This is a genomic window from Gryllotalpicola kribbensis, from assembly GCF_039538245.1.
Lineage (GTDB): Bacteria > Actinomycetota > Actinomycetes > Actinomycetales > Microbacteriaceae > Gryllotalpicola > Gryllotalpicola kribbensis.
The window spans coordinates 56,808-102,626 of the sequence record NZ_BAABBX010000017.1 but is presented as its reverse complement, the minus strand read 5'-3'; the positions used below and the strand labels follow the sequence as shown (position 1 = coordinate 102,626).

The window sequence follows — 45,819 nt, the reverse complement described above, 5'->3', positions numbered from 1 at the left end:
GGAGAGTAGGACACCGCCGAACACCCATTACAAAAGGGCCATCCGAACACCGGATGGCCCTTTTGCTGTTTAGCGCCCCTCACGACGAGGGGGCGCTACGTGTTCAAGGCGTCGCGTCGGGGCCCATCGTGACGACGAGCTTTCCGCGGACATGACCGGTCTCGAGCCGGGCATGCGCTTTCGCGATGTCCTGCAGGGGGAAGATCTCGTCGAGGTGCGGCCGGACCGACCCCTGCTCCAGCAAGCGCGAGACGACCGCGAGCGTGGCCGCGTCGGGTGCGACGCGATAGGTCGTGCAGCGCACCCCAGCGGCGGCCGCCTCGTCGGCGAAGCCGGGCCAGCTGCCCGAGGGAACGTTGACGATGAGTCCGTTCTTGCGCAGCACCTGGAGCGATTTCGAGCCGGTCGCGTCGGCGGTGTTGCCGAGCAGGTCGATGACGACGTCGACCTCGTCGACCTCTTCTTCGAAACGGTGCGCCACGTGGTCGATCGTCTCGCGCGCGCCGAGTGAGCGCAGCCACTCGAGGTTCCGCGTTCCGGCGGTGGCGATGACGTGGGCGCCGAAGTATGCGGCGAACTGCACGGCGAAGTGCCCGACGCCGCCTGCGCCGGCGTGAATCAGGATCCGCTGCCGCTCGTGCGCCCTGGCGACGGTCGTGACAATGCCCCAGGCGGTGAGCGCCGCGAGGGGCACCGCCGCGGCTTCGGTGTGCGACAGACCCACGGGCTTGGGGGCGACGCACAGGCTCGGTACGGACGCGTATTGCGCGTAAGTTCCCGAATAGCGGGGTGTCGGCACGATGCCGTAGACGGCGTCGCCCGGTTGCAGGGGATGCGCCTCATAGGGCGACTCGACGACGACGCCGCTGAAGTCGTAGCCGAGTACGGCGGGAAACGACCCGACGGCGGCCGAGGTGCCCTGGCCCGCACGCGTCTTCGCGTCGAGAGGGTTGATGCCTGCGGCGTGGATCTCGACCAGCACTTCGTCGTTGATGCGCACGGGCCGCGGAACCCGCGCGATCTTGAATTCGTCGGGGCTGCCGAAGCGCTCCAGCACCGCCGCGGTCATGAGCTCGGTCACGATTCGTACCTCCAGGCCTCGGTACGACCGACCCTAACGAGGGGTGATTACACGCCGATTGCGCCCGTGTGTCGTCTCGCGAGCCCATCGATCGTCGCGACGAGCTGGGCCGCGAGGGCGACGAGCGTCGCGATCGCGTCCTCGTCGCGGTCGACCCAGCGGCACTCGGGCTCGCCCACGGGAACGAAGTCCTCGTGCCGCTCCCAGACGAAGAGGGTGCGCTCGGCGCCGAGAACGTACTGCTGCCACCAGATCTGGCGCAGGTAGTGGCGGGGGATCGAGCGCCACGGCTTGTTGGTGGTCTTGATCTCGGCGAGGACCACGGCCCCGGCATCCGTCACCGTCAGGCCGTCGGGCGTTGCGAGGTGTCGCTTGTCGTTCTCGGCGTGGAACAGCAGTGAAGACGGCGCGATGCCATGGTGCTCGAGCATCCATGCGGCGATCTCGGGCTCGCGCTCGCGACCGTGCTCGGTGTAAGCGTTGCCGCTGAAGCGGCTGCCGAACCACTTCTCGCGGGCAGCGGCCTCGACGGAACGGGGCGTCGAGAGCTTGGCGACATCGGTCGCGGTGATGCCGCGGCTGCGAGCGCGCAGCCATGCGACGCGGTCGCTCGAATCGGCGACGACGCGATCGAGGTGACTGGGGCGGACCGTGCTCTGCTCGTCCTCGAAGCCGGGGAGCAGGAGATCGGTCACAAGAGCCTCTCTTGTCGGTCACGGGGTTCCCGTGAGCGGTCGTGCTCCCTATCCTTCCAGGCCCGCCGTGTAGCCGAGCCGCCGACGCGCCTCATCGATGATCCGCAGCGCCGAGATCGCCTCAGAGAACGGATGCAGGGGCGAGTCGTCGAGGCCGTCGGTGACGTAGCGCGCGAACGCCGCGGCTTCGAACGCCATGCCGCCGCTCGCCGTGATCGTCGGGTGGCCCGGGTAGCGCTCGGGCTCTGCGTCGTTCGGATAGAAGGTCAGCGCGGACGGCGACCAGAACGGCGAGTCGATCTCGATGCGCCCCGCGGTGCCCGAGATCGTCGCCGTCCACGGCGTGCGGGCCTCGACCCCGACATGGAGGAGGGCGTGCGATGAGGCATCCGCCTGAAGGATCAGCGAGACCTGTGCGTCGGAGCCGGTGGGCGACAGGGAGCCGGCGACGTGCAGCACGGGACTGTCGCCGAGAGAGGGAAGCGCGAACTGGGCGAACGAGATCGGGTAGACGCCGAGATCGAGCAGAGAGCCGCCCGCCTTCGCCGGGTCGTACATGCGGCTGGCCGCATCGAAGGGGACGTTGACGCCGAAGTCGGCGGTCACCAGCCGGACCTCGCCGAGCGCGCCCGACTCGAGAAGGCGGCGGGCCACGTCGGTGTGCGGCAGGTACCGCGTCCACATCGCCTCCATGAGGAAGACGCCCTTGGCGCGGGCGGCATCGAGCATGCGCTGTGCCTCGGCCGCGGAGAATCCGGCCGGCTTCTCGACGAGGACGTGCTTGCCCGCCTCGATGGCGAGGAGCGTGAGCTCGAGGTGCGCATTGTGCGTGGAGGAGACGTAGACGGCATCGACCTCAGGGTTCGCGACGAGTTCGGCGTAGTCGCCGTAGGCGTGCGGAACATCGAAGTCGCGGGCGAAGGCCTGCGCTCGGTCGAGCGAGCGCGAGGCGGCCGCGACGATCTTCTGGCCGGTGTGATCGCGCACGGCGCCGGCGAAGCTGCGCGCGATCCCGCCGGGAGCGAGGATGCCCCAGCGCAGCGACGGCGCGTCGGACGGGTCCGGGAAGCGGGGAGCGGGAAGAGACATCGGCGTCCTTTCTTGATGCGCGCGGGTGGCGCGCCGGGGTCAATCGGTGGGGTCGCCCAGAACGCGCTGGATGACCATGATGGCGGCGCCGAGGACGCCGCCGGTCGCGCCGGCGCGTGAGTGCACGATGCTGAGGTGCTGGGTCGCGAGTGGGGTGGATTGGCCGTAGACGACCTCGCGCACCCCGGCGAGCAGGTGCTCGCCGGCGCGCGCCACGCTTCCGCCGATGACGACGACGGAGGGGTTCAGCAGGTTGACGACCGTGGCGAGCACCTCGCCGAGGTCACGGCCGGCCTGGCGCAGCCCCTGGATCGCGACGGAGTCGCCGCGAAGGCCGGCGTCGAGGACGTCCTGGCTCGTGCGAGCGGGGACTCCGTGCTCTGACATCCAGGCGGCGATGGCGGGGCCGCTCGCAAGTGCCTCGAGGTCGGCGTCGACGGCGCCGTGCTGCGGGGTCCGGCGCGTGAACGGCACGCGCACGTGACCGAGATCGCCGGCCGATCCCTGCGCGCCGCGCTGCAGGCGACCACCCGAGATGATGCCGGCGCCGATGCCCGTGGAGACCTTGATGAAGACCATGTCGGTGACGTCCGGCCAGGTGACCGCGTGCTCGCCGAGCGCGAGAATGTTGACGTCGTTGTCGACGAGGACGGGGACGTCGAAGTGCCGGCGCAGGTACGCGGGCACATCGAAGCGGTTCCAGCCCGGCATGATCGGCGGATTCGTGGGCAGTCCGCTCGCGTGCTCAACGGGCCCCGGCAGGCCGACTCCGATGCCGATGAGATCGCTGCGAGAGCGGCCGCCCGCTGCGAGCACGCGCTTCGCCGCGCTGACCGCCCAGTCGAGGACCGGCTCGGGGCCGTCGGAGATGGCCAGCTCACGCGCCTCGGTGCGCAGGATGCTTCCCGCGAGGTCGGTGAGGGCCACGAGACCGTGCGTCGCGCCGAGATCGATGGAGAGCACGACACGGGCGGCGGGATTGAATGCGAGCAGGGCGGGCGGGCGGCCCCCTGAGGAGAGCTCGTCGCCTGCGGGAACCACGAGGCCCGACGCGATGAGACCGTCGAGCCGTGCCGCCACCGTCGAGCGCGCGAGGCCCGTGAGCTCGGCGAGCTGCGCACGCGTCTTCGGGGCACCGCCGCGCAGCATCCGCAGCAGACCGCGCGCGTCGGCCGCGACCAGCGAACCGAGCGCGTCGTCTGACATGAGGCCATTGAAACACAGCGGCGAAAGTCGACGGTGAACACGCGACTTTTGCTTGATCGACGGCAGAAGTCTGGTTGAATGAGGATCGCCGGCGACTCTGTCGGCGTCATCCTTCAACGTGGAAGAGGACGGTTCTGTGACCGAGTCACTGCTCTCCGTGCAGCTGTACACCGTGCGCGAGGCCCTGCAGGAGGACCTGCCCGGCGCACTCGCCCGACTGGCCGGGCTGGGGTTCACCCAGGTCGAGGCCTTCAACATCATGGGTCTGGAGGGTCTCGGCGACGCGCTCGCCGCCGCGGGCCTGACCAGCCCGACCGCGCACCAGCGCTTCGTCGCCGAGGAGCAGGAGCCGATCTTCGAGAAGGCGGCGTCCCTCGGCATCCGCACGCTCATCGACCCGCACATCGCCGAGGACCGCTGGCAGACGGCCGACGGCGTCGCACGGATCGTCGACGACCTCGCCGCCGCGGCGGAGAAGGCCGCGGGCTTCGGACTGTCCATCGGCTACCACAACCACGCCTTCGAGTTCGAGACGAAGATCGACGGACGGCCCGCGTACGAGCTGTTCGCGGCGCAGCTGCCCGAGAGCGTCGCGCTCGAACTCGACACCTATTGGGCCGCCGTCGGCGGCACCGACCCCGTCGCGCTGCTCGGAGAGCTCGGATCGAAGGTCATCGCGCTGCACGTCAAGGACGGCCCCGCGACCCACGAGAACAAGGACCAGGTCGCGGTCGGCTCGGGGTCGCTGCCCATCCGCTCGATCATCGCAGCGGCGCCGAGCGCGCTGCGCGTGATCGAACTCGACGACTCGCGCGGCGACCGGTTCCAGGCCGTCGCCGACAGCGTCGCCTTCCTGAAGGCCGAGGGCCTGGCATGAGCAGCACCGGGCGCGTCGGCGTCGGCGTCATCGGCGCCGGCAACATCAGCACGCAGTACCTGACCAACCTGACGTCCTTCCCCGACGTCGATGTCCGCTTCGTGGCGGACATCGACCTCGACCGCGCGGAGTTCCAGGCGCAGGCGTTCGGGGTGCCGGGGTTCGGCACCGTCGAGGAGCTGCTCGCCGACCCCGAGATCGAGATCGTCGTCAACCTCACGATTCCGAAGGCGCACGCCGAAGTCGCGCACCGCGTGCTCGCCGCGGGCAAGCACGTGTGGACCGAGAAGCCGATCGCTCTCGACCGTGAGAGCGGCCGGGCTCTGCTCGAGGCGGCACAGGCCGCGGGCCTGCGCGTGGCGACCGCCCCCGACACGTTCCTCGGCGCCGGCATCCAGACCGCTCGCCGCCTGATCGAATCGGGCGCGATCGGTGAGGCGAAGACCGCGCTGACCCTCATGCAGCAGCCCGGGCCGGAGTCGTGGCACCCGAACCCCGACTTCCTGTTCCAGGAGGGCGCCGGCCCGCTGTTCGACGTCGGGCCGTACTACGTCACGACGCTGATCCAGCTGTTCGGGCCGGTGAAGCGGGTCGCGGCGGTCGCCTCGAAGTCGAAGGAGCGGCGCACCATCGGCTCGGGGCCGCGCGCCGGGGAGAGCTTCGACGTGACCGTTCCCACCCACGTGACGGCGGTGTACGAGTTCGAGGGCGGCCAGACGTCGCAGAGCATCTTCAGCTTCGACTCGCAGATCCGCCGAACGCAGTTCGAGGTCACCGGCGTCGACGGCGCGCTCGAGCTCGCCGACCCGAACATGTTCGTGGGCGACCTGGTGCTGCACAAGGCCGACGGCACGACCGAGACGATCGAGACCACGGGCGAGAAGGCGGCCCGCGGGACGGGCGTCGTCGAGCTCGCGCGCGCGATTCGCGCCGGCGTGCCCGAGCGGGCCTCCGGCGAGCAGGCGTTCCATGCCCTCGACATCATGGTCTCGACCATCGAGGCGGCCGAGCGCGGCGAGTGGGTCGAGGTCGAGAGCACCTTCGTGCCGACGCCGGCGCTGCCGGAGTCGTGGAGCCCCAGCGAGAAGACGCTCTGATGGCGGCCGCGGCCGGGCTCGGCGTCGGCATCGTCGGCGGCGGGTTCATGGCGGCCGTGCACTCGCGCGCCGCCCGGGCCGCGCGAGCACGGCTCGTCGGGGTCGTCGGCTCGTCGCCCGCCCGCGCGCAGCAGGCGGCGGACGAGCTCGGCATCGAGCGGGCGTACGACTCGCTCGATGCACTGCTCGCCGACCCCGCGGTCGACGTGGTGCACGTGACGACGCCGAACGCGCTGCATGCGCAGCAGGCCGAAGCCGCGCTCGCCGCGGGGAAGCACGTCGTGTGCGAGAAGCCCCTCGCAACGAGTCTCGCGGATGCGGAGCGGCTGGTCGAGGCATCCGCCGGCCGCACCGCGACCGTGCCGTTCGTGTACCGCTTCCACCCGCTCGTGAGGGAGGCGCGCGCACGCGTGGCGGCCGGCGAGACGGCGCGCGTGCTCACCATCCAGGGCGCGTATCTGCAGGACTGGCTGCTGTCGGCCGACGACGACAACTGGCGCGTGGATGCCGCAGCGGGCGGCCGCTCGCGCGCCTTCGCCGACATCGGCTCGCACCTGGTCGACCTGATCGAGTTCGTGACGGGGGAGCGCGTCGCACGCGTGGCGGCGTCGAAGCGGACCTTCATCGAGAGCCGCGCCGAGCACGCGCGCATCGAGACAGAGGACGCCGTGGCCGTCGTTCTCGAGACCGAGGGCGGTGCGATCGGAACGCTCCTCGTCTCCCAGCTCGCACCGGGGCGGAAGAACCGCCTGCACATCGAGATCGGCGGCGCGGCGGAGTCCGTCGTGTTCGATCAGGAGCAGCCGGAGACGCTGTGGGTCGGCCGCCGAGCCGGCTCTCTGCTGGTTCCGCGTGACGCCGAGCAGCTCGGCGCTGACGCGGCGCGCCTCGTGACGACGCCCGCCGGGCACCCGCAGGGCTACCAGGACGCATTCAACGCGTTCGTCGCCGACAGCTACGCCGCGACCGCCGGGGCGCGGCCCGACGGGCTGCCACGGTTCGAGGACGGGCTGCGCGCGGTGCGGGTGACCGAGGCCGTCATGGCCGCCGCCGAGCGCGCCGAATGGGTCGAGCTCTGATGGCCAGGGGATTCGCGCCCGGTCAGTCCGCCACGCTGTGGGTGTACGACATCGAGGCGGATGCCGCACGGGAGGTGCTGAGCTCGGATCGGCTGCTCTTCGAAGCGCCGAACTGGACCCCCGACGGGGCGGCGCTCGTTGTCAACGGCGACGGCCGACTGTTCTGGGTGCCGGCTTCGGCGACGCCCACGAGCGCGGTGCTGACCGAGATCGATCTCGGGGGGATCCCCGAGATCAACAACGACCACGTGCTCTCGCCCGACGGCGACACGGTCTATGTCTCGGCGCAGGACGGGCACCTCTACGCCGTTCCGCTCGACGGCAGCGGACCGCGCCAGGTGTCGCACGATCGCGGTGACTTCCATCACTACCTGCACGGCGTCTCGCGCGACGGCTCGACCCTCGCCTACATCGGGCTGTCATGGGAGGGCGACCAGCGCGTCACCAACGTCTACCTGCTGCCGCTCGACGGGGGCGACGAGGTGCAGCTCACGGACGACGGATTCCAGGATGACGGCGCCGAGTTCGGCCCGGGGCCGGACGGCGCCGAGTGGGTCTACTTCAATTCCGAGCGGGCCGGGGGCGCCGCCGGGCATGCGCAGCTCTTCCGAATGCGGCCGGATGGGACATCCGTCACCCAGCTGACCGACGACGAGCGCGTGAACTGGTTCCCTCACCCGTCGCCCGACGGGAGGCATCTCGCCTACGTGAGCTACCCGCCGGGAACCGAGGGGCACCCCGAGAACATCGCCGACGTGCGGATCAGGCTGACGACGCCCGCCGGGGGCACGGGGCGAGACCTCGTCACCGTGTTCGGCGGGCAGGGGGCGATGAACGTGGGCAGCTGGGCGCCGGATTCCTCGGCGTTCGCCTATGTGACGTACTCGGACGTGTAGGGCTCAGCTCGCCGGCGCGATCTTGAAGAGGTCGGCCCGGCGCTTGATCGTCTCGGCCCGCGCGAGACGCGGCTTGTCGGAGCCGTCACGGATGACGCGCCCGTCGGCCTCGAACTCGGCGAGGAAGTCGAGCGCCCACGCGACGTCGGCCGGCGACGGGCTCATCGACTCGTTGATGACGGCCGGCTGCTCGTGGTCGAGGCACAGCTTGCCCGTCATGCCGAGCGCCACGGCGTCGGCCGCCTGCTCGCGCAGCACCGGGTGCGTGCTCGCGACCGTCGGGCCGTCGATGGGGCCCGGCAGGCCGCCGATGCGGCTGGCGAGGACGAGCCGCGTGCGCGGGTATGCCATCGCGAGCGGGGTGTTCGACGCGCCGGTGTCGCGGCGGTAGTCCCCCGACCCGAAGGCGAGGCGGTAGGCGCCCCTGGCGCGTGCGATGTCCGCGGCATCCTCGATGCCGAGCGCGGACTCGATCAGGGTGACGACGGGCGTCTGGCCGCCGAGCCGCTGGAAGGTGTCGGTCACCTGCTCGGCGGCCTCGGTCTTCGCGAGCATGACGCCCTTGAGGCCGGGAACGCCGGCGAGTGCGGCGAGGTCGTCGCTCCAGTCCACCGTGGTCCAGTCGTTGATGCGCACCCACGCGCTGCCGCCCGAGCTCAGCCAGTCGACGACCTTGTCGCGGGCCGCGTCCTTCAGCGACGCATCGATCGCGTCCTCGAGATCCAGGACGATCTGGTCGGCGCGACCGAGCATGGCGCGGTCGAAGAGCTCGTCTCGCAGGGCGGAGACGAGCTGCCACGACCGGGCGTTCTCGCCGTCGACGCGGTTCGCCTCGCGGGCGGCGCGGCGCTGCTCGAGTGCGGTGCCGTTGCTCTGTTCGGTCGAAGTCACGTGTCTCCCTGACGTAGTTCGGTGCGCCGGCGAGGACGTCGCATCGTCGCGCAGCTCACCCCTGCACGATACGCCCTCCCGCAAAGCCGGGTCGCGCGGGGCAGACTGGCGGCATGGAGCCAGTCAGCCGCGAGCACAGCGCAGTGCGCCGCATCCGCATCGCCTCGGTCGAAGTCCAGCTCGTGCGGGGAGCCGCGCCGGCGCCGCCACAGGGCGACACGCAGCGCCAGGTGCGGGCCGAGTCGTTCTACGACAGCAGGCGGCCGCCGTTTCGGACGCCCGCCGCCCCCTGGAACGGCGGCGAGATGGCCGCGCACTATCTCAGGATCGGAACGGATGCCGGCGCGGAGGGCTTCTACGGACCGATCGACGCCGACGTCACCTGGCTGATCAGCGAGAAGATCGCACCTGAGCTCATCGGCGAGGACGCGCTGGCCGGAAACGCTCACTGGGACCTGCTCGAGCGACTGGAGCGCCACGGGCGGCACGGTCATTACAAGATGGCGCTCAGTGCCATCGACAACGCGCTCTGGGATCTGCGCGGCCGCGTCTTCGGGGCGCCGGTCTGGCAGCTGCTGGGCGGAGCGACCCGTGAGCGCGTGCCCGCCTACCTGAGCACTCTCGGCGCTTCGCTCGACCTCGACGAGGTGCGGGCTCTGGCCGCGGCCGCGAAGGAGGAGGGCTTCGCGGGGCAGAAGTGGTTCTTCGGCGACGGCCCGGCCGATGGCGCCGCCGGGCTGCGGCGCAATGTCGCGCTCGCCGAAGCCGTGCGCGAGACCATCGGGCCGGACGAGCCGATGATGTTCGACGCATATCGCGGCTGGGATCTTGCGTATGCCCGCGCGTGGGCCGAGCGCGTCGATGACCTCGACCCCACGTGGCTCGAGGAGCCGTTCGGCCAGAACCAGTTCCCTGCCTTCGCCGCGCTGGCGCGCAGCACCCGCATTCCGATCAGCGCCGGCGAGCACATCTATGACAGGCAGGAGCTGCTGCCCTATCTCACGGAGGGGGTGCTCGCTGTCGCGCAATGCGACCCGGAGTGGTGCGGAGGCGTCACGGAGCTCGTGCGGATCTGCGCGCTCGCCGAGGTCTTCGGCGTTCCCGTGATCCCGCACGGCCATGGCATCCACTCGGCGCTTCACGTCGTCGCCAGCCAGTCGCCTGCGCTGTGCCCGAAGGTCGAGTATCTGGGGCGCCACATCCCGAACCGGCACCACTTCGAGCTCGAGCCGCCGGTGCCGGTCGGCGGATCGTTCGAGCTTCCGAGCCGGCCCGGCTTCGGCATCCGCCTCGACGACGCCAAGATCGACGAGATCTCGACGCTGCGGTTCTAGTCAAGGGTCTCCATTCGGCTGCGCCGAGTCGACCCGCGTTCGCGGTCCCCATTCGGCTGCGCCGAGTCGACCCGCGGCAGGGCCGGGCGGGCTATGCCGCGCGCTCGGTCTCGGCCGTGCGGCCGAGCCGGTCGATGTGCATCTCGACCTGTGCCAGAGCGGAATCGAGCAGGTAGTGGGACAGGTTCTCCCACCCGAGACTCCAGTACAGCTGCGACGCGACCTCCCACACGGACGGGTGATCGAGCCGGTCGAGCACGCCGGCGACTTCTGCCGTGCGCCGAGCGTGATGGGCGGCGAGCTTCTCGCACCGTGCGCGCAGCCCGAAGAAGCGGTAGCCGTGCCCGGGGCACACCTGGTGGTCATCGAGGTCGGCAACGCGGTCGAGCGCGTCGAGGTAGTCGCTGATGGGGTTGCTCGGAGTCGGGCCGCCGAGCCCCAGCCCAGGGTTCAGCAGCGGCAGGACATGGTCGCCGGTGAACAGCAGCTTCCGCTCGGCGTCGCGCAGGCAGATGCTGCCGTAGGTGTGGCCGGGCGTCCAGATCACGTCGAGCCGGATGTCGCCCAGCGCGATCTGCGCGCCGCCCTCGACGAGGCGGTCGGCGGTGATGCGCGCCTTCGAGAAGCGCTCCTCGGTGACGCGGGCGAGCTCGTCGCGGCGGGCGTGCGGCACACCCCAGCGGTCGAACCGCTCGGCGTCGGCCCCGCCGAACTCGCCGTCGATCGCGGCCTGCTCGAGCCGGTGCAGCACCACCTCGGCGCCGGAGGCCGCGCGCACGCGCGCGCCCATGCCGAGGTGGTCGAAATGCAGGTGGGTGACGACGATGGTGCGGATGTCGGCGACCGAGCGGCCGATCATGGAGAGCTGCCTCTCGAGGCGCTGCCAGTTCGCATCGGTGTCGACGCCCGGGTCGATCAGGTGGACTCCGCCCGCGGCATCCGCCAGGACATAGCTCAGCGTGTACAGCAGCGGCTGGCCCTTGCTCGGGAACTCGGTCGGCAGCGTCCAGACCCCGGGCACCACCTCGGCCGGCTCGGGGATGCCCCCGTGCGTCGCCGCGTGCTGCTCTGCCGTGTCGACAACCTGCTCAGCCGTCATGCTCCGCCTTCCCCCGGTCAGCTCTGACCGAGTCAGTAGCTTAATGCCCGCGCTGCGGGCGAAGCTGGGCGGGGCCCATAGACGCCGGGACCGGCCGAACGGAATGATGGCGTCATGGCCAACGTGCGAACCACGAAGCTCGGCATCATCGGCGCGGGTGCGGTCGGAACCTCACTCGCCTATGCGGCCCTCATCCGCGGTGCGGCGGACGAGGTCGCGATCTACGACATCAATTCGGCGCGCGCCGAGGCGCAGGTCCTCGACCTGGCCCACGGCACCCCGTTCGCGCATCGCACCAGAGTCACGGGTGGCGGCGAGCTCGGGGTCCTCGCCGCGTCGGACGTGATCGTGATCACGGCCGGCGCCGCCCAGCAGCCCGGGCAGAGCCGGCTCGACCTGGTGAACACCAATGCCGAGATCATCCGCGACCTCATGCCACGCCTCGTCAAGATCTCGCCGGATGCGGTCTATCTGCTCGTCACGAACCCCGTCGACGTGCTCACCGAGGTGGCGGCGGATGTCGCCGGGCTGCGGCGCGGGCAGGTGATCGGCTCGGGCACGACGCTCGACTCGTCACGACTGCGCTGGCTCGTGGCCGAGACGGCGGGGGTGGCGCCGCGCGACGTGCACGCGATGATCCTCGGCGAGCACGGCGACAGCGCGTTCCCGCTCTGGTCCAACGCGACGATCGGCGGCTCGCCGATCCGTGGCTGGGCGGACGAGAGCGGCGCCAAGATCTTCAACGACGCGAAGATGGCCGAGCTGGCGAACCAGGCCGTGCTCTCGGCCTACTCGATCATCGCGGGCAAGGGCGCGACGAACTACGCCATCGGGCTCGCCGGGGTGCGCCTCGTCGAGGCGATCCTGCGCGATGAGCACATGGTGACGCCGGTCAGCACGGTGCTGCGCGACTACGAGGGCGTCGATGGGATCGCACTGTCGGTGCCGTGCGTGCTCGGGGCCGGCGGCGTGCAGCGCGTGCTGCGCGTGCCGATGGACAGCACGGAGCACGAGGCATTCCACCGCAGCGGGGACGCGATCAGGGCCGTGCTGCAGGAGATCGGCCAGCTGTAGTTCACAGGCAAGCCATAAGTTCGGCATAGGCCGCTCGAAAGGATGCGCGCATAATCGGCAGAATGAGCATCGACCTGTCCGATTCGCGCACCGCGCAGGCACCCCTTCACCACGCCGATGGCTCGCCGATCCGAGTGCTCGTCGTCGACGACGAGAACACGCTGACCGACCTGCTGCAGATGGCCCTCCGCTACGAGGGCTGGGAGGTGAAGAGCGCGTCGACCGGTCACCAGGCCGTCACCGTCGCACGTGACTTCAAGCCGGACGCGGTCGTGCTCGACATCATGCTTCCCGACTTCGACGGGCTGCAGGTCATGCGCCGGATCCGGGAGACGGGCAGTGAGACGCCGGTGCTCTTCCTCACGGCGAAGGACTCGCTCGACGACCGCATCGCCGGCCTCACCGCCGGCGGCGACGACTACGTCACCAAGCCGTTCAGCCTCGAGGAGCTCGTCGCCCGCCTGCGCAGTCTGCTGCGCCGCTCCCGCGCCCTCATCGCCGACACAAGCGACCCGCGCATCGTGGTCGGCGACCTCGTGCTCGACGAGGACAGCTACGAAGTGACTCGCGGGGGCGAGCAGATCAGCCTGACGGCGACCGAATTCGAGCTGCTGCGCTACCTCATGCGCAACCCGCGTCGCGTGCTGTCCAAGGCGCAGATCCTCGACCGGGTCTGGTCGTACGACTTCGGCGGTACCTCGAGCGTCGTCGAGCTCTACATCTCCTACCTGCGCAAGAAGATCGACGCGGGCCGCAAGCCGATGATCCACACCGTGCGCGGTGCCGGATACATGGTCAAGGCTGCGGAGTGACCCAGGGCGCACGATGACGCAGTCGGCACCCAGGCCGGTAGCCTCGGTGCCGATGAGCACCGGGGCGGACGGCCGGACCCTCGACGCGGGCATGCTGCTGCGTCGAGCGGCCGGCTGGCTGCGCCACCCGTTCCGCTCATGGACGCTGCGCCGCAAGCTCGTCGCCGCGGTGGTGGCGCTGGTCGCCGTGCTGGGCGTGGCGATCGGCTCGGTGAGCGTGACGCTGCTGCACAACTACCTGATCGACCGCGTCGACGTGCAGCTGCAGTATGCGAGTGAGCGCGGCATCACCATCGCGGTGCAGAGCTACCTGCATGGCCAGAGCGTCGGCGCCGACACGATCGTCACCTACACCGGGCAGCCGGGCGGAACCTTCGCCGCTCTGCTGCAGGGCAGCCACGTCACGAGCAGCTACTACCAACCAACCGGGTCGGAGGGCGGTGCGCACAAGGCCGTCGCGGACGCAGACTTCGTCAGCAAGATGCTCTCGCTTCCGAAGGACGGGACTCCGACCTCGGTCGACCTGGGCGGCAACCTCGGTGAATACCGCGTCGCTGCGGAGGATCTGCCGGACGGCCAGAACCTGGTGATCGGCCTGCCGCTCGCCGAAGCGCAGGCCACCACCGAGCACCTCACCCTCACCATGCTCTTCGCCACGATCGCGGCGTCGCTCTTCGCAGCCGGGATCGGCCTGCTGATCGTGCGGCTGTCGTTGCGCCCCCTCGACAGGGTCGCCCACGCGGCGACCACCGTGTCGACTCTTCCGCTCGACCGGGGCGAAGTCGCTCTGCGCGTGCGGGTGGCGGATGAGGACACGGACCCGCGCACCGAGGTCGGCCGTGTGGGCAGCGCCTTCAACGCGATGCTGGGGCACGTGGCATCCGCTCTCTCTGCGCGCGAAGCGAGCGAGCGCAAGGTGAGGCAGTTCATCTCAGATGCCTCGCACGAGCTGCGCACGCCGCTCGCCTCGATCCGCGGCTACTCGGAGCTCACGCGGCGCTCGGGCGAGGTGATCCCGCCCGATGTGCAGCACTCGATCGGCCGGATCGAGTCCGAGGCGACGCGCATGACGACGATGGTCGAGGATCTGCTGCTGCTGGCGCGGCTCGACGAGGGCCGCGAGCTCGATCGCGACCCCGTCGACCTTTCGATGCTGCTCATCGACCTGCTCTCCGACGCGCACGCGGCGGGGCCCGACCACCACTGGTCGCTGGACGTGCCGGGGGAGCCCGTCGAGATCGTCGGGGATCGGACCCGGCTGCATCAGGTGTTCGCGAACCTGCTCACCAACGCGCGCGTGCACACGCCGGCCGGCACGACCGTGACGCTCGGCATGCGAGCCCACGACGGCTTCGCCGAGGTCAGCGTCGCCGACGACGGGCCGGGGATCCAGCCCGAGCTGCAGCCCGTGCTGTTCGAGCGCTTCGCGCGCGGAGACAGCTCGCGTTCGCGCAACACCGGCTCGACCGGGCTCGGACTCGCGATCGTGAAGGCTGTCGTGGATGCCCAGGGCGGCTCGATCGCCGTCGAGAGCGAACCGGGGCGGACCGTGTTCACGGTGCGGCTGCCGCTCGCGGGGGAATGAGGGGCCTCCATTCGGCTGCGCCGCGTCGGCCGGCGGTCGATAGGCTGAGGGCGGTCGTATCGATTCGATGAGACGGAGCAGTCAATGAAGATCGCCCTGACCGGTGGGTCCGGAAAGCTCGGCGCGAATGTCCTCTCCTACCTGCGCGACGCGGGTCACGAGGTCACCAATCTCGACCTCGCAGGGCAGCGCGGGCCCGGATTCCTGCGGGTCGACCTCACCGACTACGGCGCCGTCGTCTCGGCGCTCTCCGGGGTGCGCGACGGCGCGTACCCCCAAGGCGCGACGGATTATGACGCCGTCGTGAACCTCGCGGCCATTCCTGCGCCGGGCATCGTGAGCGACGCCGAGACGTTCCACAACAACGCTCTCGTCACGTTCAACGTGTTCCATGCCGCCACCCGGCTCGGCATCCGCAACATCGTCTTCGCGTCCAGCGAGACGATCCTGGGCCTGCCCTTCATCACCCCGCCGCCGTACATCCCCCTCGACGAAGAGGTCGAGCTGCCCGAGTCCGTCTATTCGCTGAACAAGCTGCTCGAGGAGAAGCAGGCCGAGCAGCTCGCCCGCTGGTACCCCGACCTCAAGATCGTGGCCCTGCGGTTCTCGAACGTGATGAACGTCGAGGATTACGCCGAGTTCCCGTCGTTCGACGCGGATGCTTCCTTGCGGAAGTGGAACCTGTGGGGATACATCGACGCACGCGACGGCGCCCAGGCCGTGCTCAAGGCGCTCGAGTACTCGACTCCGGGGTTCGAGCGCTTCGTGATCGCCTCGCCCGACACCGTGATGACCCGGCCGAACGCCGAGCTCGTGGCCGAGGTGTTCCCGGGCGTCGAGGTGCGAGGAGAGCTCGGCGTGAACGACACGTTGCTGTCGATCGAGAAGGCACGGCGGCTGCTGGGGTACGAGCCGAAGCATTCCTGGCGGGAGCACGTGTAGGTCTCCATTCGGCTGCGCCGAGTCGACCAGCGGAGGGTGCTGCGCCGAGTCGACCGGCGGAGCTGTGTTACGATTGTCGAAAGCCAAAGACCGCAGGTTTCCGGCGTGCCCGTAAGGGAATGCCGGACCAAGGTCCTCGAAAGAGGCGACCCGCGCAGGTTCACGATTTTGAAGATCGATCGATCGCCAAGCTCCGTGCCCTGCGCCGGAGCTTTTTTCTTTGTACTTCTCCTTGCGGGCTGCGGCGGCTCGAGGCATCCGTCTCGGGTGAATCGTTCATAAGGAGTGGCCATGGCGAACAAGGAAGCCGCGGTTGCCGAGCTCACGGAGTTGTTCCAGAGCTCGACCGCCGTTCTGCTGACCGAGTACCGCGGTCTGTCTGTTGCGAAGCTGCGCGAACTGCGCCGCTCCATCAGCGCTGACGCGTCGTACGCCGTGGTGAAGAACACGCTGTCCAAGATCGCAGCGAACAACGCCGGTATCACGGCGTTCGACGACGAGCTCGCCGGCCCGTCTGCGATCGCGTTCGTTCACGGTGACCCCGTCGCCGTTGCGAAGGGTCTGCGCGACTTTGCCAAGGCAAACCCTCTCCTCGTGGTCAAGGGCGGCTATTTCGATGGCAAGCCGCTGACCGCGGAAGAGGTTGGCAAGCTCGCCGACCTCGAGAGCCGTGAGGTTCTGCTGGCCAAGCTGGCAGGCGCCTTCAAGGCCTCGCTGTTCGGAGCCGCCTATCTGTTCAACGCACCGCTGTCGAAGGCTGTTCGCACCGTCGACGCGCTGCGTGAGAAGCAGGAGTCCGCTGCGTAAGTTCCCTGACGCTCGAGGGTCTCGATACGCGCGCTTCGCGTGCTACTCGGCCAGCGGGCGACAGGTGCCACGACAGCGGTGAGTACACATTCAACAAGGAGAAGAAACAATGGCAAAGCTTTCCACCGAGGAACTGCTTGACGCGTTCAAGGAGCTCACGCTCATCGAGCTGAACGACTTCGTCAAGGCATTCGAGGAGACCTTCGAGGTCACCGCCGCGGCTCCGGTCGCGGTCGCCGCTGCTGGTGCCGCCGGCGGTGCCGGTGCTGCTGCTGAAGAGGCTGAGGAGAAGGACTCCTTCGACGTCATCCTCGAGGCCGCTGGCGACAAGAAGATCCAGGTCATCAAGGTCGTCCGCGAGCTCACCTCGCTCGGCCTGGGTGAGGCGAAGGCCGTCGTCGACGGCGCTCCGAAGGCCGTCCTCGAGGGCGCCAACAAGGAGACCGCTGACAAGGCGAAGGCCGCTCTCGAAGAGGTCGGCGCTTCCGTCACCCTCAAGTAAGTCCCGCCGGCTCTGCCGGTCTGCAAGGGGCGTCGCACCACGATGCGGCGCCCCTTTCGCATGTTGTATTAGATAGTGAAGCTATGTAAACTTGATGCCGTGACGGATGCCGATGCCCTGCGTGACGCCCTGAGTGAGCTCGTGCAGGTGAACTCCCGCTTGGTGCAGGCGATCCGCCGCATCGCCCGCGAGAACGGGTCGGTCGACTCTCTCGCCAGCTGGCGCACGCTCGGCGTGCTGCAGCGGCGCGGCCCGCTGCGCGTCGGCGCGCTCGCCGATGCCAGCCAGGTGGCGCAGCCCACCATGACGAAGCTCGTCGCAGGGCTCGTCGAGCGCGGCTGGGTCGAGCGGGTCGCCGATGCCGACGATGCCCGGGCGTCGAAGATCGACATCAGCGCGGCCGGAGTGACGGCCCTCGCCGAATGGCGCGCCGGGCTGGCATCCGTGCTGCTGCCGTACTTCGCCGACATCAGCGAGGGCGACCTCGACGCCCTGCGGCGCACCGTCACCCTGCTTGACACGCACATCGCGGGCCTCGAGCCCGCCGAACCCCAGGAGGTGGCGTCCTAGATGGCGCACGAACAGGCATCCGGATCGATCCTCAAACAGCCGCTCGCCGTGTGGGCGATCGCCTTCGCCTGCGTGGTGTCGTTCATGGGCATCGGGCTCGTCGACCCGATCCTGCCTGCGATCGCCGAGGCGACGCACGCGACCGCCACGCAGACCGAGATGCTGTTCACCACGTACCTGCTGATCACGGGCGTGATGATGTTCTTCACAAGCTGGCTGTCGAGCCGCATCGGCGCCAAGCGCACGCTGCTCATCGGCCTCGCGCTCATCGTCGTGTTCGCCGCCCTCGCCGGCGCGAGCGGGACGGTCGGGCAGATCATCGGGCTGCGGGCCGGCTGGGGCCTCGGGAACGCGCTGTTCATCTCGACGGCGCTCGCTTCGATCGTCGGCGCGGCCGCGGGCGGAGCGGCGAACGCGATCATCCTCTACGAGGCGGCGCTCGGCCTCGGTCTCGCCGTCGGCCCGCTCGTGGGCGGCCTGCTCGGCGAGATCTCGTGGCGTGGACCGTTCTTCGGAACAGCCGCCCTGATGGCCATCGGGTTCATCGCGATCGTCACCATGCTGCGCGGGCCGCAGGTGAAGCCGACCCCGACGCCGCTGTCCGCGCCGTTCAAGGGCCTGGGTCGGCCGGCGCTCGCGATCATGGCCGCGACCGCGCTGTTCTACAACATGGGCTTCTTCGTGCTGCTGGCCTGGACGCCGTTCGCGCTGCAGGCCATCGGCGTCGCGAGCGCCATGCAGCTCGGCTACATCTTCTTCGGCTGGGGCGTCGCCGTTGCGGTGACCTCGGTGTTCGTGGCGCCGATGCTGACGGCGCGGATGCGTCGGACGACGGTGCTGGTCATCGTCATCCCGCTGCTCGCCGTGGTGCTGCTGCTCGCGGCGCTGCTGCACACGAGCGTCGTGGCCCTTGTGATCCTCGTGATCATCGGCGGTCTCTTCCTCGGCATCCTGAACACGGTCCTCACCGAGTGCTCGATGGAAGCCACCGACCTGCCGCGGCCGGTCGCCTCGAGCGCGTACTCGGGTGTGCGCTTCGTCGGTGGCGCCATTGCGCCGCCGCTCGCCTCGACGCTGGCCGGGCACTTCGGCACGACGGCCGCGCCGTTCTGGTACGGCGTCATCGTTCTCGTCGTCGCGACGCTCATCGTGGTCATCGGCCGCCGGTGGCTGGGGCGCGCAGACGGCACGGAGGAGCACCGCGAGGAGGTCGCCGAGGCGATCGGCGTCGGCGACGCGGACTAGGGGCGCTCTCGCAAGGAGGGTCTGGCCCCGAGACGCGCTGCGCGCTACTCGGCCCGGCGGATACGGTCGCTGAGCGACCTACTCGACCTGAGCGCGGGACGCGGGCGGGGCGGTCGTCGCCCGCTCGATGAGCGTTGCCGGCACGTGCAGCTGCCCCACCCGAGGCGGTGCCCCGGCCAGCTCCTCGAGCATGAGCTCGGCGGCGAGGCGCCCCTGCCCGAAGGCGTCCTGAGCGATCGTCGTGAGGCCGAAGGTCTCGGCGAGCGCGTGGTTGTCGATTCCGATGACGGAGAGCTCGCGCGGGACGTCGAGGCCGAGCTCGCGGGCGGCGAGTATCGCGCCAATCGCCATCTCGTCGGAGGCGGCGAAAAGCGCGGTCGGCCGCGGCTCGCGCCGCAGCAGCCGCAGGGCCGCCTCGCGCGCCCCCGAGATCTGGAAGTCGCTCGGCTCGATCCACTCCGGCCGGGCGGACAGCCCTGCCGAAGAGAGCGCCAGCTCGTAGCCGCGCCGGCGCCGCTGCGGCACGCGCTTGTTGAGGCCCGGCTCCGGGATGCCGGCGAGGTGGCCGATCTGCCGGTGGCCGAGGGCGATCAGATGAGCGGTCGCCGCGCGGGCCACGGCGAGCTCGTCCACCCCGAGGTGTCGAAGACCCGGGACGGGGCCGCCGACGACGATCGTGGGGTGGCCGAGTGAGGCGAGCTGCTCGCGTTCGGCGGGCGTGAAGTCGAGGCAGAGCGCGATCACCGCGTCGGTGCGCTTGCGCAGAATCGAGCGGTGGAAGACCCGCTCGCGGTCCTCGCCCTTGAGGCCCAGGTTGAACAGGATCGTGTCGTAGCCGACTCGTCGCAGTGCGGCGTCGATGCCCTCGAGTACCGTCGCGTAGAACCATCGGCTGACGTTCGGCACGACGACGCCCATGGCGAGCGTGCGACCCGTCGCGAGCCCCGACGCGCTTGAGGAGACGACGTAGCCGAGCTGCTCGGCGGTGGCCAGCACGGTCTCGCGCGTCGCGGGGGAGACGTTGGGCAGCCCCCTCAGCGCGCGCGAGACCGTGGCGGTGGAGACCCCGCTAGCCCTGGCGACGTCGTCGATACTCGTCAAGCGAGCCACCCCAGGCGGTCGACACCGGCGCGCCGCCCCGGGCCTCGGCGGCGAGCATGCGCCGCCTCAGCGCGATCAGGAGCGCGACGACCACGACGAACCCGAGCAGGGCCAGTGCCCAGCCGAGCGCAGGCGCTCCGGCGAGCTCGCTGACCCCGGTGATCACGAGGAACGCGACGGCGAAGAACCCGAAGATCCCCAGCGCGATGTCGACCAACTCGATCGGTTTCCAATTCAGCATGGTCAGCCCTTCACGCCACCGGCGGTGAGGCCCGCGACGATACGGCGCTGGAGGATGAGGACCAGCACGACGAGGGGGACCGTGACGATGGTGCCCGCCGCCATGATCGCGGTGTACGGCACCTGGTGGGGCAGGCTGCCGGTGAAGGACGCGATCGCGACCGTGACCGGCTGGGTGGCGTCGCTCGACAGCTGGCTCGAGATGAGGAACTCGTTCCAGGAGGCGATGAAGGCGAGGATAGCCGTCGTGAAGACGGCGGGCGCCGCCAGCGGCAGGATCACCTTGCGGAACGCCTGCGCCGAGGTGCAGCCGTCAATGCGCGCCGCCTCCTCCAGATCCCACGGCATCTCCCTCAAGAAGGAGGTGAGCGTGTAGACGGTCAGCGGCAGCGCGAACGAGATCTCCGGGATGATCAGCGCCTGGTACGTGCCCATCCAGCCGATGTTGGTGAACAGCTGGAAGAGCGGAGTCAGCAGCGCCACTCCGGGGAACATCGAGGCGCCCATGATCACGCCGAGCACGATGCCCTTGAAGCGGAACTCGACGCGCGCGAGCGCATAGGACGCGAAGACGCCGATCACGAGCGAGACGACCGTGACCGAGACGCCGATGATCAGGCTGTTCAGGAGCGCCCGGCCGAGGTGGTTGCCCCAGTGCGTCGACAGCGCGGTCACATAGTTGTCGAGCGTGACGTGCGTGGGCCAGAACGCCGTGTCGAAGGTGTAGCCGACGTCGCGGAACGACGTGACCACCATCCAGTAGAACGGCAAGAGGCACCAGATGACGATGATCGCCGCCTGGACCCAGGTGCGCGCACTCGCCCAGCGGCGCCGCGACGCCGCCGCGCGATTGACGTCGACGCGCTGCTCGGCGTCGCTGCGGGCGCCTGCGCCGATTCGAGTCGCTGTGGTGGTCACTTGAGCTCCCCCTTCTGCTGGGCCTGCGTCGTCTGCACGACGTTGGCGCCGAGGAACCGCACGAAGACGAACGCGATCACGAAGATGAACACGAACACGATCGTCGAAAGGGCGGATGCCGCATTGGGCCCCTGCCTCATCTGCTCCACCACCAGCACCGACCAGGTCGCGGTCGCATTGCCGCCGCCGAAGATCGCCGGCAGGTCGTACATGCGCAGCGCATCGAGGATGCGGAACAGCACGGCGACGAGCAGCGCGGGGCGCACGAGCGGCAGGGTGACGGTCCAGAACGTCTTCCAGGTGGAGGCACCGTCGACCCGCGCGGCCTCGTAGATCTCACCGGGGATGAGCTGCAGGCCCGCGAGGATCAGCAGCGCCATGAACGGCGTGGTCTTCCAGACGTCGATGATGATGATCGCGATGCGCGATGGCCAGTCGTCGCTCGTCCACAGGATCTTCGTGGCGAAGATCGCGTTCACGATGCCCGCCACGGAGAAGATGAAGTACCAGAGCTTCGCGGTGACCGCCGTCGGGATCGCCCACGGCACGAGGATCGCGGTGCGCACGAGCGAGCGGCCGGCGAAGGCGCGGTTCATGATGATCGCCATCCAGAACCCGATCACGGTCTCGAGCACCACCGTGGTGACGGTGAAGAAGAAGGTCGTGAACGTCGCCGACCAGAACTGCGCGCCGAGGTTCCCCGACGGGCACGCGGTCGTGCCGCCGTCACCCGTGGGGCAGCGCTGCAGCAGCCAATGGGTGAAGTTGCTGAACCCTGCGAAGCCGCCCTGGACGAAGAATCCGGTTGCGGGGTCGAGCCCCGCGTCCTTCTGGAACGAGGTGATGATCGCGCTCACGATCGGGTAGCCGATCACGACCGCGAGGAGCACCAGCGTCGGAAGGATGAGAAGCAGGGCGTTGCGGCTGCGCACGCGCTGGGCGCGCTGCAGGCCGCCGCGCTCCTGCCTCGGGCCGCGGGGCGACGCGCTCGAACCGCGCGTCGCCCCCGAGACGGTGGCGGACATGGGCGCCTAGCTGCCCGAGCCCGCGGTCTTGATGGCCTTCTGCATGTTGCTCAGCGCCTGGTCGACCGAGTCCGTGCCCTTCAGCGCGGCGAAGGAGTCGTCTTCGATGGCCTTCGTGATCGCAGGGTAGAAGGGGCTGACCGGGCGCGGCACGGCGGTGTCGAGCGACTTCTTCAGCGTGCTCAGGTAGGGCAGCTGCTTGTTCAGGGCCGGGTCGCTGTAGAGCGACGCGAGAGCCGGGGCGTTGGATGCCTTGGTGACGGCCTCGCGCTGGATCTTCTCGGTCTCCATGAACTTGATGAAGTCGACCGCCGTCGCCTTGTGCTTCGAGTAGGCGCTCACCGCGATGTTGTGCCCGCCGAGGCTCGACGCGCCGGCGCCGTCGATGCCGGGCAGCGGCGCGACGGCGAACTTGCCCTTGACCTTCGAGCTGCCGTCGGTCGACGCGAGCGAGTAGATGTACGGCCAGTTGCGGTGGAACAGCAGCTTGCCAGCCTCGAAGGCCTGCCGGCCCTCCTCCTCCTGGTAGGTCAGCGCCTCCTGCGGGATGTTCCCGTCCTTGAAGGCGTCGACCAGCGTCTGCAGGCCCTTCTTGGCCTCGGGGGTGTCGAGCGTCGGCGTCTTGCCGTCGTCGCCGACGATCGTGCCGCCCGCCGAGTTGATCGCCTCTGCGACGTTCACCGTGAGGCCCTCGTAGTCGGCGTACTGGCCGGCGTAGCAGCCGATGTTGTGCGCCTTCGCGATCGAGCAGTCCTTCATCATCTCGTCCCACGTGGTCGGCGGGGTCTTGACGAGATCGGTGCGGTAGTAGAGCAGGCCGCCGTCGGTGACCCACGGGGCGGTGTAGAGCGTGCCGCCGTAGGTGCCCGCCTTCACGGTCGCCGGCAGCATCTTCGAGGTGTCGAGCTTGTAGTCGCCCTTCAGCGGCTGAAGCCAGCCCTTCGCGGCGAACTCCGCCGTCCAGATCACGTCGACGGCCACGACGTCGTACCCGGAGTCCTTCGCCTGGAAGTGCTGCACGAGATCGTCGTGCTGCTGGTCGGCCTGGTCGGACTGCTCCTTGAAGGTGACCTTCTCTTTCGGGTGAGCCGAGTTCCACTCGGCGATGATCGGGCGGATCAGGTTGTTGTTGTCCTTGCCCTGCACGTAGGTGATCGGGCCGCGGTCGTTGCCGCCGGAGCTGCTGCTGCTTCCGCCGTTGCCCGAGCAGCCGGACAGCGTCAGCGCTGTCGCTGCGATGACTGCGAACCCTGCGACGAGCAGGGGTCGACGTGATGCCTTCATGACACTCCTCATTGAGCTTGTGATGCATGGCCCCCGCCAAGGGGGCTGATAAGGAAAGCTAACCGAAGTGCGATAGGGCTGCAAGCGCTTGCATGCGCGCCTGGGCCGTGGCGCGGCCGTGGCGCGGGCTACGCGACCGGGTCGTCGGGCACATAGCCTCTAGTGGTGAGCGGGACAGGTGTCGGCCGCGGCCGCGGCGGCCGGATCGGCGCCGCCGACTTCGAGACGCAGCGGCGATTGAATGCCGAGGCACCCCGGGTCGAGCACCTGCTGCGCCGGATCGGCGAGCTGTTCGCGCCGTACCGCGGCCGCCTCGTGCTCACCGCCGTGCTGGTGCTCGTCTCGGCCGCACTGAGCGTGGTGCCGCCGCTGCTCACCCAGCGGGTGTTCGACGACGGCCTCTTCCCGGCATCCGGCCGCGTCGACGTGCCGGTGCTCGTGACGCTCGTCGTCGCCATGGTGGTGCTGTTCGTCGCCTCCGGGCTCATCGGCGTGTGGCAGACGTGGCTCACGGCCACCGTCGGCAACCGTGTCATGGGCGCGCTGCGCGTGCGGCTGTTCGCGCACCTGCAGGCGATGGAGCTGAGCTTCTTCACCCGGACGAAGACAGGGGTCATCCAATCGCGGCTCCAGAACGACGTCGGCGGGGTCGCGAGCGTTCTCACGAACACCGTCTCGAGCGTGCTCGGGAACACGGTGCAGGTGATCGCCGCCTTCGTCGCGATGGTGTTGCTGAATTGGCAGCTCACACTCGTCGCCGTCGTGCTGATGCCCTTCCTCGTCATCGCCCAGCGGCGGGTCGGCCAGGTGCGTGCCCGCATCGCGGGGGCGACGCAGGAGAGCCTTTCCGAGCTGACCGCCATCACGCAGGAGACGCTGTCGGTCTCCGGCATCCTGCTCGCGAAGTCGTTCAACCGGCAGAAGAGCGAGATCGCGCGCTACACCGACGAGAACGAGACGCAGATCGGCCTGCAGGTCCGCCAGGCGATGAGCGGGCAGTGGTTCTTCGCGATGGTGCAGGTGTTCCTGTCGTCGATTCCGGCGATCGTCTATCTCGTCGCGGGCTGGCTGCTCGCGGGCGGCGCGCCGGGTGTCACGGCCGGAACCATCGTCGCGTTCACGACCGTGCAGGCGCGGCTGCTGTTCCCGCTGCTCGGACTGCTGCGCGTCGCGCTCGATCTGCAGACCTCGGCGGCGCTGTTCGCGCGGATCTTCGAGTACCTCGACCTGAAGCCGGCGATCGCCGATCGAGCGGATGCCTCGAGCGTGACGGCGGCGGAAGAGGAGTGCGCCGACGGCGAGCGGCCGCCGCGGCGCCCCATCGGGGTCGAGTTCGAGCACGTGACCTTCCGCTACCCGGACGCGCGCGAGGGGGAGCGGGCGACGCTCGACGACGTGTCGTTCCGCATCGAGCCGGGGCGGTTCGCGGCGTTCGTCGGGCCGTCGGGAGCGGGGAAGACGACGGTCTCGTATCTGATTCCGCGCTTCTACGAGGCATCCGCCGGAATCGTGCGGTTCGGCGGACGCGACGTGCGCGAGCTGCGCGGCGAATCGCTCGTGTCGCACATCGGCGTCGTGAGCCAGGAGACCTATCTGTTTCACGCCTCGATCGCCGAGAACCTGCGCTACGCCCGTCCGGGGGCGACGGACGCCGAGCTCGAAGCGGCGTGCCGGGCGGCGAACATCCACGACACGATCGTGTCGTTCCCCGACGGGTACGGCACGCTCGTGGGCGAGCGCGGCTACCGCCTCTCGGGCGGCGAGAAGCAGCGCATCGCGATCGCGCGGGTGCTGCTGAAGGATCCCGAGGTGCTCATCCTCGACGAGGCGACGAGCGCGCTCGACTCGGTGTCGGAGCGCGTGGTGCAGCAGGCGCTGGACTCGGCGACCAGCGGGCGCACGACGATCGCGATCGCCCACCGGCTCTCGACGATCGTCGGGGTCGACGTGATCTTCGTGATCGACGGCGGCCGCGTCGTCGAGAGCGGGACGCACCCGGAGCTGCTGGCGCAGGGCGGCGTCTACGCGCGGCTGTACACGCAGCAGGTGCAGGCGGTGTGAGGGCGGGGGCCTCGATCCGGCTTCGCCGAGTCGACCCGCGCAAGAGTTAGACTCGTCTAACTTTTGTGAGGGGGCACGCATGGTGATCGGCACGGATGCCGCGGACGAGGCATCCGCTCGCCCTGCGCGCGCTGCGCGCCGCGGCTGGTGGCGCCGCCTCGCGCTGCTCGGCCCCGCGTTCGTCGCCTCGATCGCCTACGTCGACCCCGGCAACGTCGCCGCGAACCTCACGGCCGGTGCGCGCTACGGCTTCCTGCTGCTGTGGGTGCTCGTGCTCGCGAACGCCGCGGCGATGCTCGTGCAGTACCTCTCGGCGAAGCTCGGCATCGTCACCGGCAAGAACCTGCCAGAGCTGCTCGCCGACCGGCTGAACCGGCCGGCACGGCTCGCGTTCTGGGCGCAGGCGGAGGTGGTCTCGGCGGCGACCGATCTCGCCGAGATCCTCGGCGGGGCGATCGCGCTGCAGCTGCTGTTCGGGCTGCCGCTCGTCGTCGGCGGGGTGATCGTCGGCGCCGCGTCGATCGGTCTGCTCGCCCTGCAGAACCGCGGCCAGCGTCGCTTCGAGTTCGCCATCATGGCGCTGCTCGCGGTCATCGCGGTCGGCTTCGTCGCCGGCGCCGTCATCGCCCCCATGGACTGGGGCGGCTTCGCCCGCGGGCTGATCCCGCGTTTCCAGGGCAGCGACACGGTCGTGCTCGCCGCGTCGATGCTGGGCGCGACCGTCATGCCGCATGCCGTCTACCTGCACTCCTCGCTGTCGCGAGACCGCCACCGCACCGACAAGTCGCAGAAGCACCGCCGCGCTCTGCTGGCCGCCAACCGGGTCGACGTCGTCTCGGCGCTCGCCATCGCCGGCATCGTGAACATCGCGATGCTCGTGCTCGCCGCGAACGCCCTGCGCGGCGTGGCCGGAACCGACACCATCCCGGGCGCATACGCCGCGATCACCCACGCGCTGGGCGCGGCGGTCGGCGTCGTCTTCGCCATCGGCCTGCTCGCCTCAGGGTTCGCGTCGTCGTCGGTCGGGTCCTACGCGGGCGCGGTCGTGATGGGCGCCCTGCTGCGCGTGCGCATTCCGCTGCTCGCGCGGCGCGCCGTCACCCTCGTGCCGGCACTCGTCGTGCTGGCCCTCGGCGTCGACCCGACCTGGGCGCTCGTCGTCAGCCAGGTCGTGCTGTCGGTCGGCATTCCCTTCGCGATCATTCCGCTGATCAGGCTGACCGGGTCGCGCGCCGTGATGGGGGAGGAGGCGGATGCCCCGGCCACACGCGTCATCGCCGGGGTGGTCGCGGGGGCGATCGTGCTGCTGAACGTGGTGCTGATCGTGCTCGTGGTCGTTCGCTGAGGAGAGGCTGGTCTCGATACGGTCGCAGAGCGACCTACTCGACCAACGGGGTGCGGTCGCAGAGCGACCTACTCGACCAACGGGGTGCGGTCGCAGAGCGACCTACTCGACCAACGGAATCCGACCTACTCGACCGCCGGAGCTGCGGATACCCAGATCGCGGCGGCTTCCTCGGCCGTGAAGTCGGCCGGCTTGATGAGCACCGTGCCCGGGCGGATGCCGCGCGAGGCGAGCGCGCGCAGCAGCGCCGGATCGGAGTCGGAGATGCGCTCCACCGTGAGAGGGACGCCGGCCGGGGCATCCGCCAGCAGGATCGCATCGGGCAGATGCGGCAGGCCGTCGCGCGTGGGGATGGGGTCGCCATGGGGGTCGCGTGTCGGGTGGCCGAGGAGGGCGTCGATGCGGTCCACCAGCGTGTCGGAGACGGCGTGCTCGAGGTTCTCGGCCTCGTCGTGCACCTCGTCCCACCCGTAGCCGAGCATGTCGACCAGGAAGGTCTCGATGAGGCGGTGCCTGCGCACCATGCCGAGCGCGTGCCCGCGGCCGAGCTCGGTGAGCTCGACCCCGCCGTACGGCTCGTGAGCGAGCAGCCCGGCGTCGACCAGGCGGCGCACCGCGTCGCTGACGGTCGCCTTGCGCACCCCCATGCGCTCGGCGAGCCGGGTCACCGTGACGGGGCCCGGCGCCCACTCCGTGGCGCTCCAGATCACCTTCAGGTAGTCCTGCACGGTGCTCGACAGCTCGGACAGGGGCATGCGGCAAGTTTACGAACGGCGCCCGCGCGGTGCCGATCGGCGCCCCGGTCGTAACACCGTGGCCGGTCCTCGGCGGCGCGACCTAGGCTGACGGCCGTGCGCATCGCGAACAGCATCGTCGACGTCATCGGGAACACCCCGCTCGTCCGCCTCACGAAGGTGACCGCAGGGGTCCGGGCCACCGTCCTCGCCAAGGTCGAGTACCTCAACCCGGGCGGATCGGCGAAGGACCGCATCGCGGAGCGGATCATCGACGCGGCCGAGCGCGACGGGCTCTTGAAGCCGGGCGGCACGATCGTCGAGCCGACGAGCGGCAACACGGGCGTCGGGCTCGCGCTCGTCGCGCAGCAGCGGGGGTATCGCTGCGTGTTCGTGCTGCCCGACAAGGTCGGCGAGGACAAGCGGGCGGTGCTCACCGCCTACGGTGCTGAGGTGGTCGTCACCCCCACGTCCGTCGCCGCCGACGACCCCGACTCGTACTACTCCGTCAGCGATCGGCTGGCCCGGGACATCCCCGGCGCCTTCAAGCCCAACCAGTATGCGAACCCGAACGGGCCGAGGAGCCACTACGAGTCGACCGGCCCCGAGATCTGGCGCGACACCGACGGCGCGGTGACCCACTTCGTGGCGGGCGTCGGCACCGGCGGCACGATCACCGGCACCGGGCGCTACCTCAAGGAGGTCTCGGGCGGCCGCGTGCGCATCGTCGGCGCCGACCCGGTCGGCTCGGTCTACTCCGGCGGCACCGGCCGGCCGTATCTCGTCGAGGGGGTCGGCGAGGACATCTGGCCGCCGGCCTACGACCCGAGCGTTCCGGACGAGGTGATCGCGGTCTCCGACCGGGAGGCCTTCGAGATGACCCGCCGCCTCGCGCGCGAGGAGGCGCTGCTCGTCGGCGGCTCGAGCGGCATGGCGGTGGTCGCAGCGCTCCGGGTCGCGGCATCCCTGGGCCCCGACGACGTCGTGGTCGTGCTGCTTCCCGACGGCGGGCGCGGCTATCTCGGCAAGATCTTCAACGACGGGTGGATGCGCTCGTACGGGTTCAGCGAGCCGGCCGCAGGTCAGACCGTGCGCGACATCGTCGCGAGCAAGTCCGGCGAGCTGCCCGCGCTCGTGCACGCGCACCCGCAGGACACCGTGCACGACGCGATCGAGATCATGGGCACCTACGGTGTCTCGCAGCTGCCCGTGCTGTCGGCCGAGCCGCCCGTTGTGCTCGGCGAGGTCGTCGGCGCGCTCGACGAGGCCACGCTGCTCGAGCAGGTGTTCACCGGCGCGGCGGCGCTCGGCGACGAGGTGGCGAAGGTGGTCGCCGAGCCACTGCCGCTGATCGGCATCAGCGAGTCGGTCGCGACCGCGCGGGCGCGGCTGGGCGAGGCATCCGCCCTGCTCATCACCGACGGTGGTGCGCCTGTCACGGTGCTGACGCGCGCGGATCTGCTGAGGTTCTTGAGCACGTGAACGAAGGGTCTCGATACGCGCTTCGCGCTACTCGACCAGCGGGAGTGAAGCAGAGGGTCTCGATACGCGCTTCGCGCTACTCGACCAACGGGAGAGAAAGAGAGAGCATGACTGACGGATTCGCCACCAGGGCCATTCACGCGGGGCAGGAGTTCGACCCGACAACCGGTGCGATCATCCCGCCCGTGTACCTCACGTCGACGTTCGTGCAGGACGGCATCGGCGGCCTGCGGGGCGGCTACGAGTACGGCCGCGCCGGCAACCCGACGCGCGACGTGCTGCAGACGCAGCTCGCCGCGCTCGAGGGCGGCGCAGGGGCGCTCTCGTTCTCGTCAGGGCTCGCCGCCGAGGACGCGGTGCTGCGCGCAACGCTCGCCCCCGGCGACCATGTCGTGCTCGGCGGCGACGCGTACGGCGGAACGCACCGGCTGATCAGCCGGATCTACGGCGCGTGGGGCGTGCGCCTCTCGACCGTCGACCTGGGCGATGCGGATGCCGTGCGCGCCGCGCTCGCCGTGGAGAACACCCGGCTGCTGTGGGTCGAGACGCCGAGCAACCCGCTCATGAAGATCAGCGACATCGCCCAGCTGGCCGAGCTCGCACGGGCGGCCGGCGCGCTCGCCGTGGTGGACAACACCTTCGCAAGCCCTGCGCTGCAGCAGCCGATCTCGCTCGGCGCCGACATCGTCGTGCACTCGACCACGAAGTACCTCGGCGGCCACTCCGACGTGATCGGCGGCGCCGTCGTCGTGGCACCCGGGCGCGACGAGCTGCTGCAGGCGATCACCTTTCAGCAGTTCGCCGTCGGCGCGGTCTCGGCCCCGCTCGACGCCTTCCTCACGACCCGCGGCATCAAGACCCTCGAGCTGCGGATGCGGCAGCACTCGGCGAACGCGCAGGCGGTGGCCGAGGCGCTCGACGGGCACCCGCGCGTCGAGCGGGTGTACTACCCGGGGCTCGCCTCGCACCCGGGGCACGAGCTGGCGGCGCGGCAGATGTCGGGCTTCGGGGGGATGCTCTCCGTCGCGCTCGCCGGCGGTGAGGAATCCGCACGTCGCTTCGCGGAATCGACCCGCGTGTTCCAGCTCGCCGAGTCGCTCGGCGGGGTTGAGTCGCTCATCGGCTACCCGAGCGAGATGACCCACGCCTCGGTGAAGGGAACGCCCCTCGCCGTACCCGAGAGCATCGTGCGGCTGTCGGTCGGGATCGAGAGCGTCGACGACCTCGTCGCGGACGTCCTCCAGGCGCTCGAGCGCGGCTGAGGCGGCGGGGCGGCGCGACCGGCGCAGCCAAGGACGTCGGCGCCGCGGCATAGGAAATCCATCTGGAATCGGGCGAGGATAGTTAGCATGAGCGAACTACACGGGCACACCATCGAATTCGGCGACTTCACCGGGTACGTCACACACCCCGCGGGCGAGGTCAAGGGCGGCCTCATCGTCATCGAGGAGATCTGGGGGCTCGTCGACCACATCAAGGACGTCGCGGACCGCTTCGCGGCGCAGGGCTACATCGTCGTCGCCCCGGACATTCTGAGCCACGCGGGCATCACGCCCGAGGTCGGCGGCGAGCTCGAGCGCCTGCGCGAGAGCGCCGATGAAGAGGAGCGCACGCGGGTGCAGCCCCTCATGCGCGAGAAGATGGCGCCGCTCAACCAGCCCGAGTACGGTGCGTGGGCCGTGGGCGCGCTGAAGAAGGTGGTCGACTGGCTCGAGGCGCAGCCCGCGATTGCCGGCCGCATCGCGGTGACGGGCTTCTGCTTCGGCGGCACCTACTCCTTCGCGCTCGCCGCGGCCGACGATCGGGTGCGCGCCGCCGCCCCGTTCTATGGCGCGCCGCCGCAGGCGACCGAGTACGACGGATTCGCGTGCCCGGTGCGCGCCTTCTACGGCGAGCAGGACGAGCGCCTGATCTCGGGCCTTCCCGAGGTCGAGCAGCGCATGTCGGAAGCGGGCGTCGACTTCGAGGCGACCGTGTACCCCGGCGCCGGGCACGCGTTCTTCAACGACACGAACACGCATGCGTACAACGCGGATGCTGCGAACGACGCGTGGGAGCAAGTGACCGGCTTCCTGGCCACGGCCCTGGCCTGAGGCATCCGCCCCGCCTAGCGTGGGGGTATGGAACAACGCGAGCTGTTGATCGACGCATTCGGCCGCATCCGCGGCATCGTCCACCGGGTCGTCGAGGGGGCGAGCGCCGAGCTGCTCGGCTACCGCGCCGACCCCGAGGCGAACACCATCGCCTGGCTCGTCTGGCACCTGAGCCGCGGCCAGGACGCGCAGGTGGCCGACGTCGCCGGCACCGGCGAGGTGTGGTTCGACGGGTGGGCCGATCGCTTCGCCCTGCCGCTGCCGCGCGAGTCGACGGGCTACGGCCACACGAGCGCCGAGGTCGCCTCGGTCGTGGCGGCGCCCGAGCTGCTGCTCGGCTATCACGACGCCGTGCACGACGCGACCGTGGCGTATGTGCAGGGTCTCAGCGGCGAGGACCTCGACCGCGTCGTCGACACCTCGTGGGACCCGCCCGTGACGCTCGGCGTGCGGCTGATCTCGGTGCTCGGCGACGACTGGCAGCACGCCGGCCAGGCCGCCTTCGTGCAGGGGCTGGCGCAGCGCGCCGGCGTGGTCTGACGCCGGCCCGTGGCGAGATCAGCCGAGCGGAGGCGCGCCGGTCACAGCGGCCAGGCGGTGAGGCGGCCGCACATGCCCCAGCGTTCCGGCCCGGGCGCGAGCGCCCCGACCCCACTGGCGTAGAGGCTGTCGGTCTGCGCGGCGGCGAGGGCCAGCAGCGCCCGGCCGGTCGCCTCGCTCTGCGCCGCGGGGCCGCTCTGCCAGATCTGCCGCCAGCGCTCGGCCCTGGGCGACACGATGCGCGCCGCCGCCGTGTAGAGCCCGTCGAGGGCCGCGCCGAGATCGGCCTCGGCCGTCGCCCGCAGCTCGGCCCAGCCCTCGAGCGCCAGGTCGCGCCGCGCACGTGCCGCCCCGGCGAGCTCGCCCTGATCATCGGAGGCCGGCAGTGCGGCCGCCTGCGCATAGCGCTCGGTGTCGTTCAGAATCTCGCGCGGGAAGGTGAGCACGGCGTCGCCTGCTTCGGGCAGCCCGGCGTTCGACATGAGCGTGAGGATGTCGAGATCACCGGACCCGTTGACGAGACGGTGCACCGTGCCGGGCGTGAACCAGACCACGGCCCCCGGGAAGAGCGGGGTCGTCTCGAACCCGCGCGAGCTCAGACTCTCGAGCTCGCCGTCGCCGCCCAGCACCACGTAGCCCTCCGTCGACGCCGTGTGCAGGTGCGGCGAGCCGCCCCTGCGACCGTCGGCGGCGGGCCAGTCGTAGACCCGAAGGCGCGAGACGGCGATGCCGCCGGGCAGGCCCCGCGCGAGGGCCGCCTCGGCGGAATCCGACGCGCTCATTCGGCCGTGACGAAGGACTCGCGCCACGGTGCGCCGCTGCCCTCCATGCTCGCGTAGAACGGGGAATCCGCGTCGATGTCGCCGCTCGCGACGCGAGCGCCCGTGAACGACGACGCGTAGATGCCCGCGATGAGCTCGAGCGTGCGCCGCGCCGCGCCGGTGTCGACGGGAAGCGGCAGACCCCGCTCGCGCGCGTCGAGCACGGCGGCGAACTGGGCGGCGTGGCCCGAGTTCCCGTGCGGGCCCTCGGCCCACAGCGCCTCGACCTCTGCCTCGTGGCCCGGGGTCGGGGTGATCTTCCAGTTGTCGTCGCCGTAGCCGTAGAGGTGCTCGAGCTCGACGGTCGCGAACTCGAAGTCGAAGCGCAGATAGCTCGTCTCGCGGGGCGACAGCAGGCTGTTGACCACGGTCGCGACAGCGCCGTTGTCGAAGGTGACGATGGCGGTCGAGAGGTCTTCCGTCGCGACGGGGCGCGCCTGGCGCGCCGAGACGGCGACGACCTCGGCCCACGGCCCGAGGATCGAGAGCATCGTGTCGAGCTGATGGATGCCGTGGCCCATCGTCGGCCCGCCGCCCTCGATGTTCCAGTTGCCCCGCCACGGCACCTCGAAGTACGCATCGGGGCGGTACCAGAGCGTGTTGCAGACGGCGACCATGGGGCGGCCGAGCCGCCCGTCGGCGAGCCGCTCGCGCAGCCACGTCGCGCGGCCGCCGAAGCGGTGCTGCGAGACCGTCGCGAGGTGCGCGCCGGAGGCTCGCTCGGCGGCGGCGAGCTCGTCGATCTCGGCGAGCGAGAGGGCAGGCGGCTTCTCGCAGAGCACGTCGACGCCTGCGGCGAGGGCCGCGAGCGCCTGCTCCCTGTGGAGGCCCGGCGGGGTGCACAGGTGCACGAGGTCGGGATGGCCGTGCTGGAGCAGCTCGTCGAGGCTCGCGAAGCCCGCCTCGACGCCGAACTCCGTCTGGAAGGCGGCGAGGCGCTCAGGGTCGACGTCGACGGCGCCGACGATCGTCGCCCTCTCGCCGAGCCGTGCGATGCTGTCGGCGTGGACGCGCGCGATGCCGCCCGTGCCGACGATTCCGATGCGGACGGGGGCGCTCATCGGGCCGGCTCCTTCTCCACTGCGGCGGCCGAGGCGGTCGCGCCCGACGTAGGGATCGTGACCCCCGCCTCGGCGAGAACCTCGGCCCCGGCATCCGCCAGCTCACTCATTCGCGCCGCGTCGCTCGCGCCATCGGCGATGACGACCGCATAGTCGAGCGCGAGGCTCTCGTCGGCCTCGAGCGTGCGCGCCTCATCGAAGAACGGCGCCGGGTTGAGGCAGGCGAACGGCTCCGAGCGCGCGAACCACGTGGTCGGCAGGCCGCTGCCGTAGGTGCCGTCGATGACGACGACGGTCGACGCGGCATCGATCTCGTCGTGCTTCCCGCTGAAACCGGCCCACAGGCTCTGCGTGCCGCGCAGCTCCTCGCCCTCGGTGCCGTCGGCACCCACCATGTAGCCGCCGGTGAACGAGCGGGGTCCGCGCCAGAACAGACCGCCGTAGCCCGCGTTGTCGCGGCCCTCGGTGGTGGGCGAGCCGATGCGCAGGGGAGCGCCGGACACGTTCGTGATGGTGCTCGACCACGTCAGCGTCCACGCGTCCTCGCGCTCGCCGACGACCGCGCGGATCGTGCGCGCCTCGTCGACGATCGGCAGGCCCGCCGCCTCGCCGGCAGCGGGCTCGCTCACCCAGGTGAGCCGGTGCGAGAACGTGGCAGAGCCGTGCGAGGCGGATGCCTGGTCGACGGATGCCTGGTCGACGGACGCCTCGAGCAGCTCGGTGTGCTCCATGGAGCCGTTGTTGCCGAGGTCGGCGTAGCCCGTCGCGCGCGTGTAGGTGGGGCCGCCCCAGAAGTTGTGCGGGCCGACGTTCGGAAGCGAGAGCGCGATGCCCTTGTGCCAGACGTGGTCGTGCGGCCGGAAGGTCGTCACGAGCTTGCCCGAGCGCGTGCGGACGGGGTGGAGGTACGGGCGCGGGGACTCGTACTGCGCCTCGGTCGGCCGGTAGACGTAGCGCAGCAGCTCGGTCTCTGCGCGCTCGGAGCGTGCGCGGACGGAGACCTCGGAGCCGACGTCGTGGAGCAGCGAGAGTGAACCGGAATGGCTGGCCATGGACGGGAATCCTTCGAAAATCGTCATTGATTGCTGCCGGGCCCGGCGATCAGGCCTCGCGAGGCGCCCCGACGTCAAGGGAGCCTAGTGCGCCCCCGGTGGTGGATGATCGGTTGACGACTACGGGAGGGACTCATGGGGCGTGATGACGGGCGCCGGCCGCCTGCGACCCTGCAGGACGTCGCGCGCGAGGCGGGCGTCTCGCTCGCGACCGCGTCACGATCGCTGAACGGCAGCGCGCGCAAGGTGCGGGAGGACTATCGTGCGCGCGTGCTCGCCGCGGCCGAGCGCCTCAACTACGCCCCGAACCTTCAGGCGCAGGCCGTCGCTCGCGGCCGCACGAGCCTCGTCGGCATCATCGTCAGCGACATCACCGACCCCTACTTCGCGCAGATCGCCGGTGGCGTCATCGCCGCCGCGGAGGCAGGGGGCCTCGTCGCCACGATCGGCGTCAGCGGGCGCGACCCCGAGCGCGAGGTGCAGCTCGTCGCCGCCCTGCGCGGCCAGCGACCCACCGGCATCGTGCTCGTCGGCAGCCGGGTCGCGGATGCCGCGGTGACGGCGCGCCTCGAGGCGCAGCTGCGGGACTTCGAGAACGAGGGCGGTCACGCCGTGCTGGTCTCGCAGGCCGGGCTGCCGTTCGACACCATCGCCTTCGACAACGAGGACGGCGCCCGGGCGCTCGCGCGTCGATTGGGCGCAGCCGGCTACGCGAACGCGGTGGTGCTGGCGGGCCCGGAGCCGCTGTCGACCTCGCGCGAACGCACAGAAGGATTTCTCGACGGGTATGCATCGACGGGGCATCCGCGCGACGCCGTCGCTGTCGTGCACAGCCGATTCACGCGCGACGGCGGCTACGAGGCGATGGGCGCGGTGCTCGAGAGCGGACCGCGCCCGGATGTCGTCTTCGCCGTCAACGACGTGATGGCGGTCGGCGCCATGGCGCGGCTGCGTGCCGCGGGCCTCGAGCCAGGCCGTGACGTCGCGGTGGCCGGCTTCGACGACATCGAGACGCTGCGTGACGTCTCGCCCGGTCTCACCACGGTGCGCCTGCCCCTCGAGCAGGGCGGAGCGACCGCCGTCGACCTGATCCTGAAGCGCGCGAGCGAACCCTGCCTCGTGTCGCTGCCCGGGGAGATCGTGATTCGGGCCAGCACCCCCGGCCCCGCTGCCGAAGAGGCCTGACGACCAGGAAAAGCGACCACGCGATGAGGCATTGCGCTGGCGGCCGGTCACGAGCATGATGGGTAAGCGCTTTCCCGAATCCCGGAAGCCACAGCTCATCAGCGTCGATGAAAGGAAACCGGCCATGACCATGGCGGCCCAGCTGCCGAGGCAGCGCCTCAACTCCGACCAGCGGAACGCGTTCGCGGCATCCCTGCTCGGCTGGATGATGGATGCCTTCGACTACTTCCTGATCGTGCTCGTCTACGCGGACATCGGTGCCGACTTCGGCGTCTCGCTCGAGAAGATGGCGTACCTCACGACGATCACCCTGCTCATGCGCCCGATCGGGGCCTACCTCTTCGGCATCTGGGCAGACAAGGTCGGGCGCCGCATCCCCCTGATCGTCGACGTCTGCTTCTACTCGCTGGTCGGCTTCCTGTGCGCGTTCGCGCCGAACTTCACCGTGCTGTTCGTTCTGAGGCTGCTCTACGGCATCGGAATGGGCGGCGAGTGGGGTCTCGGGGCTGCGCTCACGATGGAGAAGGTGCCGCGCAACCGCCGCGGTTTCTACAGCGGCCTGCTGCAGGCGGGCTACTCGGCCGGGTACCTGCTCGCATCGCTCGCCTTCCTGCTGGTCGTCTCGGCTGCCGGCCTGAGTTGGCGGTGGCTCTTCGCGCTGAGCATCATCCCTGCCCTCATCTCGCTCATCCTGCGCTCGCGGGTGCGGGAGTCGGAGGTGTGGGAGACGACCCAGACGAACCTCAAGATCACCCAAACGTCGATCCGCACCGTGTTCTTCAACGGCAAGATCGTGCGCCGCTTCATCTACTTGGTCCTGCTGATGGCGGCGTTCAACTGGATGAGCCATGGAACGCAGGACATCTACCCGACGTTCCTCAAGGCCACCGACGACGGCGGCGCGGGCCTGTCGCCGGCGACGGCGACCTGGATCGCCGTCATCTACAACGTCGGGGCGATCGTCGGGTGTGTGGTGCTCGGCTCGCTTTCCGACCGGTGGGGGCGAAAAGCGACCATCATCCTCGGCGCGGCGCTCACGCTGCCGCTCATCCCGCTGTTCGCCTTCTCGTCGACGGCATTCTGGCTGTGCGCGGGGTCCGCGCTCATCCAGTTCACGACGCAGGGCGCATGGGGCGCGATCCCTGCGCACCTCAACGAGATGTCGCCGAACGCGATCCGCGGGTTCTACCCCGGTGTCACATATCAACTCGGCAACGTCATCGCGGCGTTCAACCTCCCGATCCAGCAGGCGCTTGCGCCGCACATCGGCTACCCGCTGGCAATGACGTTCACCGTTGCCGGGGCGGCGGTCGCGGTCATCCTGCTCACCGCGTTCGGTCGGCAGGCGAAGGCCATCGACTTCACCTCGGAAGAGAAGCTCGCGGAGGTCAGCACCAATGTCGTCTGAGTCGACGATCGGAATCATCATGAACGGCGTCTCGGGGCGCATGGGGTACCGGCAGCATCTCGTGCGCTCGATCCTCGCGATCCGGGACGCGGGCGGCGTCGCCCTGTCGGACGGGCGCCGGGTGCAGGTGAAGCCGATCCTGGTCGGGCGGCACGAGGACAAGTTGCGCGAGATCGCGGCGCGGCATGACATCGCGGACTGGACGACGAGCCTGGACGCGGCGCTGGCCGACCCGCAGTGGGACGTCTACGCGGATTTCCTCGTCACCGAGGCGCGGGTTCCCGCCATCACGAAGGCCATCGCGGCCGGGAAGGCGGTCTACACCGAGAAGCCGACCGCCGAGAACTTCGAGGACGCGCTCGAGCTCGCCCGGCTCGCGAAGGAGGCCGGGGTCAAGAACGGCGTCGTGCACGACAAGCTCTACCTGCCCGGCCTGCGCAAGCTGAAACGGCTGATCGACGACGGGTTCTTCGGGCGCATCCTGTCGGTGCGCGGCGAGTTCGGCTACTGGGTGTTCCCCGGTGACGGCGTGCCCGCGCAGCGGCCGTCGTGGAACTACCGCGCCGAGGACGGCGGCGGCATCGTGCTCGACATGTTCCCGCACTGGAACTACGTGCTCGAGAACCTGTTCGGCCGCGTCGAGACGGTCTATGCGCAGACGGCGACGCACCTCCCGACCCGCTGGGACGAGCGCGGCCAGGCGTACACCGCCACCGCCGACGACGCCGCCTACGCGATCTTCGGCCTCGCGGGCGGCGTCATCGCCGAGTTCAACTCGAGCTGGGACGTGCGCGTGAACCGCGACGAGCTGCTCGAGCTGCAGGTCGACGGCACAGAGGGGTCGGCCGTCGCCGGCCTGTTCGGCTGCAAGGTGCAGCACCGCTCGGCGACGCCGAGGCCGACGTGGAACCCGGACGTTCCCGACGGCCACGACTACGCCGCCGACTGGCATGAGGTCCCGATCACGCAGGAGTTCGAGAACGGCTTCAAGGTCCAGTGGGAGGAGTTCCTGCGCCACGTCGCTGAGGACGCCCCGAACCGCTACGACTTCCTCGCCGGCGCCCGCGGCGTGCTGCTCGCCGAGAAGGGGCTCGAGTCCGCGGCGACGGGCGCGCGGGTCGAGCTGCCCGAGGTGACGGTATGAGCGAGCTGACGCTGCTCGGTGCCGACGGCTCCGTCGGCCGCGCCGAGCTGAACCCCGCGCCCGCGCTCGCGCGGCCGACTGCACCGCTGCGCAGCCGCGTCGCCTACGCCGCCGCGCACGTCGTGCCGAAGATCCACGCCGACAACACCCCTGGTCAGCCGGCGGATCTCGACTGGGATGCCACGCTGGCCTTCCGCCACCACGTGTGGTCGTGGGGGCTCGGTGTGGCCGACGCGATGGACACCGCACAGCGCAACATGGGCCTCGACCCCGCGGCCACGCGCGAGCTCATCAGCCGCAGCGCGGCCGAGGCGCGGTCGGTTGGTGGCGCGCTCGTGGTGGGGGTCAACACCGACCACGTCGAGGCGGAGCGCATCTCGCTCGGCGAGGTCGTCTCGGCCTACCTCGAGCAGCTCGCCTTCGCGGAAGACCAGGGCGCCGGCGTCGTGCTGATGGCCTCGCGGCACCTCGCGCGCGCCGCGCACGGTCCCGACGACTACCGCCGGGTCTACGACCGCCTGCTCGAGCGGGCGCAGAGCCCCGTCGTGCTGCACTGGCTGGGGGAGGCGTTCGACCCGGAGCTGCGGGGCTACTTCGGCAGCACGGATGCCCAGGCCGCGGCATCCGTTCTCATCGACATCATCGCCGCGCACCCCGAGAAGGTCGCGGGCGTCAAGATGAGCCTGCTCGACGCGCAGAAGGAGATCGCGGTGCGCGCCCGCCTGCCGCGCCCGGCGCGCATGTTCACGGGCGACGACTTCAACTACGTGGGCCTGATCGCGGGGGATGCCCCGAGCGGCGGCCCCGACCAGGAACGGGGCTCGTACTCCGATGCGCTGCTCGGCGCATTCGCCGCGGTGGCCCCGCTCGCATCGGCCGCGATCCAGCGCCTCGACGCGGGCGACCGTGACGGCTACTTCGCCCTGCTCGGGCCGAGCGAGGCGCTGTCGCGTCAGGTGTTCGCCGCGCCCACGTTCTATTACAAGACCGGCGTCGCGTTCCTCTCGTGGCTGAACGGGCATCAGCCCGGCTTCCAGCTGGTCGGCGGCCTGCATTCGGCCCGCTCGCTGCCGCACCTCTCCGAGATCGTGCGGCTCGCGAACGTCGCCGGCGCCCTCGAAGACCCCGAGCTCGCGGCGTCGCGCTGGAACGCGTTCCTCGCGGTCTCGGGCGTCGAGATCCCGCGGACGGTGCTGCTGTGACCCCGCGCCCGCACCCGCGGCTCAGCCTCAATCAGGCCACCATCAAGCACGCCTCGCTCGCCGAGGCGCTCGACGTGGCACGGGGCGCCGGTTATCGCTCGTTCGGCGCGTGGCGCGAGCCCGTCGCCGAGGTGGGCCTCGCGCGGGCGGCCGAGCTCGTGAGAGCATCCGGGCTGCGCATCTCGTCGCTGTGCCGCGCGGGATTCTTCACGGCGCAGCCCGGAGCCGCCCGTGAGAAGGCCCTCGATGACAACCGCCGTGCGATCGACGAGACGGCGGTGCTCGCCGCCGCGGGCGCCCCCGGCTCGCGCGCCGTGCTCGTGCTCGTCGCGGGCGGCCTGCCCGAGGGCGACCGCGACCTCGTCGGGGCGCGCGCCCGGGCCGCCGAGGCCATCGCCGCGCTCGCCGCAGAGGCGGCGGCGGCCGGCGTCACGCTCGCGATCGAGCCGATGCACCCGATCTTCGCCGCCGACCGCGGCGTCGTCTCGACCCTCGGCCAGGCGCTCGACATCGCCGAAGCGGTCGGGCCCGAGATCGGCGTCGTCGTGGACACGTATCACGTCTGGTGGGACCCGGAGCTGCCCGCCCAGCTCGCGCGGGCCGGGGCATCCGGTCGCATCGCGAGCTACCAGGTGTGCGACTGGGTGACGCCGCTGTCGGCCGACACGCTGCTCTCGCGCGGCTACATGGGCAACGGCCACGTCGACTTCGCGCGCATCACGCGGCTGGTGGCGGATGCCGGCTACGGCGGCGACATCGAGGTCGAGGTCTTCCGGCAGGAGATCTGGGACGCGCCCTACGCCGACGTCGCGGCACGTGTTGCGGCGGCGTTCGATCAGGCGGTTGCACCCGCGCTGGGCTGACCGCGACGGTCAGCGGAGGGCGTCGAGCGTGCGCGCGATCCGCTCGAACACGGGCCCGTCGACCGTCACGGAGGCGTGCCGCAGCGCGACCACCGCCGCCCCGACCGTCCCCTCGTCGACGACGTGCACCTCGGCGGCCCCGCCCTCCGAGCCGCGCGTCGCCGCGATGCGGTCGACGAGTGCGTCGTGCTGGGCGAGCGTGCCCCCGCCGAGCACGACGGGCCCCTCGACCGCAGGGTCCGTCACCGTCTCGAGGGTGCGCACGAGCGCGTCGGCGGCGCCGCGCACGATCGCGTCAGCCACGGGGTCGCCCGCCGCCTGGAACGCGAGGCGCGCGAAGCGCGAGAGCTCCACGGGCCGCAGCGCGTACACCGTCTCGACCAGGCGCTGCAGCACGGCGGCGCGGCCCTGCACCTGCGCGCCGTCCGGCGCGAGGCCGAGCGCGGCGAGCACCGCAGCGGTGAGCGCCGTGCGCGGCCCCCTGCCGTCGAGATCGGCCGCGGCGGCACGCGCGACGCGCTCGCCGATCCAGAACCCCGAGCCGTCGTCGCCGAGCAGCCAGCCGAGTCCATCGGCCGCGCGAGCGACCTCGCCGCCCTCGACCCGCACGGCGGTCGCACCTGTGCCGGCGACGAGCGCGTAGCCGTCGGCGCGCCAGGTGCCCGAGCAGAACGTCGCGAGCAGATCGGGAGCGAACGCCACAGGTGCGCGCACGCCGAGTGGCGCGAGCTCAGCCGCGAACAGCTCGGTGCTCGACAGCGCGCTCGCGCCCGCCATCGCGAGCAGAACGGACGCCACCCCGGCGGCGCCCCCGCCCGCCGAGCCGGCCTGTCGCAGCGCGTCGGCCGCCGCCTCTGCCACCGACCGTGCGGCCAGCGCGGGGCCCGCCGAGATCGGATTCCCGCTCGCCGCGCGACCGTAGCCGAGGCATCCGCCCGTCTCATCGACCACGACGCAGCGCGTGCTGGTCCCGCCCGCGTCGACCGCGAGATGAAGTGTCATCGTGCGCCCATCTGCCGCGAGTCGCGGCACAGTATCCGTTACTTACTCGTGACTTCCGATGATTGCCGGCGTAACAAGCCCGCGAATAGTTTTCATGGCAACACGTCAAAGGTGACATGGATTTTCAGTGACGGGATGTCAATGACGGAACTCGCGGCACCATCGAAGCACAGCACGGACGGATTCGGCGTGAGCAGCCGCATCCTGGCCGCGCTGCCCGAGATGTCCGCGGCGATGGCGAAGATCGGGGCGCTGCTGCTGGAGAACCCGGCCGCGCCGCTCGAGCTCTCGATCACCGAGCTCGCCGAGCGCGCGGGCACGTCGCCGGCCACCGTCACCCGCTTCTGCCGGCTGATCGGCTACGCGGGCTACCCGCCCCTGCGCGTCGGAGCGGCCGCCGACCTCGGCCGCTCGAGCGCCGCCACCTGGCAGGCCGACATCGGCCGCGCGTTCGACCCCGCCGACAGCGCAACCGAGGTGCTAACGGCGCTCGTCAGCTCGCACACCGCCGCTCTGCAGTCCACGGCGGCCCAGCTCGACCAGGCGGCCGCCGAGCAGGCGGCGGTCGCGATCGCGCGCAGCGAGCACGTCGACATCTACGGCATCGGCGGCAGCGCGGGACTCGCGACCGAGCTGCAGGCCCGGCTTTACCGCGTCGGCCTCAACGCGCACGTGTGGAGCGAAGTGCACGAGGGGCTGACAAGCGCCGCCATCCAGGGGCCGGGAACCGTCGCGATCGGGATCTCGAACACCGGTCGCACCGCCGAGACGATCGAGATGCTCGAGCTCGCACGCTCGACCGGCGCGCTCGCCGTCGCGATCACGGGCAGCCCCGATTCGCCGCTCGCGGCGATCGCCGACCACCACCTCACCGCCTACGCCCCCGACGCCTACCTGCAGCCCGACGACCTGTCGGCCAAGCACGCCCAGCTGCTCACGATCGATCTGCTCTACCTGCTCGTGGCCCAGCAGGACTTCAGCCGTACCACCGCGATGCTCGCGGCCTCAGCCGCCGCCGTCGCTCCGCACCGACGCACCCTGCGCACGAAAGGAACCACCAGGTCGTGACCGAGCCCACCACCGAATCCCCGACGAATGCCCGGGCGGATGCCCCGACCGACGCCGCCGCCGAGCTGGCGGCCGGCTTCCACCGGCAGGTCAGCGAGCGCATCGACGCGCTGGCCGCCTCGGCCGCGGCCGGCGCCCTCGACCCCGCGATCGCGCTGCTCGCGGCCTCGCTGCAGAACGGGGGCGTGCTGCAGGCATTCGGAACCGGCCACTCGCAGGCCTTCGCGATGGAGATCGCCGGCCGCGCCGGCGGCCTGATCCCGACGCACTCGCTCGCGCTGCGCGATCTCGTGCTGCGGGGGAAGCGCCCTCTCGAGGCGCTGCAGGGGGGAACGATCGAGCGCGACGACAGCGTCGTCGACGACCTCTGGTCGCTCTACGACTTCAGGCCGGCCGATGTCTTCCTGATCGCGTCGAACTCTGGGGTGAACGGCTCGATCGTCGGCCTCGCGCTCAAGGCGAAGGAGGAGGGGCACGCGGTGATCGCCGTTACGAGCCTGCAGCACACGAACGCCGTCACGCCGAAGCACCCGAGCGGCAAGCGCCTCTCCGAGGTGGCCGACGTCGTCATCGACAACCTCGCGCCCTACGGCGACACCACCCTCGAGCTGCCGGGTGGCCTCGGCGTCGGCGCGGTCTCGTCCATCACCGCCGCCTACATCGCGCAGCTGCTGACGATCGGCGCGGCCGCCCGTGTCCAGGCGGCGGGCGAGGTCCCCCCGCTCTTCATCTCCGCCAATATCCCCGAGGGCGACGAGCACAACCACGCCCTGCAGGAAAGGTACGGCGACCGAATCGGCCACCTCGCCTGACCACCGGGGCGCCCTTCCCGCGGGCGCCCGCCCACCCATCGATGACACCCACGCACACCCATCAACCAAGAGTGAAAGGCAGGCAATCATGTCTGAAGAACAAGGCCGCCTGAATCGCCGCACGTTCGTTCGCGGCGCCCTGGCCACCGCTGTGTTCCTGCCGCTGGCCGGAACCCTCGCCTCCTGCGCCGCGCCGAGCGGCGGCGGAGACACCGCGAAGTCCGGCAGCAAGTCGGCGAAGAATCCGTTCGGCCTCGCCGACACCGCGTCGATCGAAGCGGTCATCTTCAACGGCGGCTACGGCTACGACTACGTGCAGTTCGCCGCAGACCAGGTCAAGAAGAAGTTCTCGAAGACCACCATCAAGGTGAGCCCGTCGACGCAGATCGCCCAGCAGCTGCAGCCGCGCTTCGTCGGCGGCAACCCGCCGGACCTCATCGACAACTCGGGTGCGAACAACATCGGCTTCAACACGATCGCCGACCAGCTCTCGACGCTCGACGACGTCTTCGAGGCCGAGAACTACGAGGGCACCAAGATCGCCGACACCCTCTACCCCGCGGTCAAGGCGCCTGGCACCTTCTCGGGCAAGTTCGTCGCCCTGAACTACGTGATGACCGTCTACGGCATGTGGTACTCGGCCTCGCTGTATGAGGAGAACGGCTGGGAGCCGCCGAAGACCTGGGACGACGCGCTCGACCTCGGCGCGAAGGCCAAGGCCGCGGGCAAGTACCTCTTCGTCTGGGGCAAGGAGGCCGCGACCTACTACCTCACGATGGCGCTCGACTCGGCCATCAAGGAGGGCGGCGACCAGGTGCGCCTCGACCTCGAGAACCTGAAGCCGAAGGCGTGGTCGGCGCCCGAGATCCAGAGCGTGTTCAAGGCGCTCGAGACGGCGGTCAAGAGCGGCTACTTCGTTCCGGGCGGCGCGGGCACGCAGTTCACCGCTGCGCAGGCCAAGTGGAGCAACGACCAGCAGGCGATCCTCTACCCGTCGGGCGGCTGGATCGAGAACGAGATGAAGAAGGCCACCAAGGACGGCTTCAAGATGACCGGCGCCCCGACGCCGACCGTCTCGAGCAGCCCGAAGCTGCCCTATGAGGCGCTGCGCTCGGCGGCGGGCGAGCCGTTCATCGTTCCGAAGCAGGGCAAGAGCCCGGCCGGCGGCAAGGAGATCCTGCGCGCCATGCTCTCGAAGGAGGCGGCCACCAACTTCTCGAAGACCCGCCTCGCACCGACGATCGTCAAGGGCCTCGTGCCCGACGACGGCTTCGGCTCGACCGCCCTCGTCTCGCAGACGAAGATGCTGGATGCCGCAGGCGACAACGTCTTCAACTACCAGTTCCTCGACTACTACGGCATGAACCAGGACCAGCTGGTGGTCTGGAACTCGTTCCTGTCAGGGCAGACCGACACGGCGGGCCTGACCAAGGGCATGCAGGACATCAGCGACAAGGTCGCCGCCGACTCCTCCGTCCCCAAGCTGAAGGTGACGAACTGAGTATGACGAGCACGACGACGACGCCGGGCGGCGGGGCGACCGCCGCCGCCCGGCGTCGCCGGCCTCGGCCGAGCTGGAACCGGATCAGCTTCATGCTGGTCTTCCTCGTGCTGCCTCTGGCGATCTTCGTGATCTTCGTGGTCTCGCCGTTCGTCCAGGCGCTGTACTACTCGCTGACCGACTGGACCGGCTTCTCGCCCAACATGAACTTCGTCGGGCTCTCGAACTTCGTGAAGCTCTTCCACGACACGACCTTCCTCAAGGCGCTGCGCAACAACGCGCTCCTCGCGCTCGTCGTGCCGTTCGTGACGATCGTGGTGGCGCTCGTCATCGCCATCGTCGTCACGGTGGGCGGCCCCAGCCGGGGCACCATCCGCGGCATCCGCGGCGCAGGGTTCTACCGCGTCGTCTCGTTCTTCCCCTACTGCGTTCCCGCGATCGTGATCGGCCTCATCTGGGCGCAGGTCTACGACCCGGCGGCCGGCCTGCTGAACGGATTCCTGACCGGCATCGGCCTCTCGGGGTTCGAGAACTTCGCGTGGCTCGGCGTCGTCGCGACCGCCATGCCCGCCTCGATGTGGGTCATCATCTGGAGCTTCATCGGCTTCTACACCGTGCTCTTCGTCGCCGCGATCAAGGGCGTGCCGTCTGAGCTGCTCGAGGCGGCCCGCATCGACGGCGCCGGCCGTTTCCGCACGGCGATCTCGGTGACCGTGCCGATGATCCGCGACAACGTGCAGACCGCCTATATCTACCTCGGCATCGCCGCGCTCGACGCCTTCGTCTACATGCAGGCGATGAACCCGGGCGGCGGCCCCGACAACACCACTCTCACCATGAGCCAGGAGCTCTTCACCGTCGCCTTCCGCAAGGGGCAGTTCGGCTACGCCACCGCCATGGGCGTCGTGCTCGCGGCCGTGACGCTGCTGTTCGCGGCGCTCGTGTTCACGGTCAACCGGCTGACCGGCGGCGGCGACGACACCGGCCGCGCGAAGC

44 protein-coding genes (1 of these 44 cut by a window edge) are annotated in these 45,819 nt (G+C 70.3%); 28 read left to right on the top strand and 16 right to left on the bottom strand.

Annotated features, from left to right (window positions below):
- Positions 1–103 precede the first annotated feature (103 nt).
- The 4 genes from ABD716_RS15750 to ABD716_RS15735 are packed head-to-tail and all read right to left on the bottom strand — an operon-like array spanning position 104 to position 4,071.
- Positions 104–1,081, bottom strand: coding sequence for an NADP-dependent oxidoreductase (locus ABD716_RS15750; protein ID WP_344778616.1), 978 nt, complete (start codon positions 1,079–1,081; stop codon positions 104–106).
- Between the two features lie 47 nt (positions 1,082–1,128).
- Entirely contained in the window at positions 1,129–1,776 is a 648-nt protein-coding gene (locus tag ABD716_RS15745) for a YqaJ viral recombinase family protein (RefSeq protein WP_425553492.1), read from the bottom strand.
- 48 nt (positions 1,777–1,824) lie between these two features.
- Positions 1,825–2,865: a Gfo/Idh/MocA family protein gene (locus ABD716_RS15740; protein WP_344778614.1), complete on the bottom strand. Its 1,041-nt coding sequence runs from the start codon at positions 2,863–2,865 to the stop codon at positions 1,825–1,827.
- 39 nt (positions 2,866–2,904) lie between these two features.
- Positions 2,905–4,071 carry an ROK family transcriptional regulator gene (locus tag ABD716_RS15735; protein WP_344778612.1) on the bottom strand — a complete coding sequence of 389 codons (1,167 nt, stop codon included), beginning with the start codon at positions 4,069–4,071 and terminating at the stop codon, positions 2,905–2,907.
- 136 nt (positions 4,072–4,207) lie between these two features.
- On the opposite strand from ABD716_RS15735, the gene ABD716_RS15730 reads away from it, so the two are divergent.
- The 4 genes from ABD716_RS15730 to ABD716_RS15715 are packed head-to-tail and all read left to right on the top strand — an operon-like array spanning position 4,208 to position 8,020.
- Positions 4,208–4,948, top strand: coding sequence for a sugar phosphate isomerase/epimerase family protein (locus ABD716_RS15730; RefSeq protein ID WP_344778610.1), 741 nt, complete (start codon positions 4,208–4,210; stop codon positions 4,946–4,948).
- Complete coding sequence (locus ABD716_RS15725) at positions 4,945–6,045, top strand: Gfo/Idh/MocA family protein (RefSeq protein ID WP_344778608.1); 1,101 nt, start codon at positions 4,945–4,947, stop codon at positions 6,043–6,045. Before ABD716_RS15730 ends, ABD716_RS15725 begins: the two co-directional genes overlap by 4 nt.
- Positions 6,045–7,124 carry a Gfo/Idh/MocA family protein gene (locus ABD716_RS15720; RefSeq protein WP_344778606.1) on the top strand — a complete coding sequence of 360 codons (1,080 nt, stop codon included), beginning with the start codon at positions 6,045–6,047 and terminating at the stop codon, positions 7,122–7,124. Before ABD716_RS15725 ends, ABD716_RS15720 begins: the two co-directional genes overlap by 1 nt.
- Entirely contained in the window at positions 7,124–8,020 is an 897-nt protein-coding gene (locus tag ABD716_RS15715; protein WP_344778604.1) for a TolB family protein, read from the top strand. Before ABD716_RS15720 ends, ABD716_RS15715 begins: the two co-directional genes overlap by 1 nt.
- Positions 8,021–8,023: 3 nt before the next feature.
- Here ABD716_RS15715 and ABD716_RS15710 read toward each other — a convergent pair whose 3' ends face one another.
- Complete coding sequence (locus ABD716_RS15710) at positions 8,024–8,911, bottom strand: HpcH/HpaI aldolase/citrate lyase family protein (protein WP_344778602.1); 888 nt, start codon at positions 8,909–8,911, stop codon at positions 8,024–8,026.
- Between the two features lie 113 nt (positions 8,912–9,024).
- Between ABD716_RS15710 and ABD716_RS15705 the strand changes: the two genes are divergently transcribed.
- The gene (locus ABD716_RS15705) at positions 9,025–10,245 is read left to right on the top strand and encodes an enolase C-terminal domain-like protein (RefSeq protein WP_344778600.1); all 1,221 of its coding nucleotides are present in this window, start codon (positions 9,025–9,027) and stop codon (positions 10,243–10,245) included.
- Between the two features lie 91 nt (positions 10,246–10,336).
- Here the strand turns inward: ABD716_RS15705 and ABD716_RS15700 are convergent, their stop codons facing one another.
- Positions 10,337–11,344 carry an MBL fold metallo-hydrolase gene (locus ABD716_RS15700; protein ID WP_344778598.1) on the bottom strand — a complete coding sequence of 336 codons (1,008 nt, stop codon included), beginning with the start codon at positions 11,342–11,344 and terminating at the stop codon, positions 10,337–10,339.
- 114 nt (positions 11,345–11,458) lie between these two features.
- Between ABD716_RS15700 and ABD716_RS15695 the strand changes: the two genes are divergently transcribed.
- From ABD716_RS15695 to ABD716_RS15660, 8 genes are all read left to right on the top strand, one after another.
- A complete protein-coding gene (locus ABD716_RS15695; protein ID WP_344778596.1) occupies positions 11,459–12,418 on the top strand; it encodes an L-lactate dehydrogenase in 960 nt (319 codons plus the stop codon).
- A 62-nt stretch (positions 12,419–12,480) separates the two neighbouring features.
- Positions 12,481–13,230: a response regulator transcription factor gene (locus ABD716_RS15690; protein ID WP_344778594.1), complete on the top strand. Its 750-nt coding sequence runs from the start codon at positions 12,481–12,483 to the stop codon at positions 13,228–13,230.
- A 52-nt stretch (positions 13,231–13,282) separates the two neighbouring features.
- Positions 13,283–14,815: a sensor histidine kinase gene (locus ABD716_RS15685; protein WP_344778592.1), complete on the top strand. Its 1,533-nt coding sequence runs from the start codon at positions 13,283–13,285 to the stop codon at positions 14,813–14,815.
- Positions 14,816–14,899: 84 nt separating this feature from the next.
- Entirely contained in the window at positions 14,900–15,757 is an 858-nt protein-coding gene (locus ABD716_RS15680; RefSeq protein ID WP_344778590.1) for an NAD-dependent epimerase/dehydratase family protein, read from the top strand.
- Positions 15,758–16,048: 291 nt separating this feature from the next.
- Positions 16,049–16,564 (top strand): 50S ribosomal protein L10, encoded by a 516-nt coding sequence (gene rplJ, locus ABD716_RS15675; RefSeq protein WP_344778588.1) that lies wholly within the window; start codon positions 16,049–16,051, stop codon positions 16,562–16,564.
- Positions 16,565–16,673: 109 nt separating this feature from the next.
- Entirely contained in the window at positions 16,674–17,066 is a 393-nt protein-coding gene (gene rplL, locus ABD716_RS15670) for a 50S ribosomal protein L7/L12 (RefSeq protein ID WP_344778586.1), read from the top strand.
- Between the two features lie 99 nt (positions 17,067–17,165).
- Positions 17,166–17,636: a MarR family winged helix-turn-helix transcriptional regulator gene (locus ABD716_RS15665; RefSeq protein WP_344778584.1), complete on the top strand. Its 471-nt coding sequence runs from the start codon at positions 17,166–17,168 to the stop codon at positions 17,634–17,636.
- The gene (locus tag ABD716_RS15660; protein ID WP_344778582.1) at positions 17,637–18,881 is read left to right on the top strand and encodes an MFS transporter; all 1,245 of its coding nucleotides are present in this window, start codon (positions 17,637–17,639) and stop codon (positions 18,879–18,881) included.
- Between the two features lie 78 nt (positions 18,882–18,959).
- Here ABD716_RS15660 and ABD716_RS15655 read toward each other — a convergent pair whose 3' ends face one another.
- The 5 genes from ABD716_RS15655 to ABD716_RS15635 are packed head-to-tail and all read right to left on the bottom strand — an operon-like array spanning position 18,960 to position 23,449.
- Positions 18,960–19,982, bottom strand: a complete 1,023-nt coding sequence (locus ABD716_RS15655; protein ID WP_344778580.1) for a LacI family DNA-binding transcriptional regulator — start codon at positions 19,980–19,982, stop codon at positions 18,960–18,962.
- Positions 19,951–20,223, bottom strand: a complete 273-nt coding sequence (locus ABD716_RS15650) for a hypothetical protein (RefSeq protein ID WP_344778578.1) — start codon at positions 20,221–20,223, stop codon at positions 19,951–19,953. Before ABD716_RS15650 ends, ABD716_RS15655 begins: the two co-directional genes overlap by 32 nt.
- 2 nt (positions 20,224–20,225) lie before the next feature.
- A complete protein-coding gene (locus ABD716_RS15645) occupies positions 20,226–21,119 on the bottom strand; it encodes a carbohydrate ABC transporter permease (protein WP_344778622.1) in 894 nt (297 codons plus the stop codon).
- A 17-nt stretch (positions 21,120–21,136) separates the two neighbouring features.
- Positions 21,137–22,165 (bottom strand): carbohydrate ABC transporter permease, encoded by a 1,029-nt coding sequence (locus ABD716_RS15640; protein WP_344778576.1) that lies wholly within the window; start codon positions 22,163–22,165, stop codon positions 21,137–21,139.
- A gap of 6 nt (positions 22,166–22,171) precedes the next feature.
- Entirely contained in the window at positions 22,172–23,449 is a 1,278-nt protein-coding gene (locus ABD716_RS15635) for an ABC transporter substrate-binding protein (protein ID WP_344778574.1), read from the bottom strand.
- A gap of 165 nt (positions 23,450–23,614) precedes the next feature.
- Between ABD716_RS15635 and ABD716_RS15630 the strand changes: the two genes are divergently transcribed.
- Both ABD716_RS15630 and ABD716_RS15625 read left to right on the top strand, forming a co-directional pair.
- Complete coding sequence (locus ABD716_RS15630) at positions 23,615–25,510, top strand: ABC transporter ATP-binding protein (protein WP_344778572.1); 1,896 nt, start codon at positions 23,615–23,617, stop codon at positions 25,508–25,510.
- Between the two features lie 79 nt (positions 25,511–25,589).
- Positions 25,590–26,855, top strand: a complete 1,266-nt coding sequence (locus ABD716_RS15625) for an Nramp family divalent metal transporter (RefSeq protein WP_344778570.1) — start codon at positions 25,590–25,592, stop codon at positions 26,853–26,855.
- A 125-nt stretch (positions 26,856–26,980) separates the two neighbouring features.
- On the opposite strand, the gene ABD716_RS15620 is transcribed toward ABD716_RS15625, so the two are convergent.
- Entirely contained in the window at positions 26,981–27,610 is a 630-nt protein-coding gene (locus ABD716_RS15620; RefSeq protein WP_344778568.1) for a metal-dependent transcriptional regulator, read from the bottom strand.
- Positions 27,611–27,706: 96 nt separating this feature from the next.
- On the opposite strand from ABD716_RS15620, the gene ABD716_RS15615 reads away from it, so the two are divergent.
- The 4 genes from ABD716_RS15615 to ABD716_RS15600 all read left to right on the top strand — a co-directional run bounded on the left by ABD716_RS15615 (position 27,707) and on the right by ABD716_RS15600 (position 31,704).
- A complete protein-coding gene (locus ABD716_RS15615) occupies positions 27,707–29,071 on the top strand; it encodes a cystathionine beta-synthase (RefSeq protein WP_344778566.1) in 1,365 nt (454 codons plus the stop codon).
- Positions 29,072–29,178: 107 nt separating this feature from the next.
- The gene (locus ABD716_RS15610) at positions 29,179–30,333 is read left to right on the top strand and encodes a cystathionine gamma-synthase (protein ID WP_344778564.1); all 1,155 of its coding nucleotides are present in this window, start codon (positions 29,179–29,181) and stop codon (positions 30,331–30,333) included.
- An 87-nt stretch (positions 30,334–30,420) separates the two neighbouring features.
- Positions 30,421–31,164, top strand: a complete 744-nt coding sequence (locus tag ABD716_RS15605) for a dienelactone hydrolase family protein (protein WP_344778562.1) — start codon at positions 30,421–30,423, stop codon at positions 31,162–31,164.
- 27 nt (positions 31,165–31,191) lie between these two features.
- Entirely contained in the window at positions 31,192–31,704 is a 513-nt protein-coding gene (locus tag ABD716_RS15600; RefSeq protein ID WP_344778560.1) for a mycothiol transferase, read from the top strand.
- 41 nt (positions 31,705–31,745) lie between these two features.
- Here the strand turns inward: ABD716_RS15600 and ABD716_RS15595 are convergent, their stop codons facing one another.
- Genes ABD716_RS15595 through ABD716_RS15585 form a run of 3 tightly spaced genes read right to left on the bottom strand, consistent with a single transcriptional unit; the run spans position 31,746 to position 34,638 of the window.
- Positions 31,746–32,486, bottom strand: a complete 741-nt coding sequence (locus tag ABD716_RS15595) for a cupin domain-containing protein (protein ID WP_344778558.1) — start codon at positions 32,484–32,486, stop codon at positions 31,746–31,748.
- On the bottom strand, positions 32,483–33,586 hold the full coding sequence (locus ABD716_RS15590; protein WP_344778556.1) for a Gfo/Idh/MocA family protein: 1,104 nt from the start codon (positions 33,584–33,586) through the stop codon (positions 32,483–32,485). The genes ABD716_RS15595 and ABD716_RS15590 overlap by 4 nt, the downstream gene beginning before the upstream one ends.
- On the bottom strand, positions 33,583–34,638 hold the full coding sequence (locus ABD716_RS15585) for a DUF6807 domain-containing protein (protein WP_344778554.1): 1,056 nt from the start codon (positions 34,636–34,638) through the stop codon (positions 33,583–33,585). The genes ABD716_RS15590 and ABD716_RS15585 overlap by 4 nt, the downstream gene beginning before the upstream one ends.
- A 135-nt stretch (positions 34,639–34,773) precedes the next feature.
- Between ABD716_RS15585 and ABD716_RS15580 the strand changes: the two genes are divergently transcribed.
- From ABD716_RS15580 to ABD716_RS15560, 5 genes are all read left to right on the top strand, one after another.
- On the top strand, positions 34,774–35,823 hold the full coding sequence (locus tag ABD716_RS15580) for a LacI family DNA-binding transcriptional regulator (protein ID WP_344778552.1): 1,050 nt from the start codon (positions 34,774–34,776) through the stop codon (positions 35,821–35,823).
- 124 nt (positions 35,824–35,947) lie between these two features.
- Complete coding sequence (locus tag ABD716_RS15575; RefSeq protein ID WP_344778550.1) at positions 35,948–37,231, top strand: MFS transporter; 1,284 nt, start codon at positions 35,948–35,950, stop codon at positions 37,229–37,231.
- Positions 37,221–38,375, top strand: coding sequence for a Gfo/Idh/MocA family protein (locus tag ABD716_RS15570; protein WP_344778548.1), 1,155 nt, complete (start codon positions 37,221–37,223; stop codon positions 38,373–38,375). Before ABD716_RS15575 ends, ABD716_RS15570 begins: the two co-directional genes overlap by 11 nt.
- The gene (locus tag ABD716_RS15565; RefSeq protein ID WP_344778546.1) at positions 38,372–39,577 is read left to right on the top strand and encodes a dihydrodipicolinate synthase family protein; all 1,206 of its coding nucleotides are present in this window, start codon (positions 38,372–38,374) and stop codon (positions 39,575–39,577) included. The genes ABD716_RS15570 and ABD716_RS15565 overlap by 4 nt, the downstream gene beginning before the upstream one ends.
- Entirely contained in the window at positions 39,574–40,440 is an 867-nt protein-coding gene (locus ABD716_RS15560; RefSeq protein WP_344778544.1) for a sugar phosphate isomerase/epimerase family protein, read from the top strand. Before ABD716_RS15565 ends, ABD716_RS15560 begins: the two co-directional genes overlap by 4 nt.
- 9 nt (positions 40,441–40,449) lie before the next feature.
- On the opposite strand, the gene ABD716_RS15555 is transcribed toward ABD716_RS15560, so the two are convergent.
- Positions 40,450–41,442: an N-acetylglucosamine kinase gene (locus ABD716_RS15555; protein ID WP_344778542.1), complete on the bottom strand. Its 993-nt coding sequence runs from the start codon at positions 41,440–41,442 to the stop codon at positions 40,450–40,452.
- Between the two features lie 189 nt (positions 41,443–41,631).
- Here ABD716_RS15555 and ABD716_RS15550 point away from each other — a divergent pair, with 189 nt between their 5' ends.
- The 4 genes from ABD716_RS15550 to ABD716_RS15535 all read left to right on the top strand — a co-directional run.
- Positions 41,632–42,510 carry a MurR/RpiR family transcriptional regulator gene (locus ABD716_RS15550; RefSeq protein ID WP_344778540.1) on the top strand — a complete coding sequence of 293 codons (879 nt, stop codon included), beginning with the start codon at positions 41,632–41,634 and terminating at the stop codon, positions 42,508–42,510.
- Positions 42,507–43,322 (top strand): sugar isomerase domain-containing protein, encoded by an 816-nt coding sequence (locus ABD716_RS15545; protein WP_344778538.1) that lies wholly within the window; start codon positions 42,507–42,509, stop codon positions 43,320–43,322. Before ABD716_RS15550 ends, ABD716_RS15545 begins: the two co-directional genes overlap by 4 nt.
- A gap of 88 nt (positions 43,323–43,410) precedes the next feature.
- The gene (gene ngcE / locus ABD716_RS15540) at positions 43,411–44,823 is read left to right on the top strand and encodes an N-acetylglucosamine/diacetylchitobiose ABC transporter substrate-binding protein (protein WP_344778536.1); all 1,413 of its coding nucleotides are present in this window, start codon (positions 43,411–43,413) and stop codon (positions 44,821–44,823) included.
- A gap of 2 nt (positions 44,824–44,825) precedes the next feature.
- Positions 44,826–45,819, top strand: the 5' portion of a protein-coding gene (locus tag ABD716_RS15535; protein ID WP_344778534.1) for a carbohydrate ABC transporter permease. 80 nt of this gene lie beyond the right edge of the window; 994 of the gene's 1,074 nt are visible here — the first part of the coding sequence; its start codon is at positions 44,826–44,828; the stop codon falls past the right edge of the window.

Coding starts and splice junctions, on each gene's coding strand:
- ABD716_RS15735 (WP_344778612.1), bottom strand. CDS start 4,071: ATGTCAGACGACGCGCTCGGTTCGCTGGTCGCGGCCGACGCGCGCGGT.
- ABD716_RS15740 (WP_344778614.1), bottom strand. CDS start 2,865: ATGTCTCTTCCCGCTCCCCGCTTCCCGGACCCGTCCGACGCGCCGTCG.
- ABD716_RS15565 (WP_344778546.1), top strand. CDS start 38,372: ATGAGCGAGCTGACGCTGCTCGGTGCCGACGGCTCCGTCGGCCGCGCC.
- ABD716_RS15610 (WP_344778564.1), top strand. CDS start 29,179: ATGACTGACGGATTCGCCACCAGGGCCATTCACGCGGGGCAGGAGTTC.
- rplL (WP_344778586.1), top strand. CDS start 16,674: ATGGCAAAGCTTTCCACCGAGGAACTGCTTGACGCGTTCAAGGAGCTC.
- ABD716_RS15575 (WP_344778550.1), top strand. CDS start 35,948: ATGACCATGGCGGCCCAGCTGCCGAGGCAGCGCCTCAACTCCGACCAG.
- ABD716_RS15650 (WP_344778578.1), bottom strand. CDS start 20,223: ATGCTGAATTGGAAACCGATCGAGTTGGTCGACATCGCGCTGGGGATC.
- ABD716_RS15590 (WP_344778556.1), bottom strand. CDS start 33,586: ATGAGCGCCCCCGTCCGCATCGGAATCGTCGGCACGGGCGGCATCGCG.
- ABD716_RS15690 (WP_344778594.1), top strand. CDS start 12,481: ATGAGCATCGACCTGTCCGATTCGCGCACCGCGCAGGCACCCCTTCAC.
- ABD716_RS15595 (WP_344778558.1), bottom strand. CDS start 32,486: ATGAGCGCGTCGGATTCCGCCGAGGCGGCCCTCGCGCGGGGCCTGCCC.
- ABD716_RS15555 (WP_344778542.1), bottom strand. CDS start 41,442: ATGACACTTCATCTCGCGGTCGACGCGGGCGGGACCAGCACGCGCTGC.
- ABD716_RS15570 (WP_344778548.1), top strand. CDS start 37,221: ATGTCGTCTGAGTCGACGATCGGAATCATCATGAACGGCGTCTCGGGG.
- ABD716_RS15700 (WP_344778598.1), bottom strand. CDS start 11,344: ATGACGGCTGAGCAGGTTGTCGACACGGCAGAGCAGCACGCGGCGACG.
- ABD716_RS15640 (WP_344778576.1), bottom strand. CDS start 22,165: ATGTCCGCCACCGTCTCGGGGGCGACGCGCGGTTCGAGCGCGTCGCCC.
- ngcE (WP_344778536.1), top strand. CDS start 43,411: ATGTCTGAAGAACAAGGCCGCCTGAATCGCCGCACGTTCGTTCGCGGC.
- ABD716_RS15620 (WP_344778568.1), bottom strand. CDS start 27,610: ATGCCCCTGTCCGAGCTGTCGAGCACCGTGCAGGACTACCTGAAGGTG.
- ABD716_RS15695 (WP_344778596.1), top strand. CDS start 11,459: ATGGCCAACGTGCGAACCACGAAGCTCGGCATCATCGGCGCGGGTGCG.
- ABD716_RS15720 (WP_344778606.1), top strand. CDS start 6,045: ATGGCGGCCGCGGCCGGGCTCGGCGTCGGCATCGTCGGCGGCGGGTTC.
- ABD716_RS15680 (WP_344778590.1), top strand. CDS start 14,900: ATGAAGATCGCCCTGACCGGTGGGTCCGGAAAGCTCGGCGCGAATGTC.
- ABD716_RS15625 (WP_344778570.1), top strand. CDS start 25,590: ATGGTGATCGGCACGGATGCCGCGGACGAGGCATCCGCTCGCCCTGCG.
- ABD716_RS15635 (WP_344778574.1), bottom strand. CDS start 23,449: ATGAAGGCATCACGTCGACCCCTGCTCGTCGCAGGGTTCGCAGTCATC.
- ABD716_RS15685 (WP_344778592.1), top strand. CDS start 13,283: ATGAGCACCGGGGCGGACGGCCGGACCCTCGACGCGGGCATGCTGCTG.
- ABD716_RS15580 (WP_344778552.1), top strand. CDS start 34,774: ATGGGGCGTGATGACGGGCGCCGGCCGCCTGCGACCCTGCAGGACGTC.
- rplJ (WP_344778588.1), top strand. CDS start 16,049: ATGGCGAACAAGGAAGCCGCGGTTGCCGAGCTCACGGAGTTGTTCCAG.
- ABD716_RS15585 (WP_344778554.1), bottom strand. CDS start 34,638: ATGGCCAGCCATTCCGGTTCACTCTCGCTGCTCCACGACGTCGGCTCC.
- ABD716_RS15660 (WP_344778582.1), top strand. CDS start 17,637: ATGGCGCACGAACAGGCATCCGGATCGATCCTCAAACAGCCGCTCGCC.
- ABD716_RS15705 (WP_344778600.1), top strand. CDS start 9,025: ATGGAGCCAGTCAGCCGCGAGCACAGCGCAGTGCGCCGCATCCGCATC.
- ABD716_RS15715 (WP_344778604.1), top strand. CDS start 7,124: ATGGCCAGGGGATTCGCGCCCGGTCAGTCCGCCACGCTGTGGGTGTAC.
- ABD716_RS15605 (WP_344778562.1), top strand. CDS start 30,421: ATGAGCGAACTACACGGGCACACCATCGAATTCGGCGACTTCACCGGG.
- ABD716_RS15725 (WP_344778608.1), top strand. CDS start 4,945: ATGAGCAGCACCGGGCGCGTCGGCGTCGGCGTCATCGGCGCCGGCAAC.
- ABD716_RS15600 (WP_344778560.1), top strand. CDS start 31,192: ATGGAACAACGCGAGCTGTTGATCGACGCATTCGGCCGCATCCGCGGC.